Annotated in this window: 55 protein-coding genes (2 of these 55 cut by a window edge); 24 read left to right on the forward strand and 31 right to left on the reverse strand. The window is 71.8% G+C overall.

The window, feature by feature from the left end:
* Together ACIRPT_RS00530 and ACIRPT_RS00535 are read left to right on the forward strand one after the other, a co-directional pair.
* Positions 1-934 carry the 3' portion of a macrolide family glycosyltransferase gene (locus tag ACIRPT_RS00530; RefSeq protein WP_403821716.1) on the forward strand. The gene continues 257 nt to the left of window position 1, outside the view, so 934 of the gene's 1,191 nt are visible here — the last part of the coding sequence; its start codon lies off the left edge, out of view; the stop codon is at positions 932-934.
* Between the two features lie 182 nt (positions 935-1,116).
* A complete protein-coding gene (locus tag ACIRPT_RS00535; RefSeq protein ID WP_403820072.1) occupies positions 1,117-1,779 on the forward strand; it encodes a hypothetical protein in 663 nt (220 codons plus the stop codon).
* Here the strand turns inward: ACIRPT_RS00535 and ACIRPT_RS00540 are convergent.
* From ACIRPT_RS00540 to ACIRPT_RS00550, 3 genes are read right to left on the reverse strand one after another with little or no spacing between them, the layout of a single operon-like run.
* Positions 1,727-3,289, reverse strand: coding sequence for a GMC family oxidoreductase (locus ACIRPT_RS00540; RefSeq protein WP_403497752.1), 1,563 nt, complete (start codon positions 3,287-3,289; stop codon positions 1,727-1,729). The two genes, ACIRPT_RS00535 and ACIRPT_RS00540, sit on opposite strands and share 53 nt — an antisense overlap.
* 29 nt (positions 3,290-3,318) lie before the next feature.
* Positions 3,319-4,899, reverse strand: a complete 1,581-nt coding sequence (locus ACIRPT_RS00545) for an APC family permease (protein ID WP_403820075.1) — start codon at positions 4,897-4,899, stop codon at positions 3,319-3,321.
* Positions 4,896-6,365 carry an aldehyde dehydrogenase family protein gene (locus ACIRPT_RS00550; protein WP_403820079.1) on the reverse strand — a complete coding sequence of 490 codons (1,470 nt, stop codon included), beginning with the start codon at positions 6,363-6,365 and terminating at the stop codon, positions 4,896-4,898. The genes ACIRPT_RS00545 and ACIRPT_RS00550 overlap by 4 nt, the downstream gene beginning before the upstream one ends.
* Before the next feature lie 235 nt (positions 6,366-6,600).
* On the opposite strand from ACIRPT_RS00550, the gene ACIRPT_RS00555 reads away from it, so the two are divergent.
* Positions 6,601-7,080 carry a DUF6314 family protein gene (locus tag ACIRPT_RS00555; RefSeq protein WP_403497758.1) on the forward strand — a complete coding sequence of 160 codons (480 nt, stop codon included), beginning with the start codon at positions 6,601-6,603 and terminating at the stop codon, positions 7,078-7,080.
* Between the two features lie 71 nt (positions 7,081-7,151).
* On the opposite strand, the gene ACIRPT_RS00560 is transcribed toward ACIRPT_RS00555, so the two are convergent.
* Positions 7,152-8,039, reverse strand: coding sequence for a class I SAM-dependent methyltransferase (locus ACIRPT_RS00560; protein ID WP_403820083.1), 888 nt, complete (start codon positions 8,037-8,039; stop codon positions 7,152-7,154).
* A 92-nt stretch (positions 8,040-8,131) separates the two neighbouring features.
* On the opposite strand from ACIRPT_RS00560, the gene ACIRPT_RS00565 reads away from it, so the two are divergent.
* The 4 genes from ACIRPT_RS00565 to ACIRPT_RS00580 all read left to right on the forward strand — a co-directional run bounded on the left by ACIRPT_RS00565 (position 8,132) and on the right by ACIRPT_RS00580 (position 11,681).
* Positions 8,132-9,649 (forward strand): AlkA N-terminal domain-containing protein, encoded by a 1,518-nt coding sequence (locus ACIRPT_RS00565; protein ID WP_403820086.1) that lies wholly within the window; start codon positions 8,132-8,134, stop codon positions 9,647-9,649.
* Positions 9,650-9,819: 170 nt separating this feature from the next.
* The gene (locus ACIRPT_RS00570; protein WP_403820088.1) at positions 9,820-10,326 is read left to right on the forward strand and encodes a methylated-DNA--[protein]-cysteine S-methyltransferase; all 507 of its coding nucleotides are present in this window, start codon (positions 9,820-9,822) and stop codon (positions 10,324-10,326) included.
* Between the two features lie 24 nt (positions 10,327-10,350).
* The gene (locus tag ACIRPT_RS00575) at positions 10,351-11,079 is read left to right on the forward strand and encodes a 2OG-Fe(II) oxygenase (RefSeq protein ID WP_403820090.1); all 729 of its coding nucleotides are present in this window, start codon (positions 10,351-10,353) and stop codon (positions 11,077-11,079) included.
* The gene (locus ACIRPT_RS00580) at positions 11,079-11,681 is read left to right on the forward strand and encodes an ABC transporter substrate-binding protein (RefSeq protein ID WP_403820093.1); all 603 of its coding nucleotides are present in this window, start codon (positions 11,079-11,081) and stop codon (positions 11,679-11,681) included. Before ACIRPT_RS00575 ends, ACIRPT_RS00580 begins: the two co-directional genes overlap by 1 nt.
* Here ACIRPT_RS00580 and ACIRPT_RS00585 read toward each other — a convergent pair.
* On the reverse strand, positions 11,654-12,352 hold the full coding sequence (locus tag ACIRPT_RS00585) for an ABC transporter ATP-binding protein (RefSeq protein ID WP_403820096.1): 699 nt from the start codon (positions 12,350-12,352) through the stop codon (positions 11,654-11,656). The two genes, ACIRPT_RS00580 and ACIRPT_RS00585, sit on opposite strands and share 28 nt — an antisense overlap.
* 301 nt (positions 12,353-12,653) lie before the next feature.
* On the opposite strand from ACIRPT_RS00585, the gene ACIRPT_RS00590 reads away from it, so the two are divergent.
* Entirely contained in the window at positions 12,654-13,469 is an 816-nt protein-coding gene (locus ACIRPT_RS00590) for an SAM-dependent methyltransferase (protein WP_403820099.1), read from the forward strand.
* A gap of 79 nt (positions 13,470-13,548) precedes the next feature.
* Here the strand turns inward: ACIRPT_RS00590 and ACIRPT_RS00595 are convergent, their stop codons facing one another.
* Positions 13,549-14,457 carry a helix-turn-helix domain-containing protein gene (locus ACIRPT_RS00595; RefSeq protein ID WP_403497772.1) on the reverse strand — a complete coding sequence of 303 codons (909 nt, stop codon included), beginning with the start codon at positions 14,455-14,457 and terminating at the stop codon, positions 13,549-13,551.
* A gap of 100 nt (positions 14,458-14,557) precedes the next feature.
* On the reverse strand, positions 14,558-14,800 hold the full coding sequence (locus tag ACIRPT_RS00600) for a DUF397 domain-containing protein (protein WP_403820102.1): 243 nt from the start codon (positions 14,798-14,800) through the stop codon (positions 14,558-14,560).
* 196 nt (positions 14,801-14,996) lie between these two features.
* On the opposite strand from ACIRPT_RS00600, the gene ACIRPT_RS00605 reads away from it, so the two are divergent.
* Positions 14,997-15,482, forward strand: a complete 486-nt coding sequence (locus ACIRPT_RS00605) for an ATP-binding protein (RefSeq protein ID WP_403820105.1) — start codon at positions 14,997-14,999, stop codon at positions 15,480-15,482.
* A 53-nt stretch (positions 15,483-15,535) separates the two neighbouring features.
* Here the strand turns inward: ACIRPT_RS00605 and ACIRPT_RS00610 are convergent, their stop codons facing one another.
* Positions 15,536-15,736: a hypothetical protein gene (locus tag ACIRPT_RS00610; RefSeq protein WP_403820108.1), complete on the reverse strand. Its 201-nt coding sequence runs from the start codon at positions 15,734-15,736 to the stop codon at positions 15,536-15,538.
* A gap of 284 nt (positions 15,737-16,020) precedes the next feature.
* Here ACIRPT_RS00610 and ACIRPT_RS00615 point away from each other — a divergent pair, with 284 nt between their 5' ends.
* Both ACIRPT_RS00615 and ACIRPT_RS00620 read left to right on the forward strand, forming a co-directional pair.
* Positions 16,021-16,611, forward strand: a complete 591-nt coding sequence (locus ACIRPT_RS00615; protein ID WP_403820111.1) for a helix-turn-helix domain-containing protein — start codon at positions 16,021-16,023, stop codon at positions 16,609-16,611.
* Between the two features lie 274 nt (positions 16,612-16,885).
* Complete coding sequence (locus ACIRPT_RS00620; protein ID WP_403820114.1) at positions 16,886-18,100, forward strand: acetyl-CoA carboxylase biotin carboxylase subunit family protein; 1,215 nt, start codon at positions 16,886-16,888, stop codon at positions 18,098-18,100.
* On the opposite strand, the gene ACIRPT_RS00625 is transcribed toward ACIRPT_RS00620, so the two are convergent.
* From ACIRPT_RS00625 to ACIRPT_RS00640, 4 genes are all read right to left on the reverse strand, one after another.
* Entirely contained in the window at positions 18,079-18,357 is a 279-nt protein-coding gene (locus ACIRPT_RS00625; RefSeq protein ID WP_403820116.1) for a DUF6355 family natural product biosynthesis protein, read from the reverse strand. The genes ACIRPT_RS00620 and ACIRPT_RS00625 overlap by 22 nt on opposite strands.
* Before the next feature lie 173 nt (positions 18,358-18,530).
* A complete protein-coding gene (gene meaB / locus ACIRPT_RS00630) occupies positions 18,531-19,526 on the reverse strand; it encodes a methylmalonyl Co-A mutase-associated GTPase MeaB (protein WP_403820119.1) in 996 nt (331 codons plus the stop codon).
* A 10-nt stretch (positions 19,527-19,536) separates the two neighbouring features.
* Positions 19,537-21,759 (reverse strand): methylmalonyl-CoA mutase, encoded by a 2,223-nt coding sequence (gene scpA / locus ACIRPT_RS00635; RefSeq protein ID WP_403820122.1) that lies wholly within the window; start codon positions 21,757-21,759, stop codon positions 19,537-19,539.
* Positions 21,759-23,651, reverse strand: coding sequence for a methylmalonyl-CoA mutase family protein (locus ACIRPT_RS00640; RefSeq protein WP_403820125.1), 1,893 nt, complete (start codon positions 23,649-23,651; stop codon positions 21,759-21,761). The genes scpA and ACIRPT_RS00640 overlap by 1 nt, the downstream gene beginning before the upstream one ends.
* Before the next feature lie 248 nt (positions 23,652-23,899).
* On the opposite strand from ACIRPT_RS00640, the gene ACIRPT_RS00645 reads away from it, so the two are divergent.
* Positions 23,900-25,171 (forward strand): DUF4185 domain-containing protein, encoded by a 1,272-nt coding sequence (locus ACIRPT_RS00645; protein WP_403820128.1) that lies wholly within the window; start codon positions 23,900-23,902, stop codon positions 25,169-25,171.
* Positions 25,172-25,177: 6 nt separating this feature from the next.
* On the opposite strand, the gene ACIRPT_RS00650 is transcribed toward ACIRPT_RS00645, so the two are convergent.
* The 4 genes from ACIRPT_RS00650 to ACIRPT_RS00665 form a co-directional block, all read right to left on the reverse strand.
* A complete protein-coding gene (locus ACIRPT_RS00650; RefSeq protein ID WP_403821719.1) occupies positions 25,178-25,579 on the reverse strand; it encodes a DUF1992 domain-containing protein in 402 nt (133 codons plus the stop codon).
* 106 nt (positions 25,580-25,685) lie between these two features.
* Complete coding sequence (locus ACIRPT_RS00655; RefSeq protein WP_403497791.1) at positions 25,686-26,291, reverse strand: hypothetical protein; 606 nt, start codon at positions 26,289-26,291, stop codon at positions 25,686-25,688.
* The gene (locus ACIRPT_RS00660; RefSeq protein ID WP_403820131.1) at positions 26,288-27,820 is read right to left on the reverse strand and encodes an ATP-binding protein; all 1,533 of its coding nucleotides are present in this window, start codon (positions 27,818-27,820) and stop codon (positions 26,288-26,290) included. The genes ACIRPT_RS00655 and ACIRPT_RS00660 overlap by 4 nt, the downstream gene beginning before the upstream one ends.
* A complete protein-coding gene (locus ACIRPT_RS00665) occupies positions 27,817-28,524 on the reverse strand; it encodes a response regulator (protein ID WP_403820134.1) in 708 nt (235 codons plus the stop codon). The genes ACIRPT_RS00660 and ACIRPT_RS00665 overlap by 4 nt, the downstream gene beginning before the upstream one ends.
* 145 nt (positions 28,525-28,669) lie before the next feature.
* Between ACIRPT_RS00665 and ACIRPT_RS00670 the strand changes: the two genes are divergently transcribed.
* Positions 28,670-29,446, forward strand: a complete 777-nt coding sequence (locus ACIRPT_RS00670) for a polysaccharide deacetylase family protein (RefSeq protein ID WP_403820137.1) — start codon at positions 28,670-28,672, stop codon at positions 29,444-29,446.
* Positions 29,447-29,515: 69 nt separating this feature from the next.
* Here the strand turns inward: ACIRPT_RS00670 and ACIRPT_RS00675 are convergent, their stop codons facing one another.
* Together ACIRPT_RS00675 and ACIRPT_RS00680 are read right to left on the reverse strand one after the other, a co-directional pair.
* Complete coding sequence (locus tag ACIRPT_RS00675; RefSeq protein WP_403820140.1) at positions 29,516-29,929, reverse strand: SsgA family sporulation/cell division regulator; 414 nt, start codon at positions 29,927-29,929, stop codon at positions 29,516-29,518.
* 174 nt (positions 29,930-30,103) lie between these two features.
* Entirely contained in the window at positions 30,104-31,363 is a 1,260-nt protein-coding gene (locus ACIRPT_RS00680; RefSeq protein WP_403820143.1) for a LuxR C-terminal-related transcriptional regulator, read from the reverse strand.
* 149 nt (positions 31,364-31,512) lie between these two features.
* On the opposite strand from ACIRPT_RS00680, the gene ACIRPT_RS00685 reads away from it, so the two are divergent.
* A complete protein-coding gene (locus ACIRPT_RS00685) occupies positions 31,513-32,427 on the forward strand; it encodes an NADP-dependent oxidoreductase (RefSeq protein ID WP_403820146.1) in 915 nt (304 codons plus the stop codon).
* Here the strand turns inward: ACIRPT_RS00685 and ACIRPT_RS00690 are convergent.
* Complete coding sequence (locus ACIRPT_RS00690) at positions 32,414-33,982, reverse strand: PH domain-containing protein (protein WP_403820149.1); 1,569 nt, start codon at positions 33,980-33,982, stop codon at positions 32,414-32,416. The two genes, ACIRPT_RS00685 and ACIRPT_RS00690, sit on opposite strands and share 14 nt — an antisense overlap.
* On the reverse strand, positions 33,979-34,497 hold the full coding sequence (locus ACIRPT_RS00695) for a PH domain-containing protein (protein WP_403820152.1): 519 nt from the start codon (positions 34,495-34,497) through the stop codon (positions 33,979-33,981). The genes ACIRPT_RS00690 and ACIRPT_RS00695 overlap by 4 nt, the downstream gene beginning before the upstream one ends.
* A gap of 152 nt (positions 34,498-34,649) precedes the next feature.
* Between ACIRPT_RS00695 and ACIRPT_RS00700 the strand changes: the two genes are divergently transcribed.
* Entirely contained in the window at positions 34,650-35,270 is a 621-nt protein-coding gene (locus tag ACIRPT_RS00700) for a TetR/AcrR family transcriptional regulator (protein WP_403820155.1), read from the forward strand.
* Positions 35,271-35,435: 165 nt separating this feature from the next.
* Here ACIRPT_RS00700 and ACIRPT_RS00705 read toward each other — a convergent pair whose 3' ends face one another.
* Entirely contained in the window at positions 35,436-35,849 is a 414-nt protein-coding gene (locus ACIRPT_RS00705) for an SsgA family sporulation/cell division regulator (protein ID WP_403820158.1), read from the reverse strand.
* Between the two features lie 330 nt (positions 35,850-36,179).
* Here ACIRPT_RS00705 and ACIRPT_RS00710 point away from each other — a divergent pair, with 330 nt between their 5' ends.
* Positions 36,180-37,301, forward strand: coding sequence for a WD40/YVTN/BNR-like repeat-containing protein (locus ACIRPT_RS00710; protein WP_403820160.1), 1,122 nt, complete (start codon positions 36,180-36,182; stop codon positions 37,299-37,301).
* 210 nt (positions 37,302-37,511) lie between these two features.
* On the forward strand, positions 37,512-37,874 hold the full coding sequence (locus ACIRPT_RS00715) for a hypothetical protein (protein WP_403820163.1): 363 nt from the start codon (positions 37,512-37,514) through the stop codon (positions 37,872-37,874).
* A gap of 48 nt (positions 37,875-37,922) precedes the next feature.
* On the opposite strand, the gene ACIRPT_RS00720 is transcribed toward ACIRPT_RS00715, so the two are convergent.
* Positions 37,923-38,429 carry a MarR family winged helix-turn-helix transcriptional regulator gene (locus tag ACIRPT_RS00720; protein ID WP_403497811.1) on the reverse strand — a complete coding sequence of 169 codons (507 nt, stop codon included), beginning with the start codon at positions 38,427-38,429 and terminating at the stop codon, positions 37,923-37,925.
* 141 nt (positions 38,430-38,570) lie between these two features.
* Entirely contained in the window at positions 38,571-40,373 is a 1,803-nt protein-coding gene (locus ACIRPT_RS00725; protein ID WP_403820166.1) for an FUSC family protein, read from the reverse strand.
* An 89-nt stretch (positions 40,374-40,462) separates the two neighbouring features.
* On the opposite strand from ACIRPT_RS00725, the gene ACIRPT_RS00730 reads away from it, so the two are divergent.
* Positions 40,463-41,080, forward strand: a complete 618-nt coding sequence (locus tag ACIRPT_RS00730; protein ID WP_403820169.1) for a TetR/AcrR family transcriptional regulator — start codon at positions 40,463-40,465, stop codon at positions 41,078-41,080.
* A gap of 426 nt (positions 41,081-41,506) precedes the next feature.
* Here the strand turns inward: ACIRPT_RS00730 and ACIRPT_RS00735 are convergent, their stop codons facing one another.
* Together ACIRPT_RS00735 and ACIRPT_RS00740 are read right to left on the reverse strand one after the other, a co-directional pair.
* Positions 41,507-41,818: a hypothetical protein gene (locus ACIRPT_RS00735; protein WP_403820172.1), complete on the reverse strand. Its 312-nt coding sequence runs from the start codon at positions 41,816-41,818 to the stop codon at positions 41,507-41,509.
* Positions 41,819-42,061: 243 nt separating this feature from the next.
* Entirely contained in the window at positions 42,062-42,703 is a 642-nt protein-coding gene (locus ACIRPT_RS00740; protein WP_403820175.1) for a TetR family transcriptional regulator, read from the reverse strand.
* A gap of 271 nt (positions 42,704-42,974) precedes the next feature.
* Here ACIRPT_RS00740 and ACIRPT_RS00745 point away from each other — a divergent pair, with 271 nt between their 5' ends.
* Positions 42,975-43,751: an SDR family oxidoreductase gene (locus tag ACIRPT_RS00745; protein ID WP_403820177.1), complete on the forward strand. Its 777-nt coding sequence runs from the start codon at positions 42,975-42,977 to the stop codon at positions 43,749-43,751.
* Between the two features lie 94 nt (positions 43,752-43,845).
* Positions 43,846-44,280: an SRPBCC family protein gene (locus ACIRPT_RS00750; RefSeq protein ID WP_403820180.1), complete on the forward strand. Its 435-nt coding sequence runs from the start codon at positions 43,846-43,848 to the stop codon at positions 44,278-44,280.
* Between the two features lie 124 nt (positions 44,281-44,404).
* Here the strand turns inward: ACIRPT_RS00750 and ACIRPT_RS00755 are convergent, their stop codons facing one another.
* From ACIRPT_RS00755 to ACIRPT_RS00765, 3 genes are all read right to left on the reverse strand, one after another.
* Positions 44,405-45,235, reverse strand: a complete 831-nt coding sequence (locus ACIRPT_RS00755; RefSeq protein ID WP_403497822.1) for a DeoR/GlpR family DNA-binding transcription regulator — start codon at positions 45,233-45,235, stop codon at positions 44,405-44,407.
* Positions 45,236-45,306: 71 nt separating this feature from the next.
* Complete coding sequence (locus tag ACIRPT_RS00760; protein WP_403497824.1) at positions 45,307-46,188, reverse strand: ketose-bisphosphate aldolase; 882 nt, start codon at positions 46,186-46,188, stop codon at positions 45,307-45,309.
* Between the two features lie 56 nt (positions 46,189-46,244).
* Complete coding sequence (locus ACIRPT_RS00765) at positions 46,245-47,153, reverse strand: SIS domain-containing protein (RefSeq protein WP_403497826.1); 909 nt, start codon at positions 47,151-47,153, stop codon at positions 46,245-46,247.
* A 340-nt stretch (positions 47,154-47,493) separates the two neighbouring features.
* Between ACIRPT_RS00765 and ACIRPT_RS00770 the strand changes: the two genes are divergently transcribed.
* Positions 47,494-48,936, forward strand: a complete 1,443-nt coding sequence (locus ACIRPT_RS00770; RefSeq protein ID WP_403497828.1) for a sugar porter family MFS transporter — start codon at positions 47,494-47,496, stop codon at positions 48,934-48,936.
* A gap of 113 nt (positions 48,937-49,049) precedes the next feature.
* On the opposite strand, the gene ACIRPT_RS00775 is transcribed toward ACIRPT_RS00770, so the two are convergent.
* The gene (locus ACIRPT_RS00775; protein ID WP_403497830.1) at positions 49,050-49,349 is read right to left on the reverse strand and encodes a YciI family protein; all 300 of its coding nucleotides are present in this window, start codon (positions 49,347-49,349) and stop codon (positions 49,050-49,052) included.
* Positions 49,350-49,506: 157 nt separating this feature from the next.
* Between ACIRPT_RS00775 and ACIRPT_RS00780 the strand changes: the two genes are divergently transcribed.
* Positions 49,507-50,238: an endonuclease V gene (locus tag ACIRPT_RS00780; RefSeq protein ID WP_403820185.1), complete on the forward strand. Its 732-nt coding sequence runs from the start codon at positions 49,507-49,509 to the stop codon at positions 50,236-50,238.
* Positions 50,239-50,259: 21 nt separating this feature from the next.
* On the opposite strand, the gene ACIRPT_RS00785 is transcribed toward ACIRPT_RS00780, so the two are convergent.
* The gene (locus ACIRPT_RS00785) at positions 50,260-50,565 is read right to left on the reverse strand and encodes a hypothetical protein (RefSeq protein WP_403820188.1); all 306 of its coding nucleotides are present in this window, start codon (positions 50,563-50,565) and stop codon (positions 50,260-50,262) included.
* A 70-nt stretch (positions 50,566-50,635) separates the two neighbouring features.
* Complete coding sequence (locus ACIRPT_RS00790) at positions 50,636-51,823, reverse strand: saccharopine dehydrogenase family protein (RefSeq protein ID WP_403820190.1); 1,188 nt, start codon at positions 51,821-51,823, stop codon at positions 50,636-50,638.
* 250 nt (positions 51,824-52,073) lie between these two features.
* Between ACIRPT_RS00790 and ACIRPT_RS00795 the strand changes: the two genes are divergently transcribed.
* Positions 52,074-53,015, forward strand: coding sequence for a dihydrodipicolinate synthase family protein (locus ACIRPT_RS00795; protein WP_403820193.1), 942 nt, complete (start codon positions 52,074-52,076; stop codon positions 53,013-53,015).
* On the forward strand, positions 53,012-54,282 hold the 5' portion of the coding sequence (locus tag ACIRPT_RS00800) for a sialate:H+ symport family MFS transporter (protein ID WP_403820196.1). It continues 274 nt past the right edge of the window; 1,271 of the gene's 1,545 nt are visible here — the first part of the coding sequence; its start codon is at positions 53,012-53,014; its stop codon lies beyond the right edge, outside the window. Before ACIRPT_RS00795 ends, ACIRPT_RS00800 begins: the two co-directional genes overlap by 4 nt.

Genomic DNA, 54,282 nt, shown 5'->3' on the forward strand with positions numbered 1-54,282 from the left:
GGCGCTCCCGCAGCTGGGCGCCGCCTACGACCACGACCGGGCGGACCTCTACCTGTACGACATCGGCGCCTACGCCGCGCGCGCCCTCGCCGAGACCCAGGACCGCCCCGTCATGCAGCTGTCTCCGACGTTCGTGGCCTGGAAGGGCTACGAGCAAGACGTCGCCGCGCACGTACGGCAGCTGCCGGGCGCCGACGCGTACCTGGCGAAGTTCGCGCAGTGGCTCGCCGACTGCGGGGCATCCACCACCGACGTGGACGCCTTCGCCGGCCCTCCCGCGAAGGCCCTGGCCCTGATCCCCCGAGCGATGCAACCGCACGGCGACCAGGTCGACACCGACATCGTGACCTTCGTCGGCTCCTGTCTCGGACCGCGTACGGGCGAGGGTGTCTGGACGCGTCCGGCCGAGGCGGAGAACGTGTTGCTGATCTCCCTGGGCTCGGCATACACACGCCGGCCGGAGTTCTACCGCCGTTGCCTCGCGGCCTTCGGAAACCTGCCCGGCTGGCACGTCGTGCTCCAGATCGGCAAGCACACCGACCCGAGCGAGCTGGGTGACATCTTGCCCAACGTCGAAGTGCACTCGTGGGTGCCGCAACTGGCGGTCCTGGAACAGGCCGACGTCTTCCTCACCCACGCCGGAATGGGCAGCAGCAGTGAAGCGCTGTTCACCGGCGTCCCGATGATCGCCGTCCCACAGGGCGCCGAGCAGTTCATGAACGCCGACCGGCTCGTGGAACTGGGCGTGGCCCGCCGCCTCGACACCCCGGAAGCCACCGCCGAGACGCTGCGGACGACCCTGAGCGAACTCGTCGCCGACACGGAGGTCGCCCGCCGCTCGGCGCTGCTCCGTGCCGAGGCGCGAGCCGAGGGCGGCACCCCACGCGCCGCCGACCTCATCGAGAACATGCTCCTCGAGAACACGCGGGGCTGATCTCCGTCCGACGGAACCGGGGTGGTGGAGCGGCGCCCGGCTTCACCACCCCGCGGCCCCCGGCGTGTTGGCGTCCGTCGAGCGGGCCGAGGAACCCCCGCGGACCTCACCGCTCTTCGCGTGGCGGCAGCCGTGGTCCGCGGTCCGAGCCCGATGTCAGTGGTCCGGGCGAGAATTGCGGCATGACTGACAGCATTGAGGAATTCCTCGCCGACGACGTCAAGGTCGAGGAGCACGCGCGGGCGAATGTGGCGGCCCTGCTGGCCGAGCTCACCGAGCGCGGATGTGAGGAGCCCTTCGCCTATCTGGACCACGGAGACGCGGATGACGAACGGCCCGGATGCATGTGTTTCCCCTTCGAGTGCCCGCAGGGGTACGAGGGGGACCTCGTCATGCCGGGCGTCCCCCTCGCGCTGGTGAAGGAGGCGGACGCGGACGGACGATGGGCACTGCTGCACAACGGCGTTCCCTACGCCTGGGCCGACCTCGTGGCGGAGCTCGCCTCGTTCGACGCGGCCCGGCGCACCATCTGGTCGAACCGGGATCTGCTGGTCGACGAGCTCATCGCGCGGGGGCTCCCGATCCGGCCCGATGACGTCACCGCCGACGCGGACGCGAGCGGCGACTCCTGGGTGACGCACATCATCGCCGTGGACGGGCACGAGATCCCGGTTTCGGTGCCCGGCACGACGGTGGGCCCGGGGCTCTCCCAGGAGATGTACGTGGAGGGGTATCCGCATGCCTGGGAGGCGGCGCTGGAGGCGATATTCGCCGCCGCGGGGCGGTCGATGCTCAACCCCCGCGGATCAGATCCGCGCACTTCTCCCCGATCATCATCGTCGTGATGCAGGGATTCACCGTCGTCAGGAGCGGCATCGCCGAGCCGTCGGCCACCCGCAGCCCGGTGACGCCCTTGACGCGCAGTTGCGGGTCGAGCGGGGCGTCCGGATCGTCGGCGGCGCCCATCCGGACCGTACAGGCGGGGTGGTAGACGGTGTTGTGGGTGGTGCGGATGTAGTCGAGGAGGTCGGCGTCGGAGCGGGCCGCGGCGCCGGGGGCGAGTTCGGTGCCCGCCCAACCCGCCATGGGGGACTGGGAGATGATCTCGCGGGCGAGGCGCAGGCCGTAGGTCATCACGCGTACGTCGTGCTCATCGGTGAAATAGCGCGGGTCGACCTTGGGCTTGTCGCGGAAGTCGCGGGTGCGCAGCCGTACGGTGCCGCGGGAGCGGGCCTGGGTGACGTTCGGGGTGAGGCAGAAGGCGTTCTCGGAGGTGGGATAGCCACGGCGGTAGGTGTTCATGTCGAAGGGCACCGAACCGTAGTGGAACATCAGGTCGGGGCGGTCGAGGCCGGGCTCGGTGGCGGTGAAGATGCCGATTTCCCACCACTGGGTCGAGGTGGTGACCATGGGCTGCTTGGCCTCCCACATGATCACGCCCTCGGGATGGTCCTGGAGGCCGGCGCCGACGCCGGGCGAATCCACCAGCGGATCGATCCCGGTGGCGCGGAGGTGCGCGGCGGGCCCGATGCCCGAGAGCATCAGCAGCTTCGGGCCGTCGATGGCGCCGCAGGAGACGATGACCTCGCGGCGCGCGGCGACGGTGCGGGTATGGATCAGGTCGGGGGAGAGGTAGTCGACGCCGGTGCAGCGCAGGGTGGAGTCGAAGAGGAGGCGCTTGGCCTGGATGCCGGTGCGGACATCGAGATTGCGGCGTCGGCCCATGACCGGGTGGAGGTAGGACACCGAGGCGGAGGCGCGGGTGCCGTCGGGGCGGCGGTTGATCTGGAACCAGTGCGCGCCGTGGACGACGGTTTCGCCGGTGTTGAACGGGGTCGTGGGGATACCGGCCGCCGCACAGGCCTCCAGGAGGGCGACGCCGCACGGGTCGTTCGGCGGGATGGTCCGCAGCGTCACGGGGCCGTTGCGGCCGTGGTGATCGCCGGGCGCGTCGTTGTCCTCCAGGCGCCGGTAGAGCGGGAAGCAGTCGGCCGCGCTCCAGCCCGTACAGCCCAGCGCGGCCCATCCGTCGAGGTCCTCGGCCGGCGCCCAGAAGGCGATGCAGGAGTTGTGGGACGAGCAGCCGCCCAGCACCTTGGCGCGGGCGTGCCGCATGAAGCTGTTGCCGTTCTCCTGCGGCTCGACGGGATAGTCCCAGTCGTAGCCCGATTCGAGCAGCGCCATCCACTGCTCGAGCCGGAGGATGTTGGGGTCGTCGACGTCGGACGGCCCGGCCTCCAGCACGCAGACGCTGACGTCCGGGTCCTCGCTGAGCCGGGCCGCCACGACCGCGCCGGCCGTGCCGCCGCCGACCACGACGTAGTCGAATTCGTCCACCTGGGCCTCATGGGGCATGACGGCGTCTCCAGACCGGGATCGAGGAATCAGGGGGTGGGGGGACCGGGCGCTTCGGCGGCGTGCGTGGCCAGGACACCGGTGCGCTTGCGCTGGACGAACCAGTAGTAGGCGAAGCCGCCGAGCGCGACGACGCCGATGAACAAGAAGGCGCCCCAGCGCAGATACCAGTGCTGCGGGCCGGTCGCGTTGTAGACCGCGGCGCGCGGCCAGGCGAGGTTGAGGGACATGGCGGCGCCCCACAGCACGGCGAGGACGTTCACCGGCAGGCCGAACTTCCCCAGCGAGAACTTCCCCGCGGCCGGCTTCCATCTGCCGCGCAGCCGCTGGATCAGCATCGGCAGGGTGACCAGCAGATACGCCAGGTAGATCATGATGATCGCGATGCTGGTGATCACCGAGAAGATCTGCGGCTGGTTGACGTTGATCAGGAGGATGCCGACCGCCACCAGGCCGATGATGACGGCCGGCAGCACCGGCGTCTGGAAGCGCGGACTGACCTTGGCGAGCCGAGCGGCGGCGGGCAGGTTGTTGTCCCGGGCCATCGCATACGCCAGCCGGATGCTGGCCGTGTGCACCGCCAGCTCGCAGACCGTGATGGCGATGACCACACACCACAGCACGATCTGCCCGATGGTCGAGCCCAGCGTGGACAGCACCACGTACTGCAGCCCGTCCACCGCCAGTTCCTTGGAGTGCAGATCGGGCACGGCCAGCAGCGCGAAGAGCAGGATCAGCCCGCCGATGAGGAACGACGCCACCAGGGCGCGCAGAATCGCGCGGGGGGCGTTGCGGCCGGGGTCCTTGGACTCCTCGCCGAGCGACGAGGCCGTATCGAAGCCGTACATGACGTACGCGGAGGCCAGCGACGCGGTCAGGAACGCGCCGAAGTAGCCCCATTCCTGGTCGCCGCCCAGGCCGAAGGTCTCGGTCAGCGCATCGGCGGGGCCACGGGTGACATGGGCGGCGAGCAGGATGATCAGCACGATGGCGGCGATCAGCTCGATCGCCACACCGGCGGAGTTGATCCGCGCCATCAGCTTCACACCGAAGGCGTTGACGATGGTGGTGAAGGCGACCAGAACGGTGCCGAGCAGTACGGCATTGGCCGCCGCATCGGTCTTGCCGGTGCCGTCGCCGATGAACTGGAACCACGACGAGATCTGCGGCAGCGTCACCTGATAGGCCAGCGCCACGGCGGACAGCGAGACCATGCTGGCCGTCAGCATCATCCAGCCGCCCAGCCAGCCGACATGGGGACCGCCCAGCTGCTTCGCCCAGTTGTAGATCGAGCCCGCCACCGGGTAGCGGGCGGCGAGCTCACAGAAGCACAGCGCCACCATCAGCTGCCCGATGAAGACCATCGGCCACGACCACCAGTACGCGGGACCGCCGTGGCTGATGCCGAAGTAGAAGAGCTGGAAGGTGCCGGTGAGGATGGAGATATAGCTGATACCGGCGGCGAAGGTATGGAAGTTGCCCAGGGTGCGCTTCAGTTCGGGCTTGTAGCCGAGTTCGGCGAGCGATTCGTCGTCGTGCGGACCGTCGGCCCCGGTGCCGGGCCGCACCGGCTCGCCGCCGGAACCGGACTCTGCGCCGGGTCGGGTCACTCGAACCACCTCTGCGGACGCGGCGCCGTATTACGCCAGACGTGCTTGGCCTCCTGATACTCGGACAGCCCCGCCGGCCCCAGCTCCCGCCCGACACCGGACTGCTTCATCCCGCCCCACTCCGCCTGCGGCACATACGGATGGAAGTCATTGATCCACACCGTTCCGGCGCGCATCCGGGCCGCCACCCGGTGGGCGCGCTCGCTGTTCTGCGTCCACACCGCACCGGCCAGGCCGTACACCGTGTCATTGGCGAGCGAGACCGCCTCGTCCTCGTCCCGGAACCGTTCCACGGTCAGCACCGGCCCGAACGATTCCTCGCGGACGACGGACATGTCCGGGGTGCATTCGTCCAGCACCGTAGGCAGGTAGTAGAAGCCGTCCGCCAGCGCCGGGTCGTCCGGTGCGGACCCGCCGCAGAGCAGTACGGCACCCTCCTCGAGCCCCGCCGCCACATACGCCTCCACCTTCGCCCGGTGCGCGGCGGAGATCAGCGGGCCGGTGCGGGCGGCCTCGTCGAACGGTCCGCCGAGCCGGATCCGCTGCGCCCGGGAGACCAGCTCATCGACGAACGCATCGTGCAGATCGTCCTGGACCAGCAGCCGGGCGCCCGCCGAACACACCTGCCCGGAGTGCAGGAAGATGGCCATCAGCGCGTAGTCGACGGCCGTGTCGAAATCGGCGTCGGCGAAGACGATGTTCGGGTTCTTGCCGCCCAGCTCCAGGGCGATCTTCTTCACGGTGGGCGCGGCCGCGGCCATGATGCGGCGGCCGGTGACCAGCCCCCCGGTGAACGACACCATGTCCACCCGCGCGTCCTCGGTCAGCGGCGCGCCGACCAGCGGACCGGTGCCCAGAACCAGATTGGCCGCGCCGGGCGGCAGCCCCGCCTCGGCCAGCAACCGCATCAGATGAATGGCGGTGTGCGGGGTCAGCTCACTCGGCTTCAGGACGAACGTATTGCCGGTGACCAGCGCCGGAGCCACCTTCCAGGCCGTCTGGAGGAGGGGATAGTTCCACGGGGTGATCAGCGCGCAGACACCGACCGGCTCATGCCGCACCGTGCTGTCCGTCTCCGCCACGCCAGTGTCGACGACCCGGTCCGAACCGCCCGCCGCTCCCAGGTTGCCGAAGTAGCGGAAGCAGTTGGCGATGTCGTCCATGTCGTAGACGCTCTCCACCAGCCGCTTGCCGGTGTCCAGGGACTCGGCCCTGGCCAGCGCGTCCTTGTCGCGCTCCAGCAGGTCGGCGACGCGCAGCACCAGCCGGCCCCGCTCGGCCGCCGGCGTCCGTGGCCAGGGCCCGTCGTCGAAGGCCAGCCGGGCGGCGCCGACCGCCGCGGCCGCGTCCTTCGGCCCGCCCTCGTCGACGGTCGCGACCAGCTTGCCGTCCGCCGGGCAGCGGATCTCCCGCACCTGCCCGTCGGCCGCTGCGGTCCACTGACCGCCGATGAACAGCTCCGGCATGGTCGTGCCTCCGGTCGGTGACGATCCCTGCGTGGCGGATCTGTGCGTGGTGGTTCTCTCTGTTGCGTATCTCTACGGGTGGATCCCCACGCGGCGGATCCCGGCGCGGCGGATCCCTTTCCGACGTATCCCCGCGTGACGATCTCTGCACCGAGAGTAAGACGGGCGGGCCGGGTCCGCACGGTACGCGGGGCCGGGGGCGTGTGACCGGCGGCAAAGGCGGGACAATCGGGGTATGCCTGCCCCCGAACCTCAGCGCCGCCGCATGGGCCCCGCCCGGTACCCCGTCCCCGATACCGCGGCCTATCTGGCGGGCGGCTGGCGCATCGACCGCTCCGTCTACGACCTGGAGTCCGGTGCCGAGGGCAGCTTCCGCGGCACCGCCCACTTCCGGCCCGACGCGGCCGGCGCCGGCATCCTGCACGTCGAGGAGGGCGAGCTGACCTGGGGCGGGGCCGTGCACCCGGCCGGCCGGACGCTGCGCCTGACCCCGCTGCCGGACGGCACCGCCGAGATCTCCTTCGCCGACGGCCGCCCCTTCCACGACCTGGATCTACGGACCGGCCGCTGGACCGCCGTACACCCCTGCGCACAGGACCGCTACGAGGGGATCTTCACCGTCGTCGCGGCCGACGAATGGCATGTGGAGTGGCGCGTCGGCGGCCCGGCGAAGACCCAGCTGCTGCGGTCGGTGTACCGGCGCCGGGCGGCCTAGGCCCGTCCGGCTTCGCCGCCCCTACACCGCTACGGCTTGGCCGCCCTTACGGCTTCGCCGCCCCTACACCCCTACGGCTTCACCGCCCGTACCGCGAACAGCAACGGCACGATCGGCTCCGAATCGGGCAGCCGCCACCAGCCGTTCTCCGCCGGCACCATCGCCTCGAACCGTTTCCAGGGCAGCAGCTCCGTCTCCCGCACCAGCTCGACCCTCAGGCCGGCCGCGACGACCGCGGAGACGACCTCGCCGAGGCCGTGCCGCCACTCATAGCTCGTCGTCGCGGCCTCCAGGGGCGGGCCGTCGGTGTAGGTGTGCGGCGTATCGCTGCGCAGCGGACCGCGGCCCGCCAAGTAGTCGTGACGGAGCAGCAGCTGCTGCCCGTCGGGGCCGGGCGTCGGGCCCAGGGCGTTGAGCAGCGGGTGGAACTCCACGAGGTAGAACGTGCCGCCCGGCCGCAGCAGCGAGCCGACGGTTTCCGCCCAGGCGGTCAGGTCCGGCAGGTAACACAGCGCCCCCTTGCCGGTGTAGACCACGTCGAAGCGGCGGCCGCCGAGCGCCCGTAAGGCGTCGTGGACATCCGCCTCGATGAACTCGACGTCCCGGCCCGCCCGCTGAGCGAGGCGGCGCGCCTCCGCGACGGACGCGGCGGAGAAGTCCAGCCCCACGGTGTGCGCGGCGCCCCGCGCCGCAAAGGCGGCCGTCTCGGTGCCCAGGTGACACTGCAGATGCAGTACGTCCCGCCCCGCCAGATCGCCGAGATCCGCCCACTCGAACGGCGCGAACCAGTCCTCCGCGGTCCGCGAACCGTCCAGGCCGTAGAACTCGCTGGCCACATGGACGGGGGTGCGGGCGTCCCAGTTCGCCCGGTTGGCCAGCACCATCTCCGTCAACGTTGGCGGCGCACCGCCCGCCGTCGACGGCGTCCCCTGCGTCGGCCCGCTCTGCTCTGTGGTCATCCACCTCTCCTACCCACGTCCGAACACCACCCGAACGCCGCGTCCGATTTCCGCCAGCGCCACTACGCCGCCTGCCGCACAGTGGAAGGGTGATGAGCGATGGCAGCAAATACGAGGCGGTGTGCAGCCGCGACGCGCGGTTCGACGGCGACTTCTTCTTCGCCGTCTCCACGACCGGCATCTACTGCCGGCCGAGCTGCCCGGCCACCACCCCCAAACAGAAGAACGTCCGCTTCTACCCGACCGCGGCCGCGGCCCAGGGCTCCGGCTTCCGGGCCTGCCGCCGCTGCCGTCCGGACGCGGTGCCCGGCTCCGCCGAGTGGAACGTACGGGCCGATATGGTCGGCCGCGCCATGCGACTGATCGGCGACGGCGTCGTCGACCGTGAGGGAGTGGCCGGGCTCGCCCAGCGGCTCGGCTACAGCGCCCGCCAGGTCCAGCGCCAGCTGAACGCCGAGCTCGGCGCCGGCCCGGTGGCCCTGGCCCGCGCCCAGCGCTCCCACACCGCGCGGATACTGCTCCAGACCACCCCCCTGCCGATCTCCGAGATCGCCTTCGCCGCCGGATTCGCCAGCGTGCGGCAGTTCAACGACACCATCCGGGAGATCTACGCGCTCACGCCCACCGCGCTGCGCGCCGCCCGTCCCGGCAAGGCCGCGCGCTTCGGGCCCGTCGCCCAGCAGGCCGGCGCCGGCGGCATACCGCTGCGCCTCGCCTTCCGCGGGCCGTACGCCGCCGCCGAGGTCTTCGACTACCTCGAACGCCGCGCGCTGACCGGCATCGAGGAGGTCCTCGGTGAGCGCGGCACCCGCACCTACCGCCGCACCCTCCGGCTGCCCAACGGCACCGGCATCGCCGAGGTCGACGAGCGGCCCGGCGGGGGAGCGCCGCTCCCCGAGACCGGCGGCGGCTGGCTGGAATGCCGGCTGCACCTGAGTGAGCTGCGCGATCTGACCACCGCCACCCAGCGGATGCGCCGCCTCCTGGACCTCGACGCCGACCCGTACGCGGTCGCCGACCACCTCAGCCAGGACCCGCTGCTCGCCACGCTCGTGGCGCGGCGCCGCGGGCTTCGCTCGCCGGGCACCTGCGACGGCCATGAACTCGCCGTCCGCGCCGTGCTCGGCCAGCAGGTCTCGGTCGCCGCGGGCCGCAAGCTCGGCAACGCCGCCGTCGCCGCCTACGGCGAGCCCCTCGCCGAGCCCAGCGGCGGCCTCACGCATCTCTTCCCCGCCACCGCGGACCTCGCCGAGGCCTCCCTGACGGAGCTCGGCATGCCCGACTCCCGCCGCGCCACCCTGCGGACCCTCGCCGCGGCGCTCGCCGACGGCACCGTGCCGCTGGACGCCGGAGCCGACCGCGACCAGGCCGAGAAGGAGCTGCTGAACCTCCGCGGCATCGGACCCTGGACGGCCGGCTACATCCGGATGCGCGCCCTCGGCGATCCGGACGTGCTGTTGGAGGGCGATGTCGCGGTGCTCGCCGGGATGCGTAACTCCGGCGCGCGGATGGCCGATTCGGATGCCTGGCGCCCCTGGCGCTCGTACGCCATGCACCACTTCTGGAACGCCGCGGCCTCGACGGGCAAGCCCTCGGCACGCACCGCATGAAGCGGAAATGCGACGTCCGAAATCCGCCAGCAATGCGCCGCGCGAGCCACCAGGATGGGACGTATCGACAGGGAAATGCGTCGAGAACACCGAGTCGCGACCCAAGACCCGCGACCGCCCGGCCCGAGTGCACCGACTCGGGCACACGGACAAGAGGAAGGAACGGACCGATGACGGTCTACACCACCATCGACAGCCCGCTGGGCGAACTGCTGCTGGTCGGCGAGAAGTCCGACACCGCCACCGGCGGCACCGCGCTCGCCTCGCTCTCCCTCCCCGGCCAGAAGGGCGGCGCCACCGTCCAGGACGGCTGGACCGAGGACGCGACGGCCTTCGCGGAGGTCACCGCCCAGCTCACCGCGTACTTCGCCGGCAAGCGCACCCGCTTCGACATCGAGTACGTCACCGGCGGCTCCGACTTCCAGCGGCGGGTGTGGACCGCCCTGGACGACATCCCCTACGGCAAGACGTTCAGCTACGGCGAGATCGCCGCGCAGATCGGCGCCTCGCGGGCCGCGGTCCGCGCGGTCGGCACGGCCATCGGGCGCAACCCGCTGCTGGTCGTACGCCCCTGCCACCGCGTGATCGGCGCCAATGGCTCGCTCACCGGCTACGCCGGCGGACTCGAGCGCAAGCAGCAGCTCCTCGAACTCGAAGGCATCACCCCGGCGGCCTGACCGCACCCCTCCCGGAGACCCCTTATGACCACCAAGAACGCCACCGCTCGGGCCGAGCGTCAGCTCGCCGCCGCCGACTGGGATGCCCTGGCCGGCGAGCTGGACACCTACGGCGGCGCCCTCACCCCCCAGCTCCTGACCCCCGCGCAGTGCGCCGACATCGCCGCGCTGTACGAGAAGGAGGAGCTGTTCCGCACCACCATCGACATGGCCCGCTACCGCTTCGGCTCCGGCCAGTACCGCTACTTCCACCATGAGCTTCCGGAGCAGATCGCCGCCCTGCGGGCCGCGTTCTACCCGCATCTGCTCACCATCGCCCGCGACTGGGCCGCCCGGCTCGGCCGCCCCGCGCCCTGGCCGGACACCCTGGAGGAATGGCTGGCCAGGTGCCATGAAGCGGGCCAGGACCGCTCCGCGCAGATCCTGCTGCGCTACGAGGCGGGCGACTGGAACGCCCTGCACCGCGACGTCTTCGGCGACATGCTCTTCCCGCTCCAGGTCGTCATCGGCCTGGACGAGCACGGCACCGACTACACCGGCGGCGAGTTCCTGCTCGTCGAGCAGCGCCCGCGGGCACAGTCGCGCGGCACCACCCAGGTACTCCAGCAGGGCCACGGCCTGATCTTCACCACCCGCGACCGCCCGGTGGCCACCAAACGCGGCTGGTCCGCCGGGGGCATGCGGCACGGCGTGAGCACCGTCCGCTCCGGCCGCCGGCACGCCCTCGGGCTGGTCTTCCACGACGCCGCCTGATGAGCATCCACGCACCGCACGACGGGCCGGCCGGCGACGGCCTGATCCACCCGCCCGCCTCGCCGCTCATCGGCGTCGCCGACCTGGCCGAGTCCCTCGCCGAGTACGGTGAACTGCCCCGGCCCGCCCCGCACACGGCCGCTGAACTCGCCGCCCTCATCGGCCTGTTGACCCGCCCCAAGGCCAGGATCGAGACCGTCGCGATCGGCCACAGCCGCGACGCCGCCTCCCGCGCCGCCGCCGACGCCTTCGCCGCCGCCTGGCAGGCCCGCGGCGGCACGGTCCTCGCCGTCGTCGACTGGCCCGAGTCGGGCGCCTCCTGGCTGCGCCCGGCCAAGCGGCTGACCGCCGAACAGCCCGACGCCTGGGTCATCGCCGCCGCCCCGGTCGGCTTCGCCCAGCTCGCCCGCCGCCTGCGGCACAGCACCGACTGGGACCCGGCCCGCACCGTGGCCTTCGCCGCCCTCCAGGACTCCCGGCTGCCCGCCCTGACCGGCCCGGACACGCTCCACGGCCTGCGCGGCGCGACCGCCCGCGGCGGCACCTGGGAGGTGAGCCGCCGCTGGGTCACCGCCTACCCGCCCGTGGCGGCGAACGGATAGCGGACCATCGCCGCCACCCTCCCGCCGGCCAGGGTCGCCAGCCGCGGCGCCCGCCCAGCGAGCGCCGCGTCCTCGGTGACCACCACACAGGTCAGCCGCCGCTCACCCCACACCCGTACGAACAGCTCCGCGACCTCCGCCCGCGCCGCCGCATCCAGCCCGGCCGTGGGCTGATCCGCGAGCAGTACGGTGGGCCGCTTCACCAGCGCCCGGGCCAGCGCCACTCGCTGCCGCCCCCCGGCCGCCAACTCACCCGCCAGCGCGTCCTGTTGCTCCGCCATGCCGACCTCCCGCAGGGCCTCGCCCGCCAGCTCCCAGCGGTCGGCGGGCCGCAGCCGCAGGGGGAGCAGGGCGCCCGCGACGTTCTGCCGCGCGGTGAATCCGGGCGCGAGGCCGCCGCCGCTGGGGACCATGCCGATCGACTCCGTCCGAAGGCGCGCGAGCCGGCACTCCGTCAGGGTCGCCAGGTCCGTGCCGTCGAGCTCGACGCTGCCCCGGGTGGGCCGCTCCAGCCCGCCCAGGATCCGCAGCAGCGTCGACTTGCCCGCGCCCGCCGCCCCCTGGACGACCAGCGCGCCACCGTCCTCGACATAGAGCGCGACGCCGTCCAGCGCTTGCACCGCGTCCCCACCGCTTCGATAGCACTTGGTCACGCCGGTCAGGTGGTACACGCTGCACTCTCCTCCGGTCCGCCGGCCGGGGTGCGCGGCGGGGCGACGGGCCTGCGGCGACGATAGGGAGGCGGCGTGACCGGGCGATAAGCGCGCGATGAGAGCGCCATGAGAAACCGGCCCGAAAGCGACGGCGGGGACCGGCCGCTGAACGTCCTTTATTCGCACACCTGTTGCCTGCAACAACTGCCGTCCCGTGGGTATGTTGGACGCCGCACGGCGTAGTCGTTCCGATACGGACCGGGACCGGCACGTCGGTGCGGTATGGCCGGTGACTGTCGAAGCGACGGGAAAGTATGTAATGAGCCAAGAAGCGCAACCGCAGTCCAGCGCCGTCGACGTCAGCATCCCGAGCGTGGCGCGCATGTACGACTACTACCTCGGCGGCAAGGACAACTACGCCGTCGACCGCGAGGCGTGCGACGAACTGAGCAAGGTCGTGCCGAGCACCCAGGTGCTGGCGATCAACAACCGGCGCTTTCTGCAGCGGGTGGTCCGCTGGCTCGCCCGTGAGCACGGCATCCGGCAGTTCGTCGACCACGGCTCAGGCCTGCCGACCCAGGACAACGTCCACCAGGTCGCGCAGCAGGTCGACCCGGAGTCCCGGGTGGTCTACGTCGACAACGACCCCATCGTGCTGGCCCACGGCCGCGCCCTGCTCGAGGAGAACGCCAACACCGCCGTCATCCAGGCGGACATGCGCGACACCGAAGGCATCTTCACGAGCCCCGAGGTCGAGCGGCTGATCGACTTCGACCGGCCGGTCGCCGCCCTGTTCGTCTCCGTACTCCACTGCATCCCGGACTCCGACGACCCGGCCGGCCTGATCAAGCGGGTCGCCGACCGGCTGGTGCCCGGCAGCTTCCTGGTCGTGTGCCAGCTGGTCAGCGAGGACGCCGCGACCCGCGATTTCGTCACGAACTTCATGGCCGAGAGCACCCAGGGCCACTGGGGCCGGGTACGGCAGGCGCATGAGCTGGCGGGGTTCCTGGACGGGCTGGAGGTCCAGGAGCCGGGGCTGGTGGAGGTCTCCACCTGGAATCCGGACGCGGACCTCGGGCCCAAGCAACTCACCAAGGAGTGGATCGAGTTCGGGGGAGTGGCCCGCAAGGTGTAGCGGGCGCCGCACCCGGCATGCGAAGAGGCGGGACCCCCCGTTCGGTCCCGCCTCTCCACGTATCACCGAGGGGGCGCGGTCAGCTCCCCTGCTTCATCAGCCGGTCCAGGATCGCCAGCGACTCCCGCGGCGATTCGGACTGTGCGCTGAGCCGGTCCATCACGGCAAGGTAGTGATCGACGTCGTCGCGCTTGTCCAGATAGAGCGCGCTGGTCAGCTGCTCCAGATAGACGATGTCCGGCAGATCCGGCTCCAGGAACCGCAGGATCGTGATCGGGCCACCGGCCGCCGCGAGACCGCCCAGGCTGAACGGCGCGACCTGTAGCGTCACATTCGGCAGCTCCGTCATCGCCCGCAGATGCCGCAGCTGAGCCTCCATCACACCCGGTCCGCCGAGCGGACGGCGCAGCGAGGCCTCGTCGATCACCGCCCACAGCCGCGGCGCGTCCGGCACGGTCAGCAGCTTCTGACGCTGCACGCGCAGCGCCACCCGCCGCTCGATCTCCTCCGCCGAGGCCCGCGGGTGCCCGAGCCTGGTCACCGCACGCGCGTAGTCCTCCGTCTGCAGCAGGCCCGGCACGAACTGGACCTCGTACATACGGATGACGGACGCGGCCTCCTCCAGCCCGATGTGCGTCTCGAACCAGTTGGGCAGCACATCGCCGTACTGATGCCACCAGCCCGGGGAGCTCGTCCGGCGGGCCAGCTTGAGGAAGTCGGAGCGGTCCGCCTCGTCCGTGACGCCATAGAGCGTCAGCAGATCCGCGACGTCCCGCTCCTTGCAGCTCACCCGGCCGAGCTCCAGGCGGCTGATCTTCGCGTGGGAGCCGCGGATGGCGTCCCCGGCGGCCTCCCGGGTGATGCCCGCCGCCTCACGCAGCCGCCGCAGCTGCGTGCCCAGCACGATCCGCAGGACGGTCGGGCCGCCCCGCGGGTGCTCCAGATACCGGCGCAGAGACGGTTGGCTGCTCGGCTGCGCGGCGGTCATGTCGACTCCCCTGAGTGGTCGGGCGAGTGCCCAGTGTCCCATCGGCCGGAGGGGACGTACAGTCATGGCGACTATCCGGCCGACATATGCGCCAGTTACGTCAGTCGCGGCCGACCAGATCGTCGAAGTCGCCGTCCTTGGCGCCCTGGACGAAGGCTGCCATCTCGTCGTGGGTGTAGATCAGCGCCGGGCCCGACGCGAACCGGGAGTTGCGCACCGCGACCCCGCCATCGGAAAGAACTGCCAGCTCAACGCAGTTGCCGCTGGGGTTGCTGCGGCGGCTCTTGCGCCACTGGGCGCCTTCGATGCTGGTCGCCGGCATGCCATTGGTCACTGACTCCATAACAGCTGCTCCCTTGCTGGAGGCCGCGCCTCCTACCGTTCCGAGCTCGCGATCAAGTTGGCGAGAACGAGCTCCTGAGCGACCGTCCTTACCGATGTAATTGCAGATGCACTTGCAGCGGGGGCCGGACGACGAGGATATTAGCCGTCGAGAGGACTCCCCGCCCAGACCCGAAATGCCCTCCGCGGAGATGGTGATGACCACACATCCGGCCGAGACCGTGCACCACGCCCTTCGGGAGGAGCCATGTGACGACGCCTGGTGGATGCCTGGCCCCAACGGCTTCGCCGCATGCGCCCTCAGCCCCTCCGCGGGCACCGTGGCCCAGGCCCGCCGCTTCACCCGGATGACCCTCCAGGGCTGGGAGTTCTGCGCCGGCGTCGCCGACGACGCCGCGACGGTCGTCTCCGAACTCGTCACCAACGCCCTGCGGTACGGCAGCCCGGACGGCGATCCCGACGACATCTGCGCCGCCTGGCTCGCGCTGACCCGGCAGGAGGCCACCGTGCTGTGCGCGGTCTCGGACGCCGCCAACAGCGCCCCGGTCGTGCGCCCCCACGACGAGCTCGCCGAGTCCGGGCGCGGACTGCGCATCGTCGACCTGCTCAGCGACTCCTGGGGCTGGACACCGCCCGACCGGCTCGGCAAAACGGTCTGGGCGACGGTGCCCAGGCGCGCCTGACGACCCGCCGGCCCGCCGTCCCCCGCGCTACGAAGAAGTCCGCACCGCGCGCATCAGGACCCGCCGCGGAGAAGATAGTGGTTCCTTATGGTCGCGGTGCCGGCGAACGGGCCGGTGCCGTAAGCGTGCAGCGCGATCGCGATCTCGCCGGTGGCGGGATCCTCCCCGACCTCCTCGGCGAAGTCCCGTCCGGCTGCCGCGAGATGGCGCAGCACCCCGTACTGACAGGCCTTGGCCAGCCGGTCCGCCTCCACGGCAGACAGCGCCGCCCCGCGCCGCAGCTGGACATGGACGACCGGCCGCGCCTCCAGATCGCCGTCCGCGTCCAGCGCCAGACAGAATCCCTCGATCCATCCGGCCAGCGGATTTCCTGCGTAAAGTCCGTATGCGACGTCCTGTGGATGGATGGTGGCCCCCAGACCCGATCGGCGGGTGTGTCACCGACATACTCGGGCCCGGGCCCGGGGGCGTCATGAGTGCGGCTACTCAGGTGCCCGGGTGAGTACGGCCGGTTCCGGGGCTCCTTTAGGATGCGGGCATGGCTGCCCCGGACCCCTCCCCTCGCACCCCACGGGATCCGGCGCTCGGTTTCCCGCCACCCGGCGAAGTGCTGCACCGGCTCCGCACCCACAAGGGCATGTCGCTGCGCCAAGTGGCCGCGGAGTGCGGGCTGTCCGTCTCCTTCCTGGCCGCTCTGGAGCGCGGTGAGACCGATATCGCCCTGGAGCGGCTCGGCCGCATCGCCAAGGTCTTCGACCACGACGTCGGCTCGTTCCTGGGCTTCTCCCGGGGCCCCGCCACCCCGTCCCTCTTCCCGAGGGCGAAACAGGAGATCCTGAACCGCGCCCCCGGTGTCGTCTACCGGGTGCTGCGCGCCCCGGAACTCGGCTATCAGGTGGTCACCGGGGACTTCGCACCCCACAGCGGTCTCACCGAGGACCTCCAGCACGAGGGCTCCGACTTCATCACGGTCACCCGGGGCACCCTGGTGGCCCGGTACAACGGCGTGGACCACGAGCTGCACGCCGGCGACTGCATCCAGTGGTCGGCGGGTCATCCGCACGGCTTCCGCAATGAGACCGATGCACCGGCCCAGATGGTCGTGGTGCTCTTCTCGAGCCTCTACTGAGGCGTTCCTGAGGCTGGGCCGAGGCCGCCCGGGGGCTTCCCCTTCGCGGCCCTCCCGGACCCCATGCCTCTCCGCTCCCCTCCCAACTGCCCTACGGAAGCACGTCCGTAGGGCTTTCCGCTGTTCGGTACGGGGATGCCTCCACCCCCCTCGCCCTGAGCGATATTTTGCTCTAACGTACTTTTTAATGAACACCTCGTCGGGCCGCCCGCACGCACGGCGCTCCTGGCCCCACCTCCCGCATCCCCTCACCGGCATGAGAGGCCGACACCCCATGACCAACATCGCAGTGATCAACTACGGTCCTCAGCTCGACTATGCCGCGATTCTCCCCGAACTCGCCGGCGTATTACATGTGTTCAGCCACCATGAACTGAAGAACACCGAAGGGCTGGCCCGTTACGAATACGTCGCGGACTGCGAGTCCGTCCCGTACGCGGAATTGATGATCCGTCGGCTGGCTCGCCAAAGGCCCTTCACCCATCTCGTCACGGACAACGAATACGACCTCGAACGGGCCGCCCGTATACGCGAGGACCTCGGCATTCCCGGGGGCCAGTCCCCGGCCAGTGCACTGTCGTTCCGCGACAAGGTCGTGATGAAGGAAGTCGCAGGCCAGGCCGTCGCCACTGCCCGCTTCGCCCGCCTGGAATCGATCGTCGACCTGACCGGCTTCATCGAGAAATGCGGGTACCCGGTCGTCGTCAAACCGGTGAAACAGGGCGGCTCCCGCGACATCGTCGTCCTGCGGAGCGAGGACGATCTCCTCGCCTTCAGCCGCCGGCACTGGCGCGAGGACCTCATGGCCGAGGAATTCATCGAGGGCCGGATGTATCACGTCGATGCGGTGCTCGCCGACGGATACCGGTTCGTCGCTTCCTCGCGCTATCTGCGCAGCTGTCTGGGCGTGTTCTCCGGACAGAACAACGGCTCGCTGCAACTGCGCCCGGACGATCCGTTCGCCCGTCGGCTGGAGGAATTCCTCGACCGCGTCCTCGGCGCCTTCGACACCCCGGACGTCAGCGCCTACCACCTGGAGGTCTTCCACACCCCCGACGACGAGCTGGTGCTGTGCGAAATAGCGTCGCGCGTCGGCGGGGACCGTATCCCGGCGCTCACCCGTGCCACCTACGGCGTGGACCTGCACACCGCCGTACTGCGCCAGTCATGCGGTCTGCCCGCCGCCCCGCCGCCGACCGCGCCGCCGGCCGAGGTGCACGGGTCGGTCTCGATCCTGCCGCAGGGCCGCCCGGTGCGGGCCCCCGGCCGGCCGCCGTTCCCCTGGGTGTGCCACTACGAGGTGAACGAGCGGCTCGCACCCGGCGCGGTGACGCTGTACAGCGCCTCGCATCTGTGCTTCGTCATCGTGCGCGGTGCCGACACCGCGGAGGTGGAGGACCGGCTCCTCCAGGCCGAGGCCTGGCTCATGGCGAACCTGGAGGAGCGCGAGAACCAGCCGGACGGCGATCAGCAGGTGCGGCCCGTGTAGTGCGCGCCCTGAATCCTGCCCGCCGAGCCGAGCCACGTCCGGCCGGGACCGACACACCTTTCGTAATTCGGGCCGAACACCTCCACCTCGATAACAACGTTCGAGCCGTCGCCGGTGCAGTGGTTGTAGAAGGCGTCGGAGCCGGTCTCGTAGAAGCCGCAGGGGTTGGCGACCGCCGGTGTGGCGGTGATGACTCCGGCGGTGGCGCTCATCAAGATGGTGGCCAGGACGGTCGGGATGAGACGGCGGGCACGCATGGGCAGCTCCTCCTGTGAAGGCTCGTTCGCCAACCCGGCTTCGCACACGGGTCGTTGGCGAGAGCCGTGTGTGTCGACGCAGGTCACAGTAAGGGGAGGCGGCTTGCTGAAACGTTTCTGGCGGCCGGCGACCACCCGCACGTGTCCAAGGTCCGCGCGCGGTGTGCCCGGTGTTACGGGTGGTCCGGGAGGCCGAACGCGTCCAGCAGTCGCTCGGCGGCCAGGGTCGCGGTGATCTTGCCCTCGCGTACCTCGTGCTCGATGCCGGGCCCGAGGCGGCGCACCTCAGGGTGTTCCTGGAGGCGGTCGATGAGCCGTTCGCGCACCATCGACCAGGTCCAGTCGACCTGCTGGGCGCGGCGGCGCTCGGCCAGGGCGCCGGTGGAGTCCAGCAGGGCGCGGTGCTGCTCGATCCGCTCCCACAGCGCCTTCAGGCCGGTGCCCTCGCGGGCGCTGCAGGTGAGGACGGGCGGCGTCCAGACCGCGTCCGGGGGCTGCAACAGCCTCAGCGCGCCAGCGAGTTCGCGGGCCGCGGAGCGGGCGTCCCGCTCGTGCGGACCGTCCGCCTTGTTGACCGAGACCAGGTCCGCCAGCTCCAGGACGCCCTTCTTGATGCCCTGGAGCTGGTCGCCGGTGCGGGCCAGGGTCAGCAGCAGGAAGGTGTCGACCATATTGGCCACGGTCGTCTCCGACTGGCCGACGCCGACCGTCTCCACCAGGACGACGTCATAGCCCGCCGCCTCCATGACGACGATGGACTCGCGGGTCGCCCGCGCCACCCCGCCCAGCGTGCCGGACGTGGGGGAGGGGCGGACGAACGCCGCGGGGTCCGTCGCCAGCCGCTCCATCCGGGTCTTGTCACCCAGGATGGAGCCGCCGGTACGGCTGGAGGACGGGTCGACGGCAAGCACCGCGACCCGGTGGCCCAGGCCGGTCAGCAGCGTGCCGAGCGCGTCGATGAAGGTCGACTTGCCGACGCCCGGCACCCCGCTGATGCCCACCCGCCGGGCCTGACCCGCGTACGGCAGCAGCCGGACGAGCAGCTGCTGGGCCGCCGCGCGGTGGTCGGCGCGGGTGGATTCGACCAGGGTGACGGCGCGGGCGATCCAGGCGCGGGAGCCCGCCCGTACCCCCTCGGCGTAGCGTTCGACATCGATCGTCGCAGGCATGGCCCCCCGATCAGAGCTCGTGGCCGAGGACCTGGGCCAGGTCCTTCACCAGGTCGTGGGCGGCATCGGGAATGACGGTGCCGGGCAGGAAGACCGCGGCGGCGCCCATGTCACGCAGCGGCTGGACGTCCTGCGGCGGGATCACCCCGCCCACCACGATCGTGATGTCCTCCCGGTCCTCCGCGGCCAGCGCCTCCTTCAGCGCGGGCACGAGGGTGAGGTGCCCGGCCGCCAGCGACGACACCCCGACGATGTGGACGTCCGCCTCCACCGCCTGGCGGGCGACCTCCGCCGGCGTCTGGAACAGCGGGCCGACATCGACGTCGAAGCCCAGGTCGGCGAAGGCCGTGGCGATCACCTTCTGGCCGCGGTCGTGGCCGTCCTGGCCCATCTTGGCCACCAGGATGCGCGGCCGGCGCCCCTCGGCGCGCTCGAATTCGGCCACCAGGTCCCGGGTGCGCTCGACACCGGAGGACGGGCCCGCTTCGTCTCGGTACACACCGGAGATCGTACGGATCTGGCCCGAGTGGCGTCCGTAGACGGTCTCCAGGGCGTCGGAGATCTCGCCGACGGTGGCCATCGCCCGCGCCGCGTTCACGGCCAGCGCGAGGAGATTGCCCTCAAGCCCCTCGCCGGGACCGGACTTCGCCGCCTGGGTCAGCGCCCGCAGCGCGTCCTGGCAGGCCGCCTCGTCGCGCTCCGCGCGCAGCCGCTTGAGCTTGTCGATCTGCTGGGCGCGCACCGCGGAGTTGTCGACCTTGAGGACCTCGATCTCCTCGTCGGTCTCCACCCGGTACTTGTTGACGCCGATCAGCGCCTGCCGCCCCGAGTCGATCCGCGCCTGCGTACGGGCCGCGGCCTCTTCCACGCGCAGCTTGGGGATGCCCGCGTCGATGGCCTTGGCCATCCCGCCGGCCTCCTCGACCTCCTCGATGTGCTGCCAGGCCCGCCGCGCCAGATCGTGCGTGAGCTTCTCCACGTACGCGCTGCCGCCCCACGGGTCGATGACCCGGCAGGTGCCCGACTCCTGCTGGAGGAAGAGCTGGGTGTTGCGCGCGATCCGGGCGGAGAAGTCGGTGGGCAGCGCGAGCGCCTCGTCGAGGGCGTTGGTGTGCAGGGACTGGGTGTGACCCTGCGTCGCCGCCATCGCCTCCACACAGGTGCGGGTGACGTTGTTGAACACGTCCTGCGCGGTCAGCGACCAGCCCGACGTCTGCGAATGGGTGCGCAGGGAAAGGGACTTGGGGTTCTTCGGTTCGAAGCGCTGGACGAGGCGCGCCCACAGCAGCCGGGCCGCGCGCAGCTTGGCGATCTCCATGAAGAAGTTCATGCCGATCGCCCAGAAGAAGGACAGGCGCGGGGCGAACGAGTCCACGTCCATCCCGGCCGCGATGCCCGCGCGCAGATACTCCACCCCGTCGGCAAGGGTGTACGCCAGCTCCAGGTCGGCCGTCGCGCCCGCCTCCTGGATGTGATAGCCGGAGATCGAGATGGAGTTGTAGCGCGGCATCTTCTGCGAGGTGTACGCGAAGATGTCGGAGATGATCCGCATCGAGGGCTGCGGCGGATAGATGTAGGTGTTGCGGACCATGAACTCCTTGAGGATGTCGTTCTGAATGGTCCCGGCCAGCTTCTCGGGCGGTACGCCCTGCTCCTCGGCAGCCACGATGTAGAGGGCGAGTACGGGCAGCACCGCGCCGTTCATCGTCATCGACACGGTCATCTTGTCCAGCGGGATGCCCTCGAAGAGCTGCCGCATGTCGTAGATCGAGTCGATGGCGACGCCCGCCATGCCGACGTCGCCGGTGACGCGCGGGTGGTCGCTGTCGTAACCGCGGTGCGTCGGCAGGTCGAAGGCGACCGACAGGCCCTTCTGGCCGGCCGCGAGATTGCGGCGGTAGAAGGCGTTGGACTCCTCGGCCGTGGAGAAACCGGCGTACTGACGGATCGTCCAGGGCTGGTTGACGTACATCGTCGGGTACGGGCCGCGCAGATACGGCGTGATGCCCGGGTAGGTGCCCAGGAAGTCCAGGCCTTCCAGGTCCGCGTCCGTGTAGAGCGGCTTGACGTCGATGCCCTCCGGGGTCTCCCAGGTCAGGTCCTCGACCGCCTTGCCGGTGGTCTGCGCCACGGCGTCCGCCCACCGGCCGGCGCCGGCCGAGCCGTCCGGCCGGCCCAGCTCCACCGTGCTGAAGTCCGGGATGGCGCCCGCCTGTTGCGTCGACTCACTCATCACGCCACCTCCATGACGTCCAGGGCCGAGGACAGCGCCTCAACCGCGTCGCAGCCCGCGAAGACGAACGCCTCCACACCTGCCCCCGTGAATTCCTCCCGGCGCTCGCCGGGCTTGCCGGCCAGGTGCACCCGCCGTGCCCCCGCCGCCGTCAGCGCGGCCGCCACGGCCGCCGCCTGCTCGCCGTACACCGCATCGCTCGCACACAGACAGGCGATCCCCGCGCCGCTGCGCGCGAACGCCTCGGCCGCCGACTCCGCGTCCACGGCCTCCTGAACGGTCTCGATGCCGCCCGCCTGGAAGAGATTGGCGGCGAACGTCACCCGGGCGGTGTGCGCCGCGACCGGACCGAGCGCCGCCAGGAAGACCTTCGGGCGCTCCCCGGTGGCCGCCAGGTGCGCGTCCGAGCGCGACCGCAGCCGCTCGTAGGCATCGTCCCTGCGCACCCGCGGCAGCCCCCGGCCGCCGCCCACCGGCGCGGGCGCCGGATCGCGGTGCACGGGCGGCTCGGCGAGATGCGGGAACTCGCTGACGCCAGTGATGGGTTCGCGGCGGCGGGCGAGGTCTTCGGACCGCCGCTGCCAGGTCTTCGCCAGCCGCTCGCCGAGCATCCCGGAGCGCAGCGCCGCGGCCTGACCGCCCGCGGCCTCGATCTCCTGGAAGAACGCCCAGGCCGCCTGCGCCAGTTCGTCGGTGAGCCGCTCCACGTACCAGGAGCCGCCCGCGGGGTCGATCACCTTGGACAGGTGCGACTCCTCCAGCAGTACGGACTGGGTGTTACGGGCGATCCGGCGCGCGAACGCATCGGGCAGCCCCAGCGCCGCGTCGAACGGCAGCACCGTCACCGCGTCCGCGCCGCCCACGCCCGCGGACAGCCCGGCGACGGTGGTGCGCAGCATGTTCACCCAGGGATCGCGACGGGTCATCATCACCGTGGAGGTGACCGCGTGCTGGCGCTGCGCGGCCGCCTCCGGCGACGCCCCGCACACCTCGGCGACCCGCGCCCACAGCCGGCGGGCGGCGCGCAGCTTGGCGATCGTCAGGAACTGATCCGCGGTGGCGGCATAGCGGAACTCCAGCTGCCGGCAGGCGTCGTCGACGCTCAGTCCGGCGCTCGTGAGCGCCCGCAGATAGGCGACGCCGGTGGCCAGCGAGGCGCCCAGTTCCTCGGCGGTGGAGCCACCCGCCTCGTGGTACGGCAGCGCGTCCACGGCCAGCGCCCGCAGCTTCGGCGCCTCGGCGGTGCAGCGCTCGGCAAGCCGGGCGGCCGCCGCCAACTGGACGCGCAGCGGGCCGTCGTCGCCCGTACGGGCCAGCAGGCCGAGCGGGTCGGCGCCCAGGTTGCCGGACGCCTCGGACAGCGCCACCCCGGAGGCTTCGTACAGCCGCAGCAGTTCCTCGGCGGCCGCGGTGAAGTCGGCGCCGGGGTCCAGGACCACGGCGGCCAGATCCAGATAGACGCCGTCGAGCGCCTGCGGCAGCCCGGTTACCGGGATCCCGCCGTCCCCGACGGTCAGCCACAGCGAGGTGACACCGTTCTCCAGGTCGGCGAGGGCGGATTCATTGGCGTGCCCGGGATCGGTGTACACGTGGCGCTGGCGTACGTCCCACCCGGCGACGGCCGTGCCCTCGGGGCGGCCGGCCCGTACGAAGGGCGGGAAGCCGGGGTGGCCGGCGGCGGCCGACGCGTCCTCGGCGGTGTACAGCGGGCGGATGCGGATGCCGTCCTGGAGATCGGTGGCGAGCGCGTCCTCGGCGGCGGCACCGGCGGCATCCGCCAACTTCGGGACGCCCGATTTGCGCAGTACACCTTCGACGAGGCGCTGCCACTGCTCTCGGTCCACGTCCGGGAATGCGGCGGCCAGGGGGAGTTCGGGGGACTCGGCGGTCATGGCAGCAGGCTAGGCGAACGACCGTTAGCCGGAGCAGGGGCTCCCGCTGTGACCTTGCACTCTTTGGCCTGGCGTTTGTCCGTATTCGGGCCGACATCTCGCACCCCGTCGTACGGGCATCCGGCCGTGCTCCCTCCGGCATCGACCGGCGGGGCGGCGCTGCCGGACGGTGATCGTCCCGTTCTGTACCGTGGACGCGGCACCCTCCCCGAGCTCTTGAGGAGCGGGGGAACCCCCAGAGGAGCGCGATGTCCAGGCTGCCGCTCACCCGCACCACGACCGTCGCCGCCCTGCTCCTGACCGCCGCCCTGCTCCTGTGGGTCCTGCCACGGGCCGCCGCCCCGGACGCCACCGCTGCCTGCACCGGCCGCCGGATCGCCTCCTGGTCCGCCGATGACGGACCCACCACCGCATTCGCCCGTTACGGCGACGACAACACCCGCGTCGACGACTGGACCGGCGGCGACGGCACCCACTCGGTGCGGCTGCCCGACGGCCGCACCCTCTGGCTCTTCTCCGACACCTTCCTGGACCGGGTGCAGCCGCCGCCCAACCCTCAGGGGCAGCCGTACCGCTGGCGGACCGCCGACCGCGGCGGCGGGCCCTACCTCCGGCACAACTCCGCCGTCGTGATGTCCCGTTCGGGCCGGCCGGAGCGCACCCTGACCGGCGGCACCGCGGCCGCACCCGGCCCCCTCTTCCCCGACCCGCCGGGCGGCGGCTGGCGCTGGCCGGTCCACGCGAACGTGGAACCCCGTACGCCGGGAGCCCGGGAGAAGGTCGTCCGCGTCCTGCTGTGGAACCGCGCCCCCGGAACCGGCCCATGGGTCTTCGGCGTCCCGCGCGCCACCGAGGTCGCCACGCTCTCGCTGCCCGGCCTGCGCCTGGAGGGGATCACGGAGACGGTGGGCCAGGCGTCCGTCACGGACCCGGGGCGGCGGGTCCTGTACGGGACCGCGACGGTCACCGACGGCGCCTGGACCTATGTCTTCGGCGGCGACGACCCGCCGTCGTCGCCGGCCTCCAGCGCCTATCTCGCCCGCGTCCCGGCGGGGCGGCTCGCCGAGCGCGCCCCCTGGCGGTTCTGGGACGGCGCCCGCTGGCAGCGGCGGGCCGAGCGGGCCGCGCCGGTGCTGCGGGCCGGCGGGCGGCGCGGCGTCGGCAGCGCCTTCAGCGTCGTCCGCGACGGCGGGGCCTGGATGCTGTTCACCATGGACACCGGGGGCGGCGGCACGGCGGGGGTGCGGACGATCACCGCCTACTGGTCCTGCTCGCCCCGCGGCCCCTGGCACGGCCCGGCCGGCCGCATCACCCCGCCCCGCCCACCCGACGCCGAGCCGCAGTACGTGGCCGCGTACAACCCCCAGGCGCACCCCGAATTCACCGCGTCCGGACGGCTGCTGCTCAGCTACGACATCAACCGGCTCGGCCCGGGGCCGGCGGACCCGCACGTCAACGGGAACGTGGAGCTCTACCGGCCGCGGTTCCTGCGGGTGCGACTGGCGCCGGTCACGCGGTGAGGGCGCTCAACTCCCCCGATTCTCCCGCCAGTTACGGGCCACCTCGTCGATGTCGAAGGGCTTCAGACGGAGCGGCGGGCCTTCCAGCGGCGCCCGCAGGGCCTCGCGGATCCGCTCGTTGACGGCCGTCAGAATGCGGCGCAGGGCCGCCTCGGTGGGGGCGTGGGAGGCCTTCTCCAGCGCGTCCTCGGCCTCCTTGCGCAGCACCAGCGACGGCGGCAGACACGAGAGGTTCTCGCGGTGCATCTTCTCCTTGATCCACCACAGCTCGTCATACGGCCGGTCCAGATGGGGCAGCGGCTTGCCCACGCCGGCCAGGTGCGCGAAATCGCCGCGCTCGGTGGCCTCGCGGATCTGCTTGTCCACCCAGCTCTCGAAGGGGGCACCAGGGGGTTTGCGCTCGGTCATCGCGTACGTCTCCCAGGGTGTGGGGCCGTCCGGTCCTCGCGGCCGCACCGCAGCTCGTGCGGGCACCTGCCTTCACCCTAACGCGCCCGCCGCGCGGCACGGAGCCTCAGTCCGAGGGCCGCGGCGTCGCGCCGTTCGGGCTCGGCTGGACCACTGGGAAGGCGTTGTTGCCGCCGCAGACCATGGGGCCGACGCGGACGCCGTCGCCCAGCACCGTGACGGTGACCTCGCCCGGTGGCTTGTCCCCCGGGACGCGGGCGTTGGCCGCCGTACACACCAACTGGTTCAGCGAGGCCGAGTCCAGCAGCTTCGCGTTCATCGGCAGGTTCAGGGCGACGGTGCCGCGGCCGGTGGTGGCGGTGAGCCGCCCGGGGAACTTCGGCAGCACGCTGGACAGGCCGCGCTGGCGTTCGGCGTGGTTGGGGCCGTCCATCAGCATCTCGATCGCGTCCTGGGGATCGACCGGTGCCTTGGCGGGGCGGGTCGCGGAGCGCAGCCCGTTCGGGCCGTAGAAGAACAGCTGGACATCGGCGGCGGGCTCGCCGGGGGACTTCAGGCCGGTGGCGGGCTCGCCGGCGTCGATCGCGTCGGTGGGGGCGATCCCGCAGGCGGCCAGCGCGCCCGCCAGCGCACCGGCCAGCAGGCCGCCGGCCACGCCGCCCACCAGGATCCGCCGGGCCCGCGCGCCGAGCGCGGTGGTCAGGGCGTTCATGCGTGGTCCTCTTTCCCGGCCGCGGGGCGGGCGGCGCCTTCGCCGTCGTCCGCGGCGGTGTGCTCGGCGGCCCGTCGCAGCGGCAGATCCACGGTGAAGACCGCGCCGCCCTCGGGGGAGTTGGCGGCGCTCAGCGTACCGCCGTGCAGCCGTACGTTCTCCAGCGCGATGGCCAGGCCCAGGCCGCTGCCCTCCGACCGGGCGCGCGCCGAGTCGGCCTTGTAGAAGCGGTCGAAGACATGCGGCAGCACCTCGGGGTCGATGCCGGGGCCGCTGTCGGCGATCTCGATCAGCAGCCGGTCCGCGCCCGGCTGCGGGGCGTGCAGCAGCACGCGGACCGGCTCGCCGCCGTGGTGCAGGGCGTTGCCCACCAGGTTGGCGACCACCACATCCAGCCGCCGCGGGTCGAGCCGGGCCCGTACGTCCGCCGGCAGCTCGGCCGTCACCCGCTGCTGCCAGGCCCTGGCCTGGAGCGTCTTGCGGATGGTTTCGGCGACGTCCACCTCGTCCAGATGCAGTGCCGCCGCCCCCGCGTCGAACCGCGAGACCTCCATCAGGTCCTCCACCATCCGCGCCAGCTTCCCCGTCTCCTGGCTGATCAGCCGGACCGCGGAGGCGGTGTCGGGGTCGAGGGACTCGGCGTCCTCGTCCAGGACGTCGGTGACCGCGGCCATCGCCGCCAGCGGCGTGCGCAGCTCGTGCGAGACATCGGCGGCGAACCGCCGGGAGTTGGCCTCCAGCCGGCGCAGCTCCGCCACGTTCTCCTCCAGCTCCGCGGCCATGTCGTTGAACGTCCGGGACAGGTCGGAGAGTTCGTCGGTGCCCTTCACCTCGAGCCGGGTGTCCAGCTTGCCCTCGGCGAGCCGCCCGGCGGCCTGCCGCAGCCGCCGTACGGGACGCAGCACCCCGCGCGCGGCGAGCAGCGCCGGGATCACGGCCAGCGCGAGCACCGGCAGCGCGCCGCCCCGGGCCGCGTCCACCAGCGCCTCGACATTGGCCTCCTCGGCGCTCAGCGGCAGCTGGGCGTAGATGGTCAGGGCGGAGGCGTCGCCGTCGGTCTGGCGTACCGGCATGCCGATCAGCAGCCAGGGATCGCCGCCGCGGTCGATGCGCTGGAAGACCGGCACATGGCGCTTTTCCACCGACTCCCGCAGACCGGCCGGGACCGTCACACCGCCCTGCAGCGCGCTGTCCTCGCTGTCCGGGACGCCGCTGTAGTGCACCGAGATGTCCCAGTCCCGGGAGGTGCCCGAACGCTCCAGCTGGACCCGGAAGAAGTCCAGGTCCGACTGGGACGGCGGCACCGGAAGCTCCGGCGCCAGCGAATTGATCTGCGCCCGCAGGTCGTTGACGGCGATGTCCTGGGAGCGCTGGAGGATGGCGTTACGGGCCTCGCGGTACGTCAGGCTCGCGGTGGTCAGCGCGCTCACGGCCGCCACCAGCACGAACGCGACCACCAGCCGGGCCCGCAGGCCGCGCAGCCGGGTCGGCACGAGACGGGTGGGCGCCAGGCGGCCCAGGCGGCTCACAGCGGCCCGAAGCGGTAGCCGAAGCCGCGCACGGTCTGGACGTAGCGGGGGCTGCGCGGGGTGTCCTCTATCTTCGTCCGCAGCCGCATCACACACGCGTCGACCAGCCGGGCGTCGCCGTGGTAGCTGTGCTCCCACACGTGCTCCAGCAGCTGCTGGCGGCTGAAGACCTGCCCCGGGGTGGCCGAAAGGAACAGCAGCAGCTTCATCTCCGAGGGGGCCAGCGCCAGATCCTGGCCGGCCTTGCCGACCACCAGACCGGCCCGGTCGATGGCCAGCGCCCCGTACGTCTCGACGGGCGCCGGGCCGGGCTCCGCACCGGCCGTTTCGCCGTTGGCGGGCAGTGCGGTCCGGCGCAGCACCGCCCGGATCCGCGCCTCGAGGACCTCGCCCCGGGCGGGCTTGACGATGTAGTCGTCCGCGCCGGCCTCCAGGCCGAGCACCACGTCCAGATCGTCGCCGCGGGCGGTGAGCATGATGATGGGCAGCTGCCGGTCGGCGCGGATCAGCCGGCACACCTCGAAGCCGTCCTTGCCGGGCAGCATCAGGTCCAGCAGGACGATGTCCGGGCGGAAGCCCGGCAGCACCTCGAGCCCTTCTTCGCCGCTGGCCGCGGCCGCCACTTCGTGGCCGCGCCGCCGTAGGGCGAGGGTCACTCCGTCCCGTACGGCGGCGTCGTCCTCGATCAGAAGTACTCGTGGCATGGGTCCAGTATCAATAAGTTTCATGATGGATCCGTAACAGGAGCAGCCTGTCCCCCCTCCCCTGCATCTGTCCTGGTGCAAGTCGCGCGCGGCGGCACAGCCGCCGCGGTAGGCACACGGGCATCGGGTGAGGGACGGGATTCACATGGCACGGCGCTTCGGCATCGAGGGCGGGATCATAGGAGTGGTCGCTGCGGCGGCCGTGTCACTGTCCGTTGCGGGGTTTCTCGCGTTCGCCCAGCCCGGTGCCACCGTAAAGGCCAGCGCCGACACCGTCGACTCGGCGGGCAAGAACGGCCGGCAGGGGGCCCGGACCGCGGTGGAGTCGTCGATCGTGCACGCCTCGGACCGCCCCGGCCGCAGCCTCAACATCACCATCGACGACGGCCCCGACCCGGTCTGGACCCCGAAGGTGCTCGAGGTCCTCAAGAAGCACGGCGTCAAGGCCACCTTCTGCATGATCGGCCCGCAGGCCGCGGCGCACCCCGACATCGTCAAGCAGGTGGTGGCCGCCGGGCACCGGCTCTGCAACCACACCGTCAGCCACAACACCGGCATGGATCACCGCCCGCAGAGCTACCAGTCGCGGGAGATCCTCGACGCCCAGAAGATGATCGAGAAGGCGGCGGGCGGCGCCCGGGTCGAGTACTACCGCGCCCCCGGTGGCGCCTTCACCCCCTACAGCCGTCAGCTCGCCGCCGACCACGGCATGCGCCCACTGGGCTGGAACGTCGACAGCAAGGACTTCGAGGGCGGCAGCGTGGCGACGATCGAGTCGACGGTGCGCGGCGAGCTCTCCAACGGGCCGACGGTGCTCTTCCACGACGGCGGCGGCAACCGCGCCAGGACCGTCGAGTCGCTGGACCGGCTGCTGCCGTGGATGGTGCAGCAGGGCTACGGATTCGGCTTCCCGAAGCGCTGACCGACCCCCGGGGCGGCCCGCGGGCCGCCCCGCGTCCGGGTGGGCCGAGGCCGCCCGGATCCAGCGTGCTCAGGCCGCTCCGAACAGCTCCGCCAGGCCGCGCTCGACGGCGCTCTGCGCCCCCTCCTGGCCCGCCGGCACGGCCGAGTACGAGCGCGCCAGGAACAGCCGCAGGTCCGCGGTCTTCATCTGCACCATGGCGACGCCCTCGTCCGCGTGGAACTCCATCACCGTGCGGTCCCGGCCGTAGGGCCGTATCCGTACGTCGCCCCGCCCGGCGGGCCCGCGCAGCCCCTCGTCCAGCAGCTCGCGGGCGAACGCCCAGTCCACCGCGGCACCGTCCAGCGAGATCTCCGGAGGGAAGGAGATCCGCACGGCGAGCGGGTCGGCGGGCCGGTACTGCAGCACGGCGGGTACCGCGTGCGGGCCGGGGGCGGTCGCGATGAGGCGGACTCGGACGGCGTGGTCGATGACGCTGGGCATCGCGGCTGCTCCCTCACGGCTGTCGGTCCCGGATGGGGGCCGGGACACGGCTCGTTCAGTTCGTTCATTAGGACGGCGGGTTGGCCGTTGCCGTGCACGTGCCGGAGGGAGATGTCCGTGTGATCTGCGTCACGTAGCGGGTGCGGGGGCGGGCCCGCGGAGCGGCCGTGCCGCCTACGCCGCCGTGTGGAACAGCGCCGCCGCCGCGCCCCGCGACTCCACCCCCAGCTTTGTCAGGATGTTCGCGACATGGAACTTCACCGTCGACTGGCTGATGTGCAGTTCCTCCGCGATCATCCGGTTGCGGTGGCCGAGCGCGAGCCGGGCCAGCACCTGCAACTCCCGTTCGCCCAGGGCGGTCAGCGGATCGGCCACCGGATCCTGGGAGGCGCTCAGCGGGATCGTCGCGGTGACCGTGGAGCCCCACCCGGGCACCGCGTCGAGGTCCAGCCGGCCGTTCAGCACGTCGAGCCGGTCCCGCAGCAGGCCGGGGGTGAGCGCGCACGCCGTGAGCGTGCCGGGCCCGTCGTCGCGCACCGTCGCGCGCAGTTCGCCGTCGGCGATGGCCCAGCCGACGTGCACCCGGCTCACCGACTCCTGCTCCAGCACCTTCAGCAGCACCGCCCGGACCGTCGCCCGCGCCGTGTGCGCCACATCGGCGGGCAGCGTCCGCGGGGAGTCCGGCGCGCCCAGCTCGAGCCGTACGGGGCTGTAGCGCACCAGCGGCCGCAGCGAGTCCGCGAGCCGGGCGAATGCCTGCCCGGCCGGCTCCTCGGCGATCTCCTGGTCCCGCTCCGCGTCCGCGCGCAGCGCCACCAGCGCCGCGACGGCCAGATCCGTGGCGGTGGCGCGGGCCGCCGCATCGTCGAGGTGCCGGCTCCGCAGCACCCCCAGCAGCCCCGTCAGCGCGGCCGAGTACCCCTCGCCCAGCTCGGCGATCACCCGGGCCCGGGTCCCGGCGGCGGTCCGCGAGCGGGCCAGCGCCCCGGGCAGGGCCTCGGTCGCCATCCGGTCGAAATGGCTGGTCACCACGTCCCACAGCGCCTGTACGAGGTCGAGCGTCGGCTCATCGGCCGATGCCGCGGCCGCGTCCCGTACGAGCAGCAGAACGGCCCCCCGCGGCGTCGCATGGCTCGTCACGGCGAGCACCGGCCGCTCGGCCCCGGCGAGGTCGAGCGTGCCCTGCCAGGGCCGGCCGGGCGTGCCCGAGGCGAGCAGCGGAGCCAGGTCGGCGGTGGTGAGCCGGTCGACGACCTCCGGGGGGCCGTGCGTCTTGAACGGTGAATGCGCGCAGTGCGTGGACAGTTCCGCCGCCGCCAGGTGCGGGACCGACTCGGCCAGGACCGAGGAGAGCCGGGGCAGAATCTCGCCCAGCGGCTGGCGGATGACCTCATAGGCGGCGGTCAGGGCGGGCACGGATCCGGTCAACTCCATGCGGCCGAGCCTAACCAGGCCCGCCGGGACGGGCGCTGGCCTTTCGGCCAGGTGGGACTGTTCCGATGGCCGGGCCGTGCGCCGCGTCCCACCGGCCAGGCTTGTGCCATCAACCCACCGCCTCACCTGCATCGAACGGGGAAACCGCTATGCGAGCGATCATCTACAACGAATTCGGCGGCGCAGAGGTGCTCCACCACGGGCACACCGACAAGCCGGAACCCGCGCCGGGCGAGGTACGGGTGAAGGTGGTGACGGTCGGCGTCAACCCCCTGGACTACAAGCGGCGTTACGGGTGGGTCGAGCAGTTCTATCCGACGACGTTTCCCGCCGTGCCGGGCCTGGAATTCGCCGGGACCGTGGACGCGCTCGGCGAAGGCGTCTCGGAATGGGCCGTCGGCGACGAGGTCTTCGGCTGGACCAGGACCGGGGCCTACGCGGAGTACGCCATCGCCGGGGACATCGTGGCCAAGCCCGCCGAGCTCTCCTTCGCCGTCGCCGCGACGCTGCCCGTCGCCGGTGAGACCGCGCAGCGCGTCCTGGACCAGCTCGGCCTGAAGGAGGGCGAGACCCTCCTCCTGCACGGCGCGGCGGGCGCGGTCGGCCAGGTGGCCGTGCAGCTCGCGGTGGCCCTGGGAGCCACCGTGATCGGCACCGCTTCCCCGGCCAACCACGACTTCCTGCGCACGCTGGGTGCCGTCCCCGTGGCGTACGGGGACGGTCTCGCCGACCGGGTACGGGCGGCCGCGCCGCAGGGGATCGACGCGGTCTTCGACGCGGCCGGCCATGACGCGCTGCCGCTGTCGATCGAGCTGCGCGGCGGCACGACCGAGCGCATCGTCACCATCGCCGATACCCGGGCCGAGGAGTACGGGGTGCCGTTCTCGGCGGGCGGCACGCCGCCGGAGGCGGTCCGTGCGGGGCTGGCCGCGCAGGCCCGCCTGGCCGTCGAGGGCCGGCTGGCCGTCCCGGTCGCCGAGACCTTCCCGCTCGCCGAGGCCGCCAAGGCGCAGGAGCTGAGCGAGGCGGGCCATGTCCGCGGCAAGCTCATCATCGAGATCTGAGCGGCCGCTCCCTCGCTCCGGAACGCGCCGCCCCGGGAGGCATCAGGAACTCTTCCAGGATTCCCGGCGCGGCCGCCGACGCGAGGGCCGCGGCATCGTCGGCGGCGAGGTCGGGGAGGCGATAGCGCTCCTCGCCCGCCGCGACCGCCGCGGTCAGCGTGACCAGCCCGGCCCGCCGGGTGAACGGCGAGGTCGTGAACGTCCAGGCGGCGATCGCCTCCCGCTGGAGGGCGAGGGTGTCGCGGCTGAAGGTGCCCGAGCGGACGACCAGATACCGGCCGCGTATGCCGTGGCCGAGAGTGCGGTACGCGTCCCGTGCCAGCCACCCCACGGCGGCCGTGCCGAGCGCCGCGTAGATCCAGGCGCAGTGCAGCAGTACGGGCGTCCAGACGGCCCCGAGGACGGCGAGTACGGCCGTGCCGGGAAGCACCGCGAAGAGCAGGCCGCGCACCCGTCGACGACGCAGCGCAACCCGGGGATGCGGCGTCAACTCCATTACGGGGAAGGGGGACTGCAGGGTGCCGTCGGCCACCCGTAGCGCCTCCCGGCGCGGTGCGGGAGGCAGCAGTGCGCTGCGCCGGCGGTTCTCCTCGCGGTTGCCGAGGCCGCCCGCCACCGCGCGGACCAGCGCGCCGCCGCCGGCCCGCAGCAGCAGCGGCTCCCGCAGCAGCACGCCCCGCAGCCGGGCCCGTTCGATGGTGACGGAACGAGTGGTGAACAGTCCCCGGCGCACCCGCAGGGTGTGTGCGTCGGCCCACTCCAGCCGGTAGTTCCACCAGTTCTCGACGTAGAGGGCGACCGCGCCGACCGAGCCGAGGGCCAGCACGGCGAGCAGCGCCGCCGGGACCGTCAGCCACAGCATGCTCGCGCCGAATTCGGTGAACGCCCGGCGGACGAAGCCGATCTTCCAGGGCTCGATGCCGATGCCGTCCAGCACGCGGTAGACGGACCCGGCCGCCGCGAACACGCCGCCGACGACCCAGAAGGTGAGCGGCGCATAGCGCAGCCAGCGCCAGTCGATGCGGGCCGTCACCGGGTCCTCGGAGGCCGACCCGGCCCCTGCGCGGGCGATGAGCCGGGCGCGCAGCCGGTCCGCCTCGGCGGCCTTCAGCGCCTCCAGCGACAGCTCGCCGCCGTTGTCCCCGGAGCCGGCCGTACCGGCCCGCAGCACGGTGACGCCCAGCAGCCGGTGCAGGGGAGTGGCCGTCAGATCGACGGTACGGATGCGGTGCAGCGGCACGCTGCGCAGCCGCCGCGTCAGCAGCCCGCTGCGGACCTCGAAGCGGTCGTCGGTGACGCGGAAGTCGGTACGCGCCCAGCGGATCAGGCCGATCGCGGTGACCACGGCGAAGGACGCGGCGATGGCGATGAGCGTGGTCCATGCCCCGCCGGTGATCCGGCCCCCGGTGGCCAGCGCCGTCAGCGCCAGCGAACCGAGCGGCGGCGCCATCCAGCCGCAGTGCACCAGCAGCGTACGGGGATCGAGGCGCTGCCAGCGGGCCGCGTGGGCCGGCGAGGGGGCCGGGGGGCCGGGGTGGCTGGAGTGGCCGGTCATGCGGCATCCCCCGGCACGTCCTGCGCCGCCTCGCCGATCCGCCGCGCCAGCTCCTCGGCGACCGCGTCCGACAGCCCGGCGATCTTGACGTCGCCGGCCGTGGAAGCGGTGGTGACGGTCACCGTCGCCAGCCCGTACCGCCGCTGTATGGGACCGCGCACGGTGTCCACCGTCTGCACGCGCGACAGCGGCGCGATCCGCCGCTGCTGCCAGAACCAGCCGCCGGCCGCGTACACCGCGCGCTCGCCCAGCTCCCATGCATGCACCGCATACCGCCACCGCGGCATCAGCGCGAGATAGCCGACGGCCGGCAACACGAGCACGACCAGCAGCAACGGACCCAGCCACGGCAGCGCACCCGGGAAGAACAGCGCGCTGAGCGCCGCCATGACGAGCGCGGTGAGCAGCATCGGACCGCTGAGCGTGAGCAGCGCCTGCACGGTCCACCAGCGGCGAGCCCGGGGATCGACGCGATGGCGGGGTGGGCGCAGGAGCGGGGCGGCGTGCTCGGGCATGCGGGATCACCGGTTTCCAAGTCAAGTGTATTGAGTACCGGTACGTTATAACGGTACGAGTGACTTGTAAAAGCGGCTTGGGGGAGCGGCTTGTCCATACGAGCGGCCGTCGACGGGTGCCCCGGCGACGCGCGGAAGAAGGGAAGCCGGCCATGCCCAAGAAGGTGGACCACGAAGCCAGACGCCAGGAGATCTCCGAGGCGCTCTGGCGGATCGCGAGCACCCGGGGCCTGGACGGCGCGAGCCTGCGCGACGTCGCCGCCGAGGCCGGCATCTCCCTCGGCCGGCTCCAGCACTACTTCCGCACCAAGGACGAGATGCTCGCCTTCGCCCTCCAGCACATCAACCGCCTGGCCGACCACCGGATCCGCGAACGCATCGCCGCCCTGGCCGGGGAGCCGTCACCGCGCGAGGTGCTGCGCGCCTGTCTGTCCGGGATGCTGCCGCTGGACGAGAAGAGCCGCATCGGCACGCTGGTCGGCGCGGCGTACTTCAACCGCGCCGTACACGACGAGGGGCTGCGCGGCGAGGCAAAGGAGGGCATCCCCAAACTCCGCGCCTTCTTCGCCGACCAGCTCCGGCGGGCCGCGGAACGCGGCGAACTCCCGCCCGACCGGGCCACCGAGGACGAGGCCATGCTGCTGATCAGCCTGGCCGACGGCCTCTCCACCTATGTCCTGCTGGACATACACGGCCCGGAGCAGGCGATGCGTCTGATGGACCGGCAACTGGCCAACCTCTTCGGCGGCGAGGAGCCGAAGGGCGACGGCTGACGATCCGTCCCGCGCGTGCTGACGCAAAAGAAAGGCCCAACTCCTCCTGAATTGAGGAGAGTTGGGCGTTCCGCCGACTCGATTGGCGGAGGGGACTTCTGCGCCGGCCGGTCCCTGCGCAGCCGACGTGCCCGCTCAGCCCTCCCGTCCACCGCCCCGCTTCCGCTACGCCTCGCGCAGCAGCGCGGCGAGATCGGCGTCGACGTCCAGGTGCCGCGCCTCGCCGCCCTTTTCGACGACCGCGTACGACCAGGCCAGGAACAGCCGCAGATCCCGTGCCTCGAACTGCACCAGCGCCATCCCGTCGGCCGTGTGGAACTCCACCACGACGCCGTCGATGCCGCACGGCCAGATCTGTACGTCCCCCGCACCGGCGGTCCGCCGCAGCCCCTCCGCCAGCAGTTCGCGCCCGAAGGTCCACGCGACCTCGGCGCCGTCCAGCGAGGCGGCGGGCGGAAACACCAGACGCACCGCGTAAGGGTCGGTGAGGTCGTAGCGAAGGGCAGCCGGAATCACCCGCGACTGCGGTGCAGTCGCGATGAGACGGGCCTGAACGGCTTGTTCGATGACGGTGGACATCGCCGGCTCCCTTACGTTCGGTGCAGTTCCTCGTCTGTACAACGACTAGGACGCGTGGGCCATCGCCACCGTGCATCGGATTCCTGCGTGACCTGCGTCACCACTCTTCGAATGCGAGGATATGCCCTCTTTACGCATGCGAAATGCAAGCATTGCCGCGAAGGTCCGAACCTATCCGAACCGCGCGTCCGCAGGGCCCCGCGGACGCGCGCAGCCGCACATCGGAGCGCGCCCGGGGGAGTTGCGGCCCGCCCCGGCGGTCTGGACGGGGCCGCCGCGCTGGGCTAGCTTCCAGCGCGACGGGGACCGGGTGGACGGGGGGAGACGGGGATGACCTGGGTGGCCGGGAAGGTCATGACCGCGCTGACGGCGATGACCTGCGCAGCGGCGGCGCTCGCCACGATGGCCGCCGGCCCTGCGACCGCATCGCCCCCGCCGAACGGCGATCCGGCGCCCCGCGGGAACGGGCACTGGCGCCTCGAACCCACCGTCGCGCGGCACGACACGAACACCACCGCCCGCTTCCGTGGCCTGGCGGCCGTCAGCCGCACGACCGCCTGGGTCGCGGGCACCAACGGCACCGTGCTGCGCACCCGCGACGGCGGCCGGCACTGGAGCGATATCTCGCCACCCGGCGCCGGGGCCCTGGAGTTCCGCGACATCGAGGCGCTCGACGCCCGCCACGCGGTCGTCCTCGCGATCGGCGAGGGTGCGGCCTCCCGCGTCCTGCGCACCGACGACGCCGGCGCCACCTGGACCGAAACCTTCCGCAACCCCGATCCGCGCGCCTTCTACGACTGCCTCACCTTCTTCGACCGCCGCCACGGCCTCGCGCTCGGCGACCCCGTCGACGGCGCCTACCGCATCCTCTCCACCCGCGACGGCGGCCGCAGCTGGCATGTATTGCCAACGGGCGGCATGCCACCTGCCCAGAAGGGCGAAGCCGCCTTCGCCGCCAGCGGCCAGTGCCTGGTCTCCAACGGGCCCCGCGACGCCTGGATCGCCACCGGCGGCGCCGACCACGCCCGCGTCCTGCACACCACCGACCGCGGCCACACCTGGACGGCCGCCGACGCCCCCGTCCCGGCGGGCGATCCGGCCCGCGGCGTCTTCGCCCTCGCCTTCCGCGACCGTACGCACGGCCTCGCCGTCGGCGGCGACTACCGCCCCGACCAGCCCTCTCCGCACGCCGCCGCGGTCAGCGCCGACGGTGGCGCGACCTGGGCCCCGGCCACCACGCCCCCGCCGGCCTACCGCTCGGGTGTCGCCTGGCTCCCCGGCTCCCGGCACACCGCCCTGGCCGTCGGCCCGTCCGGCAGCGATATCACCACCGATGGCGGCCGCACCTGGTCCACCATCGACACGGGCTCGTACGACACCGTCGACTGTGCCCGGGACGGGGCTTGTTGGGCCGCGGGCGAAAAGGGCCGCGTCGCACGCCTGGAGCCGTGACCGCATCGCCGGTCCGGAGCCGTGACCGACGGGCAGCCGAGGCGGTGTGACGAAGCCGAAGCGGTGCGGCCGGCGATGCGGCGCTATCGGCCCCGCCGCCCGCACCCGGTCTGAGATCCTGTCGACCGACCGTCACGCGCCCCGTACGCTCCCGCACCGTCCGCGGGGGCGCGCCGCGCGTGTCACCGGCACGACCAAGGGGAGGCGGCAATGCCGATGATCGGCGAAGTATGGCGGGTGGAGCGCGGGACGGAAGTGGTCGGGGAGATCACGGTCACGGAGGCCGACTTCCCCTGGCTGAACGGGCGGTTCGTGCCCGGCCCCGGCTACCCGGAACTGCGGCCGCATTTCGCCCGTGAGCTGGAGCTCATCGACACGATCGACGACGACGTGACGGCCTGGGAGGACGCCTACAGCCGGGCCTCCGAGGGCGTGCGGCTGGTGGCTCCGGCCGGGCGGCCGGTGGCCGAGTTCCTGTTGCACATCGAGGACGATGCGGCGTGGTTCCGCTGGAACGATGAGCCGTTCCCGGCGGAGCCGTTTCAGGCGCAGCCGGCCGACGGGCCCGCCTGATCCGCCCGCCCCACGCGCAGCCGCCAGACCCGCCCCGGGCCGGGCCGGTCACTCCAGCAGACTGCCGAGCCGCCCCTCCAACACCACCAGCAACTCACCCAGCGCCGCGGAGAGTTCCTCCTGCCGCTCGTCGCCGATGCCGTCCAGCAACGCGGCCTCGTACCGCAGCTGTTCGGGCAGCAGCCGGTCGATGGTCTCGCGCCCCTCGACGGTGAGGGAGAGATGGGTGACGCGGCGGTCCCGGTCATCGGGGCGGCGGGCGATCAGGCCGCGCTCCTCCAGCTGCCGGACGCGTTTGGTGACGGCGGCACCGGAGGCGAACGTCTCGCGCGCGATCCGGCCCGGGGTCAGCTCGCGGTCCATCCGGCGCAGCGTGCCGAGGATGTCGAACTCGGGCCGGGTCAGCCCGGCCCGCCGCAGCGGGGCGTCGGCCGCCTGCTGCAGCAGCGCGGAACAGCGGTTCAGCCGTCCGATCACCGCCATCGGGCCGGTGTCCAGCCCGGGGTGCACCTGCTGCCACTGGCGCAGCACCCCCGCGACGATGTCCTCGGCCACCCGCGCTCTCCTCTCGACCACTGCCGTACCGCTTCGCCGGAGCCCTGGTGACGGCCCCTGCCCACGGACCCAATTGTGCCTGCCGTGTGCTGTCCGACGTGCGGTGGCCGCCCTGTGGCGTGGGCCGGGCGGCGGCGGGGGTCAGGCCACCGGAGCGGGCGCCGAGAGACGCCGTACGAGACCGGCCAGCGCGCGGTGGCCCCGCTGCTCGGCGCCGGCGATCCGTTCCTGCGGAAGAGCCCGCTGCCACCACTCGCCCGCCGCGACATCGGCCGCTTCCCGCAGCTCCACCAGGCAGCCGACGAGCCGGTCGCGGGCCCAGCCGGCCTGCCCGGCGTCGTCCGCCCCCGGCGCGGGCGCCGTGTCGAGCAACCGGCATGCCGCGATCTCCGCGGCCGCCACCCGTTCCAGAGCGATGTCGATACGGTCGGCGGCTCGGCGGTTGGTCACCACCACGCAGCAGGCCAGGCCGACCGCCGCGCCCACCAGGGTGTCGATCCAGCGGTCGCCGATCAGCGTCGTCGCGGGCAGATGGCGGCCGAATTCGGTCAGCAGCAGCGCCATGGGCGTGACGCAGACCGACCCCAGCCAGTAGTTCCTCGTGATGCAGGCCTCGGCGCCGAACTGGAAGGCCAGAGCGAGCCCGATCATCGCGAGCTGCCCGGTGTGGATCAGCGGCAGCAGCGCACAGAACAGCAGCAGGCCGAGCAGATTGCCGACCGTGCGCTGCAGCGCACGCTGCCAGGAGAGGGTGGTGTTGGCCTGGTAGATCGAGGCCGCGGTCACCACGGCCCAGTACGGGTGCCCGACGCCGACCGCCATCGACACCCAGCCGGCCAGCACGCACCCCGCGGCGACCCGCGCGCCTATGGGCAGCAACGGCGATCCCGGCGCGAGCCGCGCCAGTACCGCCCGCACGCCGCCGGGGCGGCCGGGCGCCGGACGCCGCAGGGCCGGCGCCGCCCCGTCCGTTGCGCTGTCCGTCGCCCGCTCCATGGTGATCCCGGCGAGGTCCTCGGCCTCCGCGGTGGTGAGCGGGACCTCGGTGAGCGGCCGTCCGCCCCGCAGCGCGTGCGCCCGGGCGGCGAGGAGTTCGGCCTCCGCCACCGGGTCCGCCTCCCCGGACCCGGCGCCGCCGAGCGCCGACTCGGCCCGTACGAGGAGCCGCTCGAGCTCCCCGCGTGCGGCGGCCCGCGCGGGGGTGTGCGTGGGGACGAGGAAGAGCGTGTGCCAGGCGGCGTTCACGGCGGCCGCGGTGGCATGTCGGGCGTGTGCCACCCCGGGCCCGTCGGTGCCGCCGGCGCCCACCCCTGTACGCAGCAGCCCGGCCGCGGCCTCCAGGGCGCGCGCGGTGGCGATCCGCTCCGGACCCCGCGGCCGTACCAGCGCCGGCGCCATGCACACCAGCCAGGCGAGTCCGCCGGTGCCGAGCGCCAGCGCCATGTGCGCAGGCACCTGCCCGAGGCGCTGCGGCACGAAGAAGGCCGACGCGGCGACGAAGGTCAGGATCAGATTTCCCGGCGGCCCGATGCGCGTCGCATCGCACGCCATCTTGTGCGCGGCGGCGAGCAGCGAGGCGAGCACGACGAGCACGGCGGCCGAGGTGATCACCGACGCGGCGGTCAGCGCGATACCGAGGCTCGCGACCATGCCGAGCACCACCCACAGCAGCGTGCGGGCACGGGCGGCGTACGGGAGGCCGTGTGCGTACAGGGCACACAGCGATCCGGCGGAGGTGTAGAGGACAAGATCCATCCGGCCGAGGGCGAACAGCGTGAGATCGGGGATCGCCATGGCCACGACCGCGCTGAGCGCCGGCTTGTGCCAGATGTCGACGGGGCGGCGCAGCCGGACCGTGCTCCTGAGGGGCAGCGGACGGGCCCACACCACGCCATCAGGCGCGGTGGTCGGTCTCTTCCCGGAGGGCTTGGCGTGCTTCCCCATGCAAAAAGCTTAACAGGTGTTTTACCAGTGAATGATATCCGCCGACCGGCTCCCGCTGCCCGGCCCGGCCCGGCAGCGACAATGGCCGGGTGCCAACCGCCAAGAAGAAGACGACGACCGCGAACGCGTCCCCGGAACGCCGCCGCGAACTGCTGGCCATCGCGGCAGAGGTGTTCGCAGCGCAGGGTTACAACGCCACCACCGTCCGCCGCATCGCGGACGAGGCCGGCATGCTCGCGGGCAGCCTCTACTACCACTTCGATTCCAAGGAATCGATGCTGGACGAGATCCTCGCTACTTTTCTGACCGAGCTCTGGGACGGATACGACGCCGTCCTCGACGCCGGTCTCGGGCCGAGGGAAACCATCGAGGCCCTGGTCACCGAGTCCTTCCGGGAGATCGACCGGCACCGCGCCGCGGTCGCCATCTACCAGAAGGAGTCCAAGCAGCTCGCCGCCCAGCCCCGGTTCGGCTACCTCGCCGACTCCCAGCGGAAATTCGAGAAGGCCTGGCTGGGCACCCTGGAGCGCGGCGTGAGCGACGGGGTCTTCCGGGCCGATCTCGACATCCGCCTCACCTACCGCTTCGTCCGCGACACCGTCTGGGTCGCCGCGAGCTGGTACCGGCCGGGCGGGCAGCGCACCCCCGAGGAGATCGCCCGTCAGTACCTCTCGATGGTGCTGGACGGCATCGCCGTACGGATGTGAGCCGGGCGGCCGTACGGATGTGAGCCGCGGGAGCGCCGGTCATCGGCGGTGAGGTCGCCGTAACCAGGGGGCGAAGGCGCGCTGCTTTGCATCCTGCGCGCGTGGCCCGGTCGATGACCTGGGCCTTGTACGGGTGCTCCGGGGGTGAGGCCGCGAGGAGGAGCCGATTGCCCGGGTTGCCGGCATGTCGCTGTGCGGGCTTGCCGCGGCCGTGCTCCTGCCCGGCCGTACCGGCGGGAAACGGGCGGCTGACCGGCGGCAGACCAGGACCAGGCGGTGGCAGCGAGCCGATCCATCGCCGTGCACTGCCGCCACCGCCCCCGTCCCGGTGATCCACAACTCGGGCCCGCCCGTCACGGCGGGAGGCCGGGCCTCAGCCGCCGCCCCAGGTGCTGACGGCGGCCGCGGTACGGCGGGGCCGCCGGTTCAGCAGGGCGTGTTCCTGACGAACAGCGCCCGCGGACCCGACGTCTTCCCGTAGCGGACGTCCTTGGTCTCGCCCTTCGGGAGGCGGCCGCGTGGGTCCTTCGCGTGCGGGATGACGATGGTGAAGCACGAGGTGCGCTTGCCGCACAGGTTCGTCAGCCGCACATAGCGGTTATGGCCGTTGTTGAAGTACTTCCGTACCTTGACGCACTGCGGCGAGCGGTCGGCCGCCGCCGCGTCGGCCGCCGTGGACAGGGTCAGCGAGGCGCTGCACGCCACCGCTGCCAGGCCTATCGCGATGATCTTCCGCACTTTATCTCTCCCCCGTTGGGAACCACTGCGAAGGCCGCTCCTCCCGGACGCGTATCGGACTCGTACCGGACTGGTGCCAGGCTCATGCCGGACGGGCGTTCGCACGTGCATTCTCCATTGTCCATACGCACCGGGAGAAATTCGGCCCCACGTCGCGCACCGCGCTCCAAGCGCGATCTTTTCGGAACCGGACCGGGTCCGTTTTCCGGGAACCGCACCGGGGGGCGTGGCCAACGGTGCAGGTCAGGGGCTGGGGGAGGGCGAGCGGGGCCCAGCGGTGGCCTGGAGCTCGTCGACCCGCAGATAATCCAGCGCGCGGCGGGTCAGCTCGGCGACGTCCTCCGGGTCGTCCTGGCGGGCCCAGTGCTCCGTGGCGACGGTGATCGCGTCGATCAACGCACAGGCCAGCAACCGCACCTCGAGGCTGTCCGGCGACGCTCCCGTACGCACCGCAAGCACGGGTACCAGCCGGTCCTGCATATCGCGCCCGGCGGCCATCCACCGCATGCGGATCGCCGGAACGCTGCCCATGACACGGATCAGCCGCCGCGCCCGCTCGGTGTCCGCGAGGCGCCGGGCCGATGTCGACGTGCCGAATGCCGCCCGGACCGCGCTGGTCAGCGGTTCGTCGACGGGACGGGTGGCGAGCTGTTCGACGAGCTGGCCGACGCTGGAGGTCAGTACGGGCGTGAGCGCGTCCTCCTTCGCCGCGCAGTAGCGGTAGAAGGTGCGCAGCGAGATGCCGGCCGCCAACGCGATGTCCTCGACGGTCGTCGCGTCGTACCCCTGATCGGCGAAGAGGGCGGCCGCGGCCTCCGCGATCTCCATCCGGGTCTCCTGCCGCCGTCGCTCGGTCAGCGTTGGTCTGCCTCGCGCTGCCGTCATCCACCTCTCCTCGCCGTTCGCTGCCCGGGTTCTTCCGGGACTCCCGGGCCGTCCGGGCCCAACTCTGTCACGGAACAGTTTATTGGCACGTCATGCCAATAAAGCGTATGTTGGCTGCGGCGCCGGGCCCCAACGACCGCGACCGATCGTGCGGCTGTGTGGCCACTGTGACTGCCGTGGCTGTCTTGGCTGCCCGCTTCTCTCATTCGCCTCTTCATCGCCTCTTCATCGACTCGCTTTCGACCGGTACGCATCAGCGAAGGAGCCGACCATGCCGCGTACTTACCTCGTCACCGGAGCGGCCTCCGGGATAGGCAAGGCCACCGCCGCCCATCTCCGCGAACAAGGCCACACCGTGCTCGGCGCCGACCTCAAGGGCGTCGACATCTCCGCAGACCTCTCCACCCCCGCCGGCCGTACGGAACTGGCCGACCGTGCCCGGGAGTTGACGGGCGGCCGACTCGATGCCGTGATCGCCTGCGCCGGCCTCGCCCAGTTCACGCCGCTGACTGTCCAGGTCAACTACTTCGGCGTGGTCGCCACCCTCGAAGGGCTGCGCCCGCTGTTGGCCGCCGGCGCCGATCCGCGCGCCGTTCTGATTTCGTCGGTCGCCTCGGTCCACCCCCACGACCCGGCCATTGTCGACGCGGCTCTGGCCGACGATGAGGAAGCGGCCGTTTCCGCGGCTCAGGCCGCTGTCGACCGTGGTGAGGGGTATGCCATCTACGGCTCGTCCAAACACGCCATCGCCCGCTGGCTCCGCCGTACCGCCGTCACCGCGGACTGGGCCGCCGCCGGCATCCCGCTCAACGCCGTCGCCCCCGGCACCATCGTCACCCCGATGACCGAGCCCATGCTCGGCAACGCCGAAATGCGCAAGGCCGTCGACGCGACCGTCCCGATGCCGCTGCACGGCCACGCCCGTCCGGAGCAGGTCGCCCCGCTGCTGGCCTGGCTGACCTCCCCGGAGAACACGCATGTCACGGGCCAGGTCGTCTTCGTGGACGGCGGCGCCGACGCGGTCCTGCGCGGCGACAGCACCTGGTAACGCCGTCTTCCCGCGACGGCCCCCCGGGACGTCCCCCGCTCCCCACCCCCAGACCCCAGGTGCAAGTCCCCAGACGACAGGACCAGGTGACACCATGCCAAGCCTCATCCGCAGCATCGTTCTCCCCGCCGACCCCGACACGGTCTGGCGCACCATCGGCCGCTTCGACGGCCTCGCCGACTGGCACCCGCACGTTCCGCCCTCGGTCATCGAGGACGACGCCGACCCCGAAACCCCCGGCGCCATACGGGCATTCACCCTCGAGGGCACGGTCGTGGCCCGCGAGCGCCTCCTTGCCAAGGACGACACCACACGCTCGTACCGCTACACGGTCCTCGACCCCTTCCTCCCCATCACCGCTTACGAGGCCACGCTGACGGCCGTCCCCCACGACCGGGGCACCGAGGTGCGCTGGTCGGCGACTTACCAGGGCGCCGCGGAGGCCGTCCGCCAGGTCGAGGAGGTCTTCGGGGACGGGGTGTACGGGGCGGGGCTGGCGGCGCTGGAAGAGCGGTTCGGCATGTCGTAGGGGCGGGGGAGGCGGGGGAGGGGTCGGGGCTTCCGGCCTTCTCCCCGGGGGGGCACGCGACCCCGCACCGAGTGGGCCAGAAGGCCGGACAGTCAGCCGACGGTCAGCCGGCGGTCAGGCGATGTCAGCGCCCGGCAGCCGGGCTCGTGTCGGTGGTGCTGCTGGACGGCCGTGCCGTCACTACTCTCAGGCCCCGGTCCGTGAACTCCCGGCGCGTTGCCTCCTTTGCTCCGTTGTCCGTGATGAAGGTGTCGAATACGTCCGCATCGCCGACCCGGGCGAAGCAACGCTCGCCGATCTTCGACGAGTCCGCGACGACGACGGCGCGCCGGGCACGCTCGGCCATCAGGCGGTTCACCCTGGCCTCCGCCTCGTCGTGCACCATGGCTCCCATCATCGGGTCCACGCCGTTCGCCCCGATGAAGGCGATGTCGATGGAGATCTGCTGCAGTACCAACTCGCTGAAGGGGCCGACCAGTTCGAACGATCGTGAATGTGCCACTCCACCGGTGAGCACGATCTTGATCTGTGGTCGTACCGCCAGCTCATTGGCGATGTTGAGAGAGTTGGTGACGATCGTCAGATGCGGCTGCGGGCCCGCTTCCGCGAAGTCGGGGCGGGTGGCGAGGACCCGGGCGATCGCTGTGGTTGTGGTGCCACCGCTCAGCCCCACCACGTCGCCGCGTTCGACCAGCTTTGCCGCCGCCTGCGCCACTGCCTCCTTCTCCGCCGACCGATGGGCGTGCTTGTACCGGATCGGCAGGTCATACGCCACGGAGCTGAGCACCGCGCCGCCCCGCGTACGGGTCAGCAGCTGTTGCTCGGCGAGGGCGTCCATGTCGCGGCGCATCGTGGCGGCCGAGACCTCCAGCTCGGTCGCCGCCTCCTCGACATCCACCCGGCCCCTGTCCCCGAGCAGCTCGAGCAGTGCGTTCATCCGTTCATGGCGCTTCATGGCGCGAGCCTAATTCGTTTCGATCGACCACGTTGAGGCCGGTCAGCGGCACCTGGACGACGACCACGGCCTCACCCCGGAGCCGGCGCCTGGGCGGCATACTCCTCCGGGACCGCCGCCGGAGCGCTCAGCACGTCCAGGAGTCTCGCCGCCTCCTGCGCCACTGCCTCCCGGGCCGGCTTGATGTACTTCCGGGAGTCGATGACCGCCGGGTCCGCACCGAGTGTCCGCCGTATCGAGTGCGTGAAGACGGACACCAGGTGAGTGGAAATATTGATCTTCGTCATTCCGGCCGCGATGGCTCGGCGGAGCTCTTCGTCCGGGACCCCGGAAGAGCCGTGCAGTACCAGGGGCACGGGCAGCGTCGCGCGCAACTCCGCGATCAGGTCCTTGTCCAGTACGGCCGTGCGCTCATGCATGGCGTGCGAGGAGCCGACGGCGACGGCGAGCGCGTCCACGCCCGTTGCCTGGACAAAGGCCAGCGCCTCGTCCGGGTTGGTGCGGACACCGGGTGCGTGCACGCCATCCTTGCCGCCCACCTCGCCGAGCTCCGCCTCGACATAGACGTCACGGTCGTGACACCAGGTGGTGAGCTCGGCGGTGGCGGCGACGTTCCGTTCGTAGGGGAGGGCGGAGGCGTCCACCATGACCGAACCCACCCCGGCGGCGACGCCCTGGTGGACCAGTTCCGCGTCGGTGATGTGGTCGAGATGGACCGCGATCGGGGCCGCGGAGCTCTCGGCGAGCGCGAGTGTGGCGCGGGTGATGGGCGCCAGGCTGCCGTGGTAGCGGACGCAGTTCTCGCTGATCTGCAGGATGAGCGGGGTGTTCGTGCGCTCCGCGGCGGTGACGAGTGCCTCGGCGGTTTCGAGATGGATGACGTTGAAGGCCGCGGCACCGACCCGCGCCTCACGCGCGGCGTCGACGATGGATGAGGTCGGAACGAGGGGCATGGGATGCTGACTCCCTTGCGGACTGGGTGAGTTGGTGTCGAAGGGGCAACGGGGAGCTACGACACGGCCGGGGCCTCGAGCATCACGGAGCGGGTGAGGCTGCGCGGGTTGTCCGGGTCCAGGCCGCGGGCGCGGGCCCGGGCCAGTGCCACCCGCTGCACCAGCACCAGATCGGCCAGCGGGTCGCGCTCATGGCGGACGAACCGGGCACCGGTCCGTGCCACGTCCGCTTCCAGGCCCTCCGGGGCCTGCCCGAACAGCCATGTCACCCGGCCCGGCGCCGCTATTGAGATCGGGCCGTGGCGGTACTCCATCGCAGGGTAGGACTCCGTCCAACTCTGCGATGCCTCCCGCATCTTGAGCGCGGCCTCGTTGGCCAGCCCGTAGGTCCATCCCGTGCCGAGGAAGGAGAACTGCTCGGCGTCCACCCACTCCCGCTCCAGCGGCGCGTCCAGTGCCTCCTGCGCGTCGGTCACCGCCCGGGAGACGTCCTCTCCCAGGTGTGCGCGCAACAGCGTCAGTGCCGTCGTCGCGAACCGCGTCTGCACCACGGACTTCTCATCGGCGAACGGCAGAGCGACCGTCTCATCGGAGATGGCGACCGCCGGTGTATCGGGGTCGCCGATGATCGTCACCGTAGGGATCCGCCCCTTGACCGCGTCGAGGACGCGCAGCACCTCGGTCGTGGTGCCCGAGCGGGTGATCGCCACCACCGCGTCGTAGCGTCGGTCACCACCCAGAAACGCCTCCGATGCCGCGAACGGGTCCGTCACCCCCAGCCCCGCGCCTTCGCGCAGCGCCGCGTACGACTGCGCCATGAACCAGGAGGTGCCGCAGCCGACGACGGCCACGCGCTGTCCGGCCTTGGGTAGCGGGCCTCCCGCCGCCGCTCCGATCCCTGCCGCCTTGCGCCAGGTCTCCGGCTGACTGTTCAGCTCCTGCTCCATGTACGAGATCTCGCTCATGGCACGCCCTCCCGTGATCCGTAGAGTCCCGCTGCGCTGGACTCACTGCGCAATCTTGCAACTTTCGGCTTCGTTACAAACGACTCTACGCATTTATTCGACACAGATCCATCCCTCGAAAGGGTGGACGAAGCAGAGGGGGGCGGACGAGGTCGAGGGCGGATCCCGAAAACTGTGCCGGTTTGGGCTATCCGGGTGGCTTGAGTGCGGAGTCGGAGACGGTAGTGCGGGGTCAACTTGCAGCTGTTGACAACTGCGTGAAGTGAGTCGAATACTCGCAAGATCAGTCATGGTTCGTTCGTCATGCAGCAGGCCGCTCCGCCGCACAAAGGACTCCCCCATGTCCACTGCCACGCTCTCCGAGACGCCCCAGCCGCCGAAACCCAAGAACGCGCTCCGCACCGGCAGGCTGTTCGCGCTCACCGGCGCCGTCGTCGGCGTCATCTACGGCTATGACACCGGCAGCATTTCCGGCGCCCTGGTGTTTCTCAGCAAGGACTTCCACCTCACCGAGGCGGAAAAAGGCCTGGTCAACAGCATTCTGGTATTCGGGTCCATCGTCGGCGCGCTGATCGGCGGCAAGCTCGCCGATCTCCTGGGGCGCAAGGCCGCGATGCTGATCGTCGCCGGCTCGTATGCCGTCTTCGTCGCGCTCTCCGCGGCCGCGCCCAGCGTCGTCGTGCTGGATGTGGTCCGATTCCTGCTCGGCGTCGCCATCGGCATCTCGATCGTGGCCGCGCCGCTCTACATCGCCGAATCGACGCCGGCGCGTATCCGCGGCGCATCCGTCGCCACCTACCAGGTAGCCACGGTCGCCGGCATCGTCGTCACCTACTTCGTCAACTGGGGACTGTCCGACGGCGGCCACTGGCGCTGGATGCTGGGCCTGTCCGCGATCCCCGCGGCGCTCGTGATGATCCCGCTGCTCCGGCTGCCGGACACGCCGCGCTGGTACGTGCTCAAGGGACGTACGGAGCGTGCCGTCGAGGTCATGGCCATGACCGATCCGGACGTCGATGCGCGCGCGGAGGTGGCCGCCGTGAGCGCCGCACTGGCCGAGGAGAACGGCGGCTCGGCACGCTCTCTGCTGCGCAAGCCGTACGCCCGCGCCGCGCTGTTCGTCGTCGGCCTCGGATTCTTCTGCCAGATCACCGGCATCAACGCCGTGACGTACTACAGCCCGCAGATCTTCGAGGAGATGGGCTTCAACGGAAACGGCCAGAACTTCCTGCTGCCGTCCTTCGTACAACTGGCCTCACTGGCGGCGACCGTGCTCGCCATCCTCATCATCGACCGGCTCGGCCGCCGCGTGGTGCTGCTCTCCGGTATCGGCACGATGGTCATCATGCTCGCCGTGCTGACCGTCGTCTTCGCCATGGGCGATCTGCACGGCGCCACGACGTGGGTGGGCTTCGGCGCCATCCTGCTGTTCACCGCGGCCTTCAACTTCGGCTTCGGATCGCTGATCTGGGTCTATGCGAGCGAGGCGTTCCCCGCCCAGCTGCGCTCCACGGGGGCATCGGTGATGCTGACGGCCGACCTGGTGGCGAACCTCCTGATCGCCCAGTTCTTCCCGTCCCTGATGGCCTGGGCAGGGGCGGCCCGGACGTTCGCGGGACTCGGCGTCCTCGCGCTCTGCGCCCTTGTCTTCGCCACCTTCACCGCGCCCGAGACCAAGGGCCGCCAGCTGGAGGAGATCCAGGGCTACTGGAGGAACGGCGGCCGCTGGCCCGCCCCCACCGCCGCCCCGGCTCCGGCCCCGACCCCGGAGGCCGCGGTCTAGGGGCCTGGCGACAGGAGGCCTGCCCCCTGTCTCACCGACCCGGTGCCTGATCGGCCCACCCTCAAGATTGGTGCCCCGGGCGGCGGGTTTCGACGGCAGCCCGGGGCGATACCTCAGGACGGCAGCTGTTCCCGGTATTCCTCCAGAGCCGGGGCGGTCGTCGTCGCCACGAATTCGGTGATCCGGTACGTGCACACCCCGGCCACGGTGAACGGATCCTCGGCCACCAGCCGCTCGACGGCCGCGCGGTCCAGACCGGTCGCGATGATCACGCCCCCGTCCCGTGGCACCTTGCGCCCGGCGGCGATGAAGTGCCCCGCGGCGTATTCCTTGTTCAGCCAGGCCACATGGTCCTGCAGCGCGGCATCGACGCGCTCGAGCGGCGCGGTGTAGGTCAGCTCCAGTACGAACATGCAGGCAATATAGACAATGCCCTGGTCACCCCCATGGTCACCCAGTTGGTGGGGCCGGCGATGTGTGCCGCGGCGGGCGGCCCGCCCGAGGTGTCGGGGACGGCGGTAGCGGCGGCCAGTTGGAACCGATCATGGGTTCGGTAGCGTGGCGATCACCATGGACACTCCCGGAACGATCTCGTGTGACGACGAACTGCGGCACTGGCCGACGGACGAAGCCCAGGCGCGCGCCGTCCAGGACCGGCTGCGGCACTCCGTGCGGCTCGACGAACTCGGCCCGCAACCGGGATTCGCGGGCACCGTCGTCGGGGTGGATGTCGCCTACGACGACGAGCGCGATGTGGTCGCCGCGGCGGCCGTCGCGCTCGACGCCCGTACCCTGGCCGTCCTCGACGAGGCCACCGCCATCGGACCGGTCTCCTTCCCGTACATCCCCGGGCTGCTCGCCTTCCGTGAGATTCCCACCGTGCTCAAGGCTCTCTCCCGCCTCACCCATACCCCGGACCTCGTGGTCTGCGACGGATACGGGCTGGCGCACCCGCGGCGTTTCGGCCTGGCCAGCCACCTCGGGGTGCTGACCGGCCTGCCGACCATCGGGGTCGCCAAGAACCCGTTCACGTTCCGGTACGAGCCGCCCGGCCCCGAGCGCGGCGCGACTTCCCCCCTCCTGGACCGGGGCGAGCCGGGCGACCGCGATACCGCCGGCGAAGAGGTGGGGCGGGCGGTGCGTACCCAAAAGGGCGTCAAGCCGGTCTTTGTTTCCGTGGGCCACCGGGTCGATCTGGACCGGGCGTGCGCACACACGGTGCATCTGGCGGCCGAATACCGTCTGCCGGAGACGACGCGAGCCGCCGACTCCCTGTGCCGGGAGGCGTTGGCGAGCGCCTGAGGCCATGACAACCGGGGCCGGTCACCCGCTCCAGGGCAGCGCCGTGAGCGTGGCAATGTCGCCGGTCGCGAGGAGGCCGAAGAGCCGCACGGTCTCCTCGCGGCCGACGCCGCGCATCTCGCCAGGGACCACCGCGTCGTCCTTGGTGTTCTCCCAGATCAACAGGCCACCGGCGAATGCGCTCAGGCACCATCCGCTCTCATGGGTCAACGACACGTCGGGGTGCTCGTCATCCGCCTCCGCCAGACCAGCCAGGACCCGCCGCATCGTGTCCCCGTCGGGCGCGTCGACCACCCCGCCCATGACGTCGTACATGAAGTAACTCATGCGCCGATTACCTCATGCGTCACTTGCCTCATGTGCCACTTACCTCATGCGGCGATGCACCGGACGCGCGCTAGCTACGGACCACCCGGAAGACGATGCCCGCCTTCTGGAGCCGGTCCGTCAGGGCGTCCCCCATGGCGACCGCCGACGTCACCTGGCCGGCCGTGTCCGGGAGGTCGTCAAAGGCCAGACAGAGCGCCGACTCGGCGAGCATCTTCGCGGTCTCGTCGTAGCCGGGATCGCCGCCCGAGACCTCGGTGATCAGCCGCCGCCCGCCGCCGGTCGCCACGAAGCGCACCGCGAACCAGCTCCTGGCGCGCCGCTCCGGGCTCGGCCCCTCGCCCGGCTCCAGACGCCCCGCCAGCCAGCGCCGGGCGGGCGGCACCTGGGCGAGCGCGGCCACCGCGCCCGCCCCCAGCGCCCCGCCCACGGCGATCGGCAGATGCCGCACGCCGGCGTAGTGGCGGTAGCGGAAGTCCGGCCCGTAGCGGTCGAGGGCGGCCGCCGAGCGGGCGATGACCTGCGGGTCCAGGGTCGGCAGCGGCACACCCCAGGTACGCGTCTCAGCGCTCCTGAGAGGCGGGCCGAAGGGCGCCCGGACCGTACGGCCGACGGTGCGCGGCTCCGCCTTCCGGCGCTCGCGGGCGGCCCGTGCCATGGGCAGCGGACGCGAGAGCACGGTCAGCGCGGAGGCCAGCGTGCCGCCGGAGAACGTGGCGTTGCTGCGGACGAAGCCGTCGATGCGCACCGGCACGCCCTCGGGGAGCAGCCCGACGGTGTAGAGCACCCCCAGGTCGTGCGGGACGCTGTCGAAGCCGGAGGCGTGCACCAGGCGGGCGCCGGAGGCGCGGGCCGTCGCATGGTGGCGGAGATACATCCGGTCGATGAATTCGGGCTCACCGGTCAGATCGAGGTAGTCCGTGCCCGCTGCGGCGCAGGCGGCGACCAGCGGCTCGCCGTGGAGCAGGTACGGGCCGACGGTCGTGGCCAGCACGCGGGTGCCGGCGGCGAGCGCGCGCAGCGAGTCGGGATCGTCGCTGTCGGCCCGCAGCAGCGGGAGGCCGGCGCAGGCCGGGTCGATGCCGGCCAGGCGGTCGCGCAGCCGCTCCAGTTTGGCGGTGTTACGGCCGGCCAGCGCCCAGCGGCACTCCTTGGGCGCGTGCCGGGCCAGATATTCGGCGGTGAGCGCCCCGGCAAACCCGGTGGCGCCGTAGAGGACGAGATCGTGGGCTCGTCCTGAGGTGTCCTGCCGTCGCATCGCTCATCCTCTCGACCTGAGCTCCGGACCCTAAGCACGTCATCGACGCTCCGTCAACGACGGCCTTCGGCCATGTCGTTGCTCTCGCACGGCGTGGCTCCCGTAGTGGCGCGGAGTCTTGACACGGCGTCGGAGCGGGGTCAGATTCGGCATGACACAGGACGTCCCACGTCCCACGTCCGGATTGCCGGGGTCGCCGCTCCGTTCCCCGGTACGCCGGGCCGGACCGTACGGCAGAAAGCCGGACGCGATGCCCCTTCATCCGCGCCTCCCCGCACCGCTCGGCGGGGTCGTGCCACCGTTGTGCACCCCGCTCACCGACGCCGGCCGGGTCGATACCCGGTCGCTGGCCGCGCTGACCGAGCGCCTGGCCGACGCCGGAGTCGACGGCCTCTTCGTGCTCGGATCCACGGGAGAGGCCGCCTACTTGTCGGACGCCCAACGACGCACCGTCATCGAGACGGTCGTCGAGGCCGCCCGCGGCCGGCTGCCCGTCCTGGCAGGCGTCATCGACATGGCCACCGCCCGGGTCCTGGATCACGCCCGGACGGCCCACGGCCTGGGCGCCGACGGCATCGTGGCCACCGCGCCCTTCTACACCCGCACTCATCCGGCGGAGATCGCGGACCACTTCACCCGGCTGCGCAAGGCCGTCGACCTGCCGCTCTTCGCGTACGACATCCCCATGGCCGTACACACCAAGCTGCCCGCCGGCACGGTGCTCGCGCTCGCCGCCGACGGGGTGCTCGCCGGGCTCAAGGACAGCAGCGGCGATGACGGTGCGTTGCGCCGTCTGATCATCCGGTTGCGCGCCGTGAACGAAGAATTCTCCGTTCTGACCGGCTCGGAACTCTCCGTGGACGGCGCCCTGCTCGCCGGCGCCCACGGTGTCGTACCGGGGCTGGGCAATGTCGATCCGGCCGGCTATGTACGGCTCTACGCGCACGCCAAGGCCGGCCGGTGGGGTGCGGCGGCCGCCGAACAGGACCGCCTGGCCGCGCTGTTCTCCCTCACCGATGTCGGAGACGAAGCGGACATGGGGCGCAGCTCGTCCGCCCTCGGCGCCTTCAAGGCCGCGCTGTACCTGCTCGGCGTCATCGACTGCCCGGCCACCGCGGCCCCGCAGCTGCCGCTGGACGACGCCGCCATCCGGACCGTCCGCCGACTGCTGGAGGAGGCGGGACTGCTGTGACGAGGCGCTTCCCGGGTCCGCCCGATCCTTCCGGTCATCCCGAACGCCCCGCCCGTCCCGCCGACCTTCTCGCCGGCACGGCTCCCTGGTACCGGGAGGTGGCTCCGCGTCAGTGGAAGGCGATGTTCGCCGCCTGGATCGGCTATCTCCTCGACGGTTTCGACTTCGTCCTGATCACCCTCGTCCTGACCGAGATCGCCGACGAGTTCCACCTGGGTACCGCCACCGCCGCCTCGCTCATCTCCGGGGCCTTCATCACCCGGTGGCTGGGCGGGGCCGTCCTGGGCGCGATGGGCGACCGCTACGGCCGCAAGACCGCCATGATCGCCAGCATCCTGCTGTACTCGCTCGGCACCTTTGCCTGCGGCTTCGCCTGGGACTACACCAGCCTGTTCGCCGCCCGGCTGGCGATCGGCCTGGGGATGGCGGGGGAGTACAGCACCAGCGTGACGTATGTGCTGGAGAGCTGGCCCACCCGGCTGCGCAACCGTGCCTCCGGATTCCTGATCTCCGGTTATGCGGGCGGCAGCGTCATCGCGGCCGAGCTCTACGCCTGGGTGGTGCCGCACTGGGGCTGGCGCTGGATGTTCTGGATCGGTGTGCTGCCTGTGCTGGTGGCCGTGTGGATACGCAGATCGCTGCCGGAGGCCGCCGAGTGGCAGGCCGAGGTCGGCCCCGCCGCGGCCGGCCCGCAGCCGGAACGCCCGAATCCGTTCCGGCCGTTGTTCGCCGGCCGCCTGCGCTCCTGGGGCAACGCCGCCCTGACGGTGGCCGCCACGGGCGCGCTGTTCTGCGTCTTCACGCCCGTGGGAGCGGAGTACGTCCCCTGGCTCTCGGCCGTCGCGGCGCTGTGCCTGATCGCCTTCGCCGCCCAGCTCGGTGGCCGCAAGGGCTGGCTGTTGTATGTGTCCCTGATGGCGACCGTGTTCTGCGCCTTCCTTTACAGCTGGCCCATTCAGGCCCTCTTGCCCACGTATCTGAAGGCCGAGCTGGGGTACGCCCCCGCGCAGGTCACCGAAGTGATGTTCTACGCGGGCTTCGGCACCATGGCGGGCTGCTGGCTGGCGGGATTCGTCGGCGACCGGCTGGGGACCCGGCGCGCCTACGCGTGCACCCTGCTGGCCTCCCTGGCCTTCGTCTTCCCGGTCTTCGCGGTCCAGGACAGCCTGGTGGGGCTCGGGGTGCTGCTGTTCGGGCTGCTGGCGCTGAGTCAGGGGATCTCCGGCATTCTGCCGAAGTACATCGCCGGGCACTTCCCGACCGCGAC

This window comes from Streptomyces sp. NPDC101227, assembly GCF_044767545.1.
Classification (GTDB): domain Bacteria; phylum Actinomycetota; class Actinomycetes; order Streptomycetales; family Streptomycetaceae; genus Streptomyces.

Bases quoted from the DNA above. Each gene is read 5' to 3' on its own strand.
- ACIRPT_RS00535 (WP_403820072.1), top strand. From the start codon at position 1,117: ATGACTGACAGCATTGAGGAATTCCTCGCCGACGACGTCAAGGTCGAG.
- ACIRPT_RS00540 (WP_403497752.1), bottom strand. From the start codon at position 3,289: ATGCCCCATGAGGCCCAGGTGGACGAATTCGACTACGTCGTGGTCGGC.
- ACIRPT_RS00550 (WP_403820079.1), bottom strand. From the start codon at position 6,365: ATGCCGGAGCTGTTCATCGGCGGTCAGTGGACCGCAGCGGCCGACGGG.
- ACIRPT_RS00555 (WP_403497758.1), top strand. From the start codon at position 6,601: ATGCCTGCCCCCGAACCTCAGCGCCGCCGCATGGGCCCCGCCCGGTAC.
- ACIRPT_RS00560 (WP_403820083.1), bottom strand. From the start codon at position 8,039: ATGACCACAGAGCAGAGCGGGCCGACGCAGGGGACGCCGTCGACGGCG.
- ACIRPT_RS00565 (WP_403820086.1), top strand. From the start codon at position 8,132: ATGAGCGATGGCAGCAAATACGAGGCGGTGTGCAGCCGCGACGCGCGG.
- ACIRPT_RS00570 (WP_403820088.1), top strand. From the start codon at position 9,820: ATGACGGTCTACACCACCATCGACAGCCCGCTGGGCGAACTGCTGCTG.
- ACIRPT_RS00575 (WP_403820090.1), top strand. From the start codon at position 10,351: ATGACCACCAAGAACGCCACCGCTCGGGCCGAGCGTCAGCTCGCCGCC.
- ACIRPT_RS00580 (WP_403820093.1), top strand. From the start codon at position 11,079: ATGAGCATCCACGCACCGCACGACGGGCCGGCCGGCGACGGCCTGATC.
- ACIRPT_RS00590 (WP_403820099.1), top strand. From the start codon at position 12,654: ATGAGCCAAGAAGCGCAACCGCAGTCCAGCGCCGTCGACGTCAGCATC.
- ACIRPT_RS00595 (WP_403497772.1), bottom strand. From the start codon at position 14,457: ATGACCGCCGCGCAGCCGAGCAGCCAACCGTCTCTGCGCCGGTATCTG.
- ACIRPT_RS00600 (WP_403820102.1), bottom strand. From the start codon at position 14,800: ATGGAGTCAGTGACCAATGGCATGCCGGCGACCAGCATCGAAGGCGCC.
- ACIRPT_RS00605 (WP_403820105.1), top strand. From the start codon at position 14,997: ATGACCACACATCCGGCCGAGACCGTGCACCACGCCCTTCGGGAGGAG.
- ACIRPT_RS00615 (WP_403820111.1), top strand. From the start codon at position 16,021: ATGGCTGCCCCGGACCCCTCCCCTCGCACCCCACGGGATCCGGCGCTC.
- ACIRPT_RS00620 (WP_403820114.1), top strand. From the start codon at position 16,886: ATGACCAACATCGCAGTGATCAACTACGGTCCTCAGCTCGACTATGCC.
- ACIRPT_RS00625 (WP_403820116.1), bottom strand. From the start codon at position 18,357: ATGCGTGCCCGCCGTCTCATCCCGACCGTCCTGGCCACCATCTTGATG.
- meaB (WP_403820119.1), bottom strand. From the start codon at position 19,526: ATGCCTGCGACGATCGATGTCGAACGCTACGCCGAGGGGGTACGGGCG.
- scpA (WP_403820122.1), bottom strand. From the start codon at position 21,759: ATGAGTGAGTCGACGCAACAGGCGGGCGCCATCCCGGACTTCAGCACG.
- ACIRPT_RS00640 (WP_403820125.1), bottom strand. From the start codon at position 23,651: ATGACCGCCGAGTCCCCCGAACTCCCCCTGGCCGCCGCATTCCCGGAC.
- ACIRPT_RS00645 (WP_403820128.1), top strand. From the start codon at position 23,900: ATGTCCAGGCTGCCGCTCACCCGCACCACGACCGTCGCCGCCCTGCTC.
- ACIRPT_RS00650 (WP_403821719.1), bottom strand. From the start codon at position 25,579: ATGACCGAGCGCAAACCCCCTGGTGCCCCCTTCGAGAGCTGGGTGGAC.
- ACIRPT_RS00655 (WP_403497791.1), bottom strand. From the start codon at position 26,291: ATGAACGCCCTGACCACCGCGCTCGGCGCGCGGGCCCGGCGGATCCTG.
- ACIRPT_RS00665 (WP_403820134.1), bottom strand. From the start codon at position 28,524: ATGCCACGAGTACTTCTGATCGAGGACGACGCCGCCGTACGGGACGGA.
- ACIRPT_RS00670 (WP_403820137.1), top strand. From the start codon at position 28,670: ATGGCACGGCGCTTCGGCATCGAGGGCGGGATCATAGGAGTGGTCGCT.
- ACIRPT_RS00675 (WP_403820140.1), bottom strand. From the start codon at position 29,929: ATGCCCAGCGTCATCGACCACGCCGTCCGAGTCCGCCTCATCGCGACC.
- ACIRPT_RS00680 (WP_403820143.1), bottom strand. From the start codon at position 31,363: ATGGAGTTGACCGGATCCGTGCCCGCCCTGACCGCCGCCTATGAGGTC.
- ACIRPT_RS00685 (WP_403820146.1), top strand. From the start codon at position 31,513: ATGCGAGCGATCATCTACAACGAATTCGGCGGCGCAGAGGTGCTCCAC.
- ACIRPT_RS00690 (WP_403820149.1), bottom strand. From the start codon at position 33,982: ATGACCGGCCACTCCAGCCACCCCGGCCCCCCGGCCCCCTCGCCGGCC.
- ACIRPT_RS00695 (WP_403820152.1), bottom strand. From the start codon at position 34,497: ATGCCCGAGCACGCCGCCCCGCTCCTGCGCCCACCCCGCCATCGCGTC.
- ACIRPT_RS00700 (WP_403820155.1), top strand. From the start codon at position 34,650: ATGCCCAAGAAGGTGGACCACGAAGCCAGACGCCAGGAGATCTCCGAG.
- ACIRPT_RS00705 (WP_403820158.1), bottom strand. From the start codon at position 35,849: ATGTCCACCGTCATCGAACAAGCCGTTCAGGCCCGTCTCATCGCGACT.
- ACIRPT_RS00710 (WP_403820160.1), top strand. From the start codon at position 36,180: ATGACCTGGGTGGCCGGGAAGGTCATGACCGCGCTGACGGCGATGACC.
- ACIRPT_RS00715 (WP_403820163.1), top strand. From the start codon at position 37,512: ATGCCGATGATCGGCGAAGTATGGCGGGTGGAGCGCGGGACGGAAGTG.
- ACIRPT_RS00725 (WP_403820166.1), bottom strand. From the start codon at position 40,373: ATGGGGAAGCACGCCAAGCCCTCCGGGAAGAGACCGACCACCGCGCCT.
- ACIRPT_RS00740 (WP_403820175.1), bottom strand. From the start codon at position 42,703: ATGACGGCAGCGCGAGGCAGACCAACGCTGACCGAGCGACGGCGGCAG.
- ACIRPT_RS00745 (WP_403820177.1), top strand. From the start codon at position 42,975: ATGCCGCGTACTTACCTCGTCACCGGAGCGGCCTCCGGGATAGGCAAG.
- ACIRPT_RS00750 (WP_403820180.1), top strand. From the start codon at position 43,846: ATGCCAAGCCTCATCCGCAGCATCGTTCTCCCCGCCGACCCCGACACG.
- ACIRPT_RS00755 (WP_403497822.1), bottom strand. From the start codon at position 45,235: ATGAAGCGCCATGAACGGATGAACGCACTGCTCGAGCTGCTCGGGGAC.
- ACIRPT_RS00760 (WP_403497824.1), bottom strand. From the start codon at position 46,188: ATGCCCCTCGTTCCGACCTCATCCATCGTCGACGCCGCGCGTGAGGCG.
- ACIRPT_RS00765 (WP_403497826.1), bottom strand. From the start codon at position 47,153: ATGAGCGAGATCTCGTACATGGAGCAGGAGCTGAACAGTCAGCCGGAG.
- ACIRPT_RS00770 (WP_403497828.1), top strand. From the start codon at position 47,494: ATGTCCACTGCCACGCTCTCCGAGACGCCCCAGCCGCCGAAACCCAAG.
- ACIRPT_RS00775 (WP_403497830.1), bottom strand. From the start codon at position 49,349: ATGTTCGTACTGGAGCTGACCTACACCGCGCCGCTCGAGCGCGTCGAT.
- ACIRPT_RS00780 (WP_403820185.1), top strand. From the start codon at position 49,507: ATGGACACTCCCGGAACGATCTCGTGTGACGACGAACTGCGGCACTGG.
- ACIRPT_RS00785 (WP_403820188.1), bottom strand. From the start codon at position 50,565: ATGAGTTACTTCATGTACGACGTCATGGGCGGGGTGGTCGACGCGCCC.
- ACIRPT_RS00790 (WP_403820190.1), bottom strand. From the start codon at position 51,823: ATGCGACGGCAGGACACCTCAGGACGAGCCCACGATCTCGTCCTCTAC.
- ACIRPT_RS00795 (WP_403820193.1), top strand. From the start codon at position 52,074: ATGCCCCTTCATCCGCGCCTCCCCGCACCGCTCGGCGGGGTCGTGCCA.